This window comes from Paraburkholderia sp. GAS82 (genome assembly GCF_050436285.1).
GTDB lineage: Bacteria > Pseudomonadota > Gammaproteobacteria > Burkholderiales > Burkholderiaceae > Paraburkholderia > Paraburkholderia phenazinium_B.
In genome coordinates, this window is sequence record NZ_JBNDLX010000005.1 from 229,481 (window position 1) to 286,293 (window position 56,813).

The 56,813-nt window shown below is 62.2% G+C and carries 57 protein-coding genes (2 of these 57 running past the window's edge); 30 read left to right on the plus strand and 27 right to left on the minus strand.

Annotation, left to right across the window (positions count from 1 at the left end; translation table 11 throughout):
• The 6 genes from otnI to P3T17_RS17475 all read right to left on the minus strand — a co-directional run.
• Nucleotides 1-587, minus strand: partial view of a 2-oxo-tetronate isomerase gene (gene otnI, locus P3T17_RS17450; RefSeq protein WP_429408155.1) — the 5' portion only. Its footprint begins 205 nt before the window's first position; 587 of the gene's 792 nt are visible here — the first part of the coding sequence; it begins with the start codon at nt 585-587; its stop codon lies off the left edge, out of view.
• A gap of 108 nt (nt 588-695) precedes the next feature.
• A complete protein-coding gene (locus P3T17_RS17455) occupies nt 696-1,352 on the minus strand; it encodes an aldolase (RefSeq protein ID WP_429408157.1) in 657 nt (218 codons plus the stop codon).
• Nucleotides 1,349-2,674, minus strand: coding sequence for a 3-oxo-tetronate kinase (otnK, locus tag P3T17_RS17460; protein ID WP_429408160.1), 1,326 nt, complete (start codon nt 2,672-2,674; stop codon nt 1,349-1,351). Before otnK ends, P3T17_RS17455 begins: the two co-directional genes overlap by 4 nt.
• A 13-nt stretch (nt 2,675-2,687) precedes the next feature.
• A complete protein-coding gene (gene ltnD / locus P3T17_RS17465) occupies nt 2,688-3,581 on the minus strand; it encodes an L-threonate dehydrogenase (RefSeq protein WP_429285954.1) in 894 nt (297 codons plus the stop codon).
• 94 nt (nt 3,582-3,675) lie between these two features.
• On the minus strand, nt 3,676-4,380 hold the full coding sequence (locus P3T17_RS17470) for a FadR/GntR family transcriptional regulator (protein ID WP_429408162.1): 705 nt from the start codon (nt 4,378-4,380) through the stop codon (nt 3,676-3,678).
• A 41-nt stretch (nt 4,381-4,421) separates the two neighbouring features.
• Entirely contained in the window at nt 4,422-4,691 is a 270-nt protein-coding gene (locus tag P3T17_RS17475; protein WP_429408163.1) for a hypothetical protein, read from the minus strand.
• On the opposite strand from P3T17_RS17475, the gene P3T17_RS17480 reads away from it, so the two are divergent.
• Nucleotides 4,690-5,523, plus strand: coding sequence for an IclR family transcriptional regulator (locus P3T17_RS17480; RefSeq protein ID WP_429408165.1), 834 nt, complete (start codon nt 4,690-4,692; stop codon nt 5,521-5,523). The genes P3T17_RS17475 and P3T17_RS17480 overlap by 2 nt on opposite strands.
• A gap of 110 nt (nt 5,524-5,633) precedes the next feature.
• Here the strand turns inward: P3T17_RS17480 and P3T17_RS17485 are convergent, their stop codons facing one another.
• The 4 genes from P3T17_RS17485 to phnF all read right to left on the minus strand — a co-directional run bounded on the left by P3T17_RS17485 (nt 5,634) and on the right by phnF (nt 8,975).
• Nucleotides 5,634-6,836: a M20 aminoacylase family protein gene (locus P3T17_RS17485; protein ID WP_429408167.1), complete on the minus strand. Its 1,203-nt coding sequence runs from the start codon at nt 6,834-6,836 to the stop codon at nt 5,634-5,636.
• A gap of 77 nt (nt 6,837-6,913) precedes the next feature.
• Nucleotides 6,914-7,471: a phosphonate metabolism protein/1,5-bisphosphokinase (PRPP-forming) PhnN gene (gene phnN / locus P3T17_RS17490; RefSeq protein ID WP_429285956.1), complete on the minus strand. Its 558-nt coding sequence runs from the start codon at nt 7,469-7,471 to the stop codon at nt 6,914-6,916.
• A complete protein-coding gene (locus P3T17_RS17495; protein ID WP_429408169.1) occupies nt 7,468-8,220 on the minus strand; it encodes a DUF1045 domain-containing protein in 753 nt (250 codons plus the stop codon). The genes phnN and P3T17_RS17495 overlap by 4 nt, the downstream gene beginning before the upstream one ends.
• A complete protein-coding gene (gene phnF, locus P3T17_RS17500) occupies nt 8,217-8,975 on the minus strand; it encodes a phosphonate metabolism transcriptional regulator PhnF (protein ID WP_074269076.1) in 759 nt (252 codons plus the stop codon). Before phnF ends, P3T17_RS17495 begins: the two co-directional genes overlap by 4 nt.
• 178 nt (nt 8,976-9,153) lie before the next feature.
• On the opposite strand from phnF, the gene phnG reads away from it, so the two are divergent.
• The 7 genes from phnG to P3T17_RS17535 are packed head-to-tail and all read left to right on the plus strand — an operon-like array spanning nt 9,154 to nt 15,196.
• Nucleotides 9,154-9,636: a phosphonate C-P lyase system protein PhnG gene (gene phnG / locus P3T17_RS17505; RefSeq protein ID WP_429408171.1), complete on the plus strand. Its 483-nt coding sequence runs from the start codon at nt 9,154-9,156 to the stop codon at nt 9,634-9,636.
• Between the two features lie 23 nt (nt 9,637-9,659).
• Nucleotides 9,660-10,286, plus strand: a complete 627-nt coding sequence (gene phnH, locus P3T17_RS17510) for a phosphonate C-P lyase system protein PhnH (protein WP_074269515.1) — start codon at nt 9,660-9,662, stop codon at nt 10,284-10,286.
• Nucleotides 10,286-11,527: a carbon-phosphorus lyase complex subunit PhnI gene (locus tag P3T17_RS17515; protein ID WP_429408173.1), complete on the plus strand. Its 1,242-nt coding sequence runs from the start codon at nt 10,286-10,288 to the stop codon at nt 11,525-11,527. The genes phnH and P3T17_RS17515 overlap by 1 nt, the downstream gene beginning before the upstream one ends.
• Nucleotides 11,524-12,471 carry an alpha-D-ribose 1-methylphosphonate 5-phosphate C-P-lyase PhnJ gene (locus tag P3T17_RS17520; protein WP_429408174.1) on the plus strand — a complete coding sequence of 316 codons (948 nt, stop codon included), beginning with the start codon at nt 11,524-11,526 and terminating at the stop codon, nt 12,469-12,471. The genes P3T17_RS17515 and P3T17_RS17520 overlap by 4 nt, the downstream gene beginning before the upstream one ends.
• Nucleotides 12,468-13,250: a phosphonate C-P lyase system protein PhnK gene (gene phnK / locus P3T17_RS17525; protein WP_074269079.1), complete on the plus strand. Its 783-nt coding sequence runs from the start codon at nt 12,468-12,470 to the stop codon at nt 13,248-13,250. Before P3T17_RS17520 ends, phnK begins: the two co-directional genes overlap by 4 nt.
• A gap of 8 nt (nt 13,251-13,258) precedes the next feature.
• Nucleotides 13,259-14,026: a phosphonate C-P lyase system protein PhnL gene (gene phnL, locus P3T17_RS17530; RefSeq protein WP_429408175.1), complete on the plus strand. Its 768-nt coding sequence runs from the start codon at nt 13,259-13,261 to the stop codon at nt 14,024-14,026.
• Nucleotides 14,027-14,062: 36 nt separating this feature from the next.
• Nucleotides 14,063-15,196, plus strand: a complete 1,134-nt coding sequence (locus P3T17_RS17535) for an alpha-D-ribose 1-methylphosphonate 5-triphosphate diphosphatase (protein ID WP_074269081.1) — start codon at nt 14,063-14,065, stop codon at nt 15,194-15,196.
• A gap of 62 nt (nt 15,197-15,258) precedes the next feature.
• Here the strand turns inward: P3T17_RS17535 and P3T17_RS17540 are convergent, their stop codons facing one another.
• The 4 genes from P3T17_RS17540 to manD form a co-directional block, all read right to left on the minus strand.
• Nucleotides 15,259-16,092 carry a GntR family transcriptional regulator gene (locus P3T17_RS17540; RefSeq protein ID WP_429408177.1) on the minus strand — a complete coding sequence of 278 codons (834 nt, stop codon included), beginning with the start codon at nt 16,090-16,092 and terminating at the stop codon, nt 15,259-15,261.
• Nucleotides 16,093-16,200: 108 nt separating this feature from the next.
• Nucleotides 16,201-17,490, minus strand: coding sequence for an MFS transporter (locus P3T17_RS17545; protein ID WP_429408179.1), 1,290 nt, complete (start codon nt 17,488-17,490; stop codon nt 16,201-16,203).
• Between the two features lie 90 nt (nt 17,491-17,580).
• Nucleotides 17,581-18,618, minus strand: a complete 1,038-nt coding sequence (locus P3T17_RS17550) for an L-idonate 5-dehydrogenase (RefSeq protein WP_429408181.1) — start codon at nt 18,616-18,618, stop codon at nt 17,581-17,583.
• A gap of 102 nt (nt 18,619-18,720) precedes the next feature.
• On the minus strand, nt 18,721-19,929 hold the full coding sequence (gene manD, locus P3T17_RS17555; protein WP_429408183.1) for a D-mannonate dehydratase ManD: 1,209 nt from the start codon (nt 19,927-19,929) through the stop codon (nt 18,721-18,723).
• Between the two features lie 163 nt (nt 19,930-20,092).
• Between manD and P3T17_RS17560 the strand changes: the two genes are divergently transcribed.
• From P3T17_RS17560 to P3T17_RS17600, 9 genes are all read left to right on the plus strand, one after another.
• Nucleotides 20,093-21,589 (plus strand): mannitol dehydrogenase family protein, encoded by a 1,497-nt coding sequence (locus tag P3T17_RS17560; RefSeq protein ID WP_429408186.1) that lies wholly within the window; start codon nt 20,093-20,095, stop codon nt 21,587-21,589.
• A 535-nt stretch (nt 21,590-22,124) separates the two neighbouring features.
• The gene (locus P3T17_RS17565) at nt 22,125-22,907 is read left to right on the plus strand and encodes an ABC transporter substrate-binding protein (RefSeq protein WP_074269082.1); all 783 of its coding nucleotides are present in this window, start codon (nt 22,125-22,127) and stop codon (nt 22,905-22,907) included.
• 271 nt (nt 22,908-23,178) lie between these two features.
• The gene (locus P3T17_RS17570) at nt 23,179-24,294 is read left to right on the plus strand and encodes a succinylglutamate desuccinylase/aspartoacylase family protein (protein ID WP_429408189.1); all 1,116 of its coding nucleotides are present in this window, start codon (nt 23,179-23,181) and stop codon (nt 24,292-24,294) included.
• 386 nt (nt 24,295-24,680) lie between these two features.
• Nucleotides 24,681-25,832: a porin gene (locus P3T17_RS17575; RefSeq protein ID WP_074269084.1), complete on the plus strand. Its 1,152-nt coding sequence runs from the start codon at nt 24,681-24,683 to the stop codon at nt 25,830-25,832.
• A 199-nt stretch (nt 25,833-26,031) separates the two neighbouring features.
• Nucleotides 26,032-26,427, plus strand: a complete 396-nt coding sequence (locus tag P3T17_RS17580) for a DUF6232 family protein (protein ID WP_429408191.1) — start codon at nt 26,032-26,034, stop codon at nt 26,425-26,427.
• A 197-nt stretch (nt 26,428-26,624) separates the two neighbouring features.
• Entirely contained in the window at nt 26,625-26,981 is a 357-nt protein-coding gene (locus tag P3T17_RS17585; protein WP_429408193.1) for a hypothetical protein, read from the plus strand.
• Between the two features lie 220 nt (nt 26,982-27,201).
• On the plus strand, nt 27,202-28,287 hold the full coding sequence (locus P3T17_RS17590; protein WP_429408196.1) for a hypothetical protein: 1,086 nt from the start codon (nt 27,202-27,204) through the stop codon (nt 28,285-28,287).
• 115 nt (nt 28,288-28,402) lie between these two features.
• Complete coding sequence (locus P3T17_RS17595; protein WP_429408198.1) at nt 28,403-28,894, plus strand: helix-turn-helix domain-containing protein; 492 nt, start codon at nt 28,403-28,405, stop codon at nt 28,892-28,894.
• Nucleotides 28,894-29,337: a hypothetical protein gene (locus P3T17_RS17600; RefSeq protein WP_429408200.1), complete on the plus strand. Its 444-nt coding sequence runs from the start codon at nt 28,894-28,896 to the stop codon at nt 29,335-29,337. Before P3T17_RS17595 ends, P3T17_RS17600 begins: the two co-directional genes overlap by 1 nt.
• 88 nt (nt 29,338-29,425) lie before the next feature.
• Here P3T17_RS17600 and P3T17_RS17605 read toward each other — a convergent pair whose 3' ends face one another.
• Entirely contained in the window at nt 29,426-31,879 is a 2,454-nt protein-coding gene (locus tag P3T17_RS17605; RefSeq protein WP_429285968.1) for a glycogen/starch/alpha-glucan phosphorylase, read from the minus strand.
• A 335-nt stretch (nt 31,880-32,214) separates the two neighbouring features.
• Here P3T17_RS17605 and P3T17_RS17610 point away from each other — a divergent pair, with 335 nt between their 5' ends.
• Together P3T17_RS17610 and P3T17_RS17615 are read left to right on the plus strand one after the other, a co-directional pair.
• Nucleotides 32,215-32,442, plus strand: coding sequence for a hypothetical protein (locus tag P3T17_RS17610; protein WP_074269091.1), 228 nt, complete (start codon nt 32,215-32,217; stop codon nt 32,440-32,442).
• 337 nt (nt 32,443-32,779) lie between these two features.
• Entirely contained in the window at nt 32,780-34,147 is a 1,368-nt protein-coding gene (locus P3T17_RS17615) for an MFS transporter (RefSeq protein WP_429285969.1), read from the plus strand.
• Nucleotides 34,148-34,219: 72 nt separating this feature from the next.
• Here the strand turns inward: P3T17_RS17615 and ltaE are convergent, their stop codons facing one another.
• The 3 genes from ltaE to P3T17_RS17630 form a co-directional block, all read right to left on the minus strand.
• Nucleotides 34,220-35,227, minus strand: a complete 1,008-nt coding sequence (gene ltaE, locus P3T17_RS17620; RefSeq protein WP_429408201.1) for a low-specificity L-threonine aldolase — start codon at nt 35,225-35,227, stop codon at nt 34,220-34,222.
• A gap of 233 nt (nt 35,228-35,460) precedes the next feature.
• Nucleotides 35,461-36,186: a peptidoglycan DD-metalloendopeptidase family protein gene (locus P3T17_RS17625; protein ID WP_074269094.1), complete on the minus strand. Its 726-nt coding sequence runs from the start codon at nt 36,184-36,186 to the stop codon at nt 35,461-35,463.
• Between the two features lie 70 nt (nt 36,187-36,256).
• The gene (locus P3T17_RS17630; RefSeq protein WP_429408203.1) at nt 36,257-36,568 is read right to left on the minus strand and encodes a cupin domain-containing protein; all 312 of its coding nucleotides are present in this window, start codon (nt 36,566-36,568) and stop codon (nt 36,257-36,259) included.
• Between the two features lie 266 nt (nt 36,569-36,834).
• Here P3T17_RS17630 and P3T17_RS17635 point away from each other — a divergent pair, with 266 nt between their 5' ends.
• Together P3T17_RS17635 and P3T17_RS17640 are read left to right on the plus strand one after the other, a co-directional pair.
• Complete coding sequence (locus P3T17_RS17635) at nt 36,835-37,155, plus strand: hypothetical protein (RefSeq protein WP_074269095.1); 321 nt, start codon at nt 36,835-36,837, stop codon at nt 37,153-37,155.
• A gap of 139 nt (nt 37,156-37,294) precedes the next feature.
• Entirely contained in the window at nt 37,295-38,032 is a 738-nt protein-coding gene (locus tag P3T17_RS17640; RefSeq protein WP_429285972.1) for a DUF2968 domain-containing protein, read from the plus strand.
• A 98-nt stretch (nt 38,033-38,130) separates the two neighbouring features.
• Here P3T17_RS17640 and gndA read toward each other — a convergent pair whose 3' ends face one another.
• From gndA to P3T17_RS17675, 7 genes are all read right to left on the minus strand, one after another.
• Complete coding sequence (gene gndA, locus P3T17_RS17645) at nt 38,131-39,540, minus strand: NADP-dependent phosphogluconate dehydrogenase (RefSeq protein WP_074269097.1); 1,410 nt, start codon at nt 39,538-39,540, stop codon at nt 38,131-38,133.
• 118 nt (nt 39,541-39,658) lie between these two features.
• The gene (locus tag P3T17_RS17650; RefSeq protein WP_429408205.1) at nt 39,659-40,294 is read right to left on the minus strand and encodes a DUF938 domain-containing protein; all 636 of its coding nucleotides are present in this window, start codon (nt 40,292-40,294) and stop codon (nt 39,659-39,661) included.
• A 13-nt stretch (nt 40,295-40,307) separates the two neighbouring features.
• Nucleotides 40,308-40,913, minus strand: coding sequence for a pyridoxamine 5'-phosphate oxidase family protein (locus tag P3T17_RS17655; protein WP_429408206.1), 606 nt, complete (start codon nt 40,911-40,913; stop codon nt 40,308-40,310).
• Between the two features lie 282 nt (nt 40,914-41,195).
• Nucleotides 41,196-42,053: an NAD-dependent protein deacetylase gene (locus P3T17_RS17660; RefSeq protein ID WP_074269100.1), complete on the minus strand. Its 858-nt coding sequence runs from the start codon at nt 42,051-42,053 to the stop codon at nt 41,196-41,198.
• Entirely contained in the window at nt 42,050-42,283 is a 234-nt protein-coding gene (locus P3T17_RS17665) for an oxidoreductase-like domain-containing protein (protein WP_254369061.1), read from the minus strand. The genes P3T17_RS17660 and P3T17_RS17665 overlap by 4 nt, the downstream gene beginning before the upstream one ends.
• A gap of 92 nt (nt 42,284-42,375) precedes the next feature.
• Entirely contained in the window at nt 42,376-43,134 is a 759-nt protein-coding gene (locus tag P3T17_RS17670) for an SDR family oxidoreductase (RefSeq protein WP_429408207.1), read from the minus strand.
• Nucleotides 43,135-43,241: 107 nt separating this feature from the next.
• Nucleotides 43,242-45,215 (minus strand): APC family permease, encoded by a 1,974-nt coding sequence (locus P3T17_RS17675; RefSeq protein WP_074269102.1) that lies wholly within the window; start codon nt 45,213-45,215, stop codon nt 43,242-43,244.
• Between the two features lie 374 nt (nt 45,216-45,589).
• On the opposite strand from P3T17_RS17675, the gene P3T17_RS17680 reads away from it, so the two are divergent.
• Genes P3T17_RS17680 through P3T17_RS17695 form a run of 4 tightly spaced genes read left to right on the plus strand, consistent with a single transcriptional unit; the run spans nt 45,590 to nt 49,769 of the window.
• The gene (locus tag P3T17_RS17680) at nt 45,590-47,941 is read left to right on the plus strand and encodes a TonB-dependent receptor (RefSeq protein ID WP_429408209.1); all 2,352 of its coding nucleotides are present in this window, start codon (nt 45,590-45,592) and stop codon (nt 47,939-47,941) included.
• A gap of 52 nt (nt 47,942-47,993) precedes the next feature.
• Complete coding sequence (locus tag P3T17_RS17685) at nt 47,994-48,599, plus strand: MotA/TolQ/ExbB proton channel family protein (RefSeq protein WP_429408211.1); 606 nt, start codon at nt 47,994-47,996, stop codon at nt 48,597-48,599.
• Nucleotides 48,596-48,994: an ExbD/TolR family protein gene (locus P3T17_RS17690; RefSeq protein ID WP_074269105.1), complete on the plus strand. Its 399-nt coding sequence runs from the start codon at nt 48,596-48,598 to the stop codon at nt 48,992-48,994. The genes P3T17_RS17685 and P3T17_RS17690 overlap by 4 nt, the downstream gene beginning before the upstream one ends.
• A 4-nt stretch (nt 48,995-48,998) precedes the next feature.
• Nucleotides 48,999-49,769: an energy transducer TonB gene (locus P3T17_RS17695; protein ID WP_429408212.1), complete on the plus strand. Its 771-nt coding sequence runs from the start codon at nt 48,999-49,001 to the stop codon at nt 49,767-49,769.
• Between the two features lie 34 nt (nt 49,770-49,803).
• Here P3T17_RS17695 and P3T17_RS17700 read toward each other — a convergent pair whose 3' ends face one another.
• Together P3T17_RS17700 and P3T17_RS17705 are read right to left on the minus strand one after the other, a co-directional pair.
• Nucleotides 49,804-51,213, minus strand: coding sequence for a DUF2252 domain-containing protein (locus tag P3T17_RS17700; protein ID WP_429408214.1), 1,410 nt, complete (start codon nt 51,211-51,213; stop codon nt 49,804-49,806).
• Between the two features lie 416 nt (nt 51,214-51,629).
• Entirely contained in the window at nt 51,630-53,072 is a 1,443-nt protein-coding gene (locus P3T17_RS17705; RefSeq protein ID WP_429408216.1) for a M23 family metallopeptidase, read from the minus strand.
• A 39-nt stretch (nt 53,073-53,111) separates the two neighbouring features.
• Between P3T17_RS17705 and P3T17_RS17710 the strand changes: the two genes are divergently transcribed.
• From P3T17_RS17710 to P3T17_RS17730, 5 genes are all read left to right on the plus strand, one after another.
• Nucleotides 53,112-53,408, plus strand: a complete 297-nt coding sequence (locus P3T17_RS17710) for a hypothetical protein (protein WP_429408218.1) — start codon at nt 53,112-53,114, stop codon at nt 53,406-53,408.
• A 175-nt stretch (nt 53,409-53,583) separates the two neighbouring features.
• The gene (locus P3T17_RS17715) at nt 53,584-54,126 is read left to right on the plus strand and encodes an outer membrane protein (RefSeq protein WP_429408220.1); all 543 of its coding nucleotides are present in this window, start codon (nt 53,584-53,586) and stop codon (nt 54,124-54,126) included.
• Between the two features lie 341 nt (nt 54,127-54,467).
• A complete protein-coding gene (locus P3T17_RS17720; protein ID WP_429285976.1) occupies nt 54,468-55,046 on the plus strand; it encodes a phosphatase PAP2 family protein in 579 nt (192 codons plus the stop codon).
• Between the two features lie 44 nt (nt 55,047-55,090).
• Entirely contained in the window at nt 55,091-56,308 is a 1,218-nt protein-coding gene (locus P3T17_RS17725) for a hypothetical protein (RefSeq protein WP_429408221.1), read from the plus strand.
• Nucleotides 56,305-56,813 carry the 5' portion of a sialidase family protein gene (locus P3T17_RS17730; protein WP_429408529.1) on the plus strand. The gene runs 658 nt beyond the window's last position, so 509 of the gene's 1,167 nt are visible here — the first part of the coding sequence; the start codon lies at nt 56,305-56,307; its stop codon lies off the right edge, out of view. The genes P3T17_RS17725 and P3T17_RS17730 overlap by 4 nt, the downstream gene beginning before the upstream one ends.

A 56,813-nucleotide genomic window follows, 5' to 3' on the forward strand; every position in this document is an offset into this window, starting at 1 on the left:
TCGCGTTTCAGCTTGAATGCAAGGTCGCCCTCGACGATCTGGCAGTGATAGCAGTCGAATTGCACCTTCAGGTTGGGCGCGCCCACTTCCGCGCAGACCGATTGTGCGTCGTCCTGACGATTGAGAAAGAAGCCAGGGATATCGCGCGTATTGATCGGCTCGATCACGATCGTGATCCCATCGGCCTGCGCAGTCCTGGCGGCATACGCCAGGTTCTGCAGATACACCTCGCGATGCCGTTCGCGCGATTGATCCGCCCCAATCAGGCCGGCCATCACATGCAGCGAGCGATTGCCGAGCTGGCGGGTGTAGTCGAGCGCGGTATCGAAGCTGCGGCGGAACTCTTCTTCGCGGCCCGGCAGCGATGCAATTCCACGCTCGCCGCCCGCCCAGTCGCCCGGCGGCGCGTTGAAGAGCGCTTGGGTCAGGCCGTGATTGGCGAGGCGTTGCTTGAGCTCCTCGGCCGGAAAATCGTAGGGAAACAGAAACTCCACGGCCTTGAAGCCGTCTTGCGCCGCGGCGGCAAAACGGTCGAGAAAACCGTGCTCGGTGTACATCATGGTCAGGTTGGCAGCGAAGCGAGGCATTGCAGCAACTCCTTTTCTGGGGAACAGCGAAGCGCTCCGCGCGCTTCGCTGATAGGTAAATATTTTGCGCGGCGCACCGAACCCGGCGTGCACGACGCGCGCTGAGCGCTACCAGCGCGCGCCGAATACGCTACGCAACTCTTCAAGCGCTGCGTCGTCGAGCGGTGCCGGGCGCGGGTTAGTCATCAGCCACAGGCGCGCCGTCTCCTCGAACTCTTCCAGCGCATAGGATGCCTGCGCCACCGAGCGCTCCCACACCACCGGCCCGAGCCGCTCCAGCAGCACACCGCGCACCGTGCCGGCGAGCGCTGCAATCTGCTCGACCACCTGCGGGTCGCCCGGACGGCGGTAGCGGATCAACGGAATGTGGCCGACTTTCATGACGTAGTAAGGCGTGATCGGCGGCAGGACGTCGGCTTCGCTCCACACCCCCGCCAGCGTCAAAGCCACCAGGTGCGTCGAATGTGTATGGATGACGCCGCGAGTTTCCGCGTTGCGGGCATAGATGCCGCGGTGCAAGGCCAGCGTCTTCGAAGGTCTGCCGCCGGAAACCGCATTGCCAGCCAGGTCGACCTTGGCAATCTCCGCAGGATCGAGCCGGCCGAGGCAGGCATCGGTCGGCGTGATCAGCCAGCCATCGTCGAGACGCGCGCTGATATTGCCTGCGGTGCCCACGGTATAGCCGCGCTGATACAGGCTTGCGCCTGTGGCGCAGATTTCCTCGCGGACCTTCGATTCTTCACCGCTATGGATTCCTAACGTCATGACGCCGCCCCGTCGAGATGGTGCAAGGCCTTGGCAAAGAAATCGGTAGCGCCGAAGTTACCGGACTTGAGTGCGAGTGCCAGCGGTACATCGCCCGTGGTCGCGGTGGCCGGTACGCCCGGATCGATCTGCGCGCCGATGCGCAGCGTGTGCACGTCGAGTGCCTGAACCACGGCCCCCGAAGTTTCGCCCCCCGCCACCACAAACTTGCGCACGCCTAGTTCGTGCAAACCGCGCGCGATAGACGCCAAGGTACTTTCAACCAGGTGTCCGGCCTGCTCGACACCGAGTTCGCGCTGCACAGCCTTCACTTCATCGGGCGTCGCAGTCGCGTAGATCAGTACCGGTTGCTTTTCCGCGAAATGCTGGCGCGCAAACGAAAGCGCCTGTTCGACCACCGGCTCGCCGCGCGCAGCCGCCAGCGGATCGATCCGAAAGGCCGGACGGCTTTCGCGCCAGGCCGCTACTTGCGCGTTGGTCGCCTTCGAAGCGCTACCCGCCAGCACCACCGAGAGACCCTCGATTGAAGGCAACTGTCCTGCGTCTGCGGTCTTTGAAAGCAAACCAGCGCGGCGGAAATTTGCCGGCAACCCGATTGCAATGCCAGAACCGCCCGTGATCAGCTTGAGATCGGCGCACGCTTCGCCGAGTGTATGCAGATCTGCATCGGAGAGCGCATCGGTAATCGCCATGCGCACACCGTCCCGCTTTAATACGTTAAACGATTCGCGTACCGCCGCAACACCCTGCGCCACACTGTCGTAGCGAACGAGGCCAACTTTCGACTCCGTCTGCCGCTGCAGGACGCGCACCAGATTCGCATCGGTCATGGGCGTGAGCGGGTGGTTCTCCATGCCGGATTCGTTGAGCAACAGGTCGCCGACGAAGAGATGACCGCGGAAAATCGTGCGGCCGTTCTCCGGAAACGCCGGACAGGCGATCGTGAAAGCGTCAGCGGCGCCGTGCGATTGCCCGGCAGGGCCGGATAAGGCATCAAGTAACGCATCGGCCACCGGACCGATATTGCCCGCATCGGTCGAATCGAATGTCGAGCAGTACTTGAAGAAAAATTGCCGGCAACCTTGCGCGCGCAACCACTCGAGCGCGGCGAGCGATTGCGCGACCGCGTCGGCGGCTGGGATCGTGCGGGACTTTAGCGCCACCACCAATGCATCGGCTTCCACCGGTTCATCGGAGTTCGGCACGCCGATACTCTGAACCGTGCGCATGCCGCCGCGCACCAGCATGTTGGCGAGATCTGTGGCGCCGGTGAAATCGTCGGCGATGCAGCCGAGTAGCGGCTGCGAAGATAAAGTCGTCATGACAGCGCTCCTGCTACGACTTCGCCGCCGGCACGTCGATGCCGGGGAAAATCTTGATCACCGCCGAGTCGTCCTCGCCGCCGTGCCCCGCCGACGAAGCCATCATGAACATCTGATGTGCCGCAGCCGAGAGCGGCAGCGGAAATTTCGAACGGCGCGCGGTATCCAGCACGAGACCGAGATCCTTGACGAAAATATCGACCGCGGAGAGCGGCGTGTAATCGCCCTTGAGGATGTGCGGCACGCGGTTTTCGAACATCCACGAATTGCCGGCGCTATGCGTAATCACGTCGTACAGCGAGTCGGCGTCGACGCCTTCGCGCAAGCCGAGCGCCATCGCTTCCGCGGCGGCAGCAATATGCACCCCCGCGAGCAACTGGTTGATGATCTTCACTTTCGAGCCAAGCCCATGCACGGAACCCAGCCGGTAAACCTTGCCGGCCATCCCCGTTAGCACGTCTTCGCAGGCGGCGTAGGCCGCAGCAGGTCCCGAAGTCATCATCGTCATCTCACCGGACGCGGCTCGCGCTGCGCCGCCCGAGACGGGCGCGTCGAGCATCTGCAGACCGGCGGCCTCGACGCGCTTGCCGAGGTCAAGGGCGAAGTCAGGGGAAACCGTTGCGCTCGCAATTACTACGCTGCCAGGCTTCATGCTGGCCACCGCGCCGCGCTCACCGAACAACACTGCGTCGGTTTGCGCCGCGTTGACCACCAGCGTGATCACCACCTCGCACTGCGCCCCCAGTTCAGCAGGGTTTGCACAGGCCACGCCGCCGTCCGCAGCGAAACTCTCAAGCACGGCACTGCGCAGATCGCACGCGTGCACCCGAAAACCTGCCCGCAGCAACGAGCGGGCGACGCCCAATCCCATTGCACCGAGGCCGATGACTCCAACGTTTCTGGACATGCTCTACTCCGAGTGAAATTCGTATGGTTCGACGTGGCCGCGCCAACGGCATTTACCGCTGCGCGCTCGCGTCTCGAGCATCAATGCTCAAGGCTCAGCAAATGCCAGCCTCCGCGAGACGGCGGGCTGCGTTGTACATATGCGTGCGGGCAGCGTTGCGCGCTTCCATCGGATCGCCTGCGCGAATCGCGGCGACAATCGCCGCGTGTTCATCGCGCACCTGGCGCGAAAAGTCTTCGCGCAACGACTCGTTGCGGCGCGTGACGACGGTCCCAGCTTCCAGGTATTGATTCAGAAACGCGAGCGTCTTGAGGAAATAGGGATTTCCGGTGGCCACGGCGATTGCGCGATGAAAGGCCACGTCCTCGGCAACGCCGTCCTGGCCCTCGGCCGCCGCCTCATCGATCTTCGCCAGCGCGGCGTCAATCGACATCATGTCGGCGTCGCTGCGTCGCATCGCGGCTTCGGAGGCGACCTCGGCTTCGATCGCCCGGCGCAACGCGAGAATCTGCAACACCGAGCCAGCCTCGACCGCTTCCGCGTAGTCGATGCGCAACGGCCGGATCGCGCCGTGTGCCGCGATGAAGACCCCGCTGCCCTGACGCGGCTCCACCACACCCTCGTTCTTCAGGCGCGAGATCGCTTCGCGAATCACCGTGCGGCTCACACCGAACTGCCCGGCCAGCACGGCTTCCGTTGGAAGCTTGCCGCCGCGCGCGAAGGTGCCTTTATCGATCTGCTTGAGCAGTTGCTGCGCGACCGTGTCGCTGAGGGCACGGGCGGGAATCTTCTCGAACATGCGAGTCCCGATTGATCATGTTATCGGGTCATCATACAAATTTACGCCATCGGCTGCATCCGCGAAAACCCTGGGCGGATCACCCGCCCCGCCCGATAATCCGCCTTGTGCAAATCGCCCGTCGATACGCCGCATTCGGCCCAGCGCCGCCAGCAAACAAAATCGGCGAGGTTGGCGAAACGCAGGGCATAAGCTATCTTCACGGCTTTCTGCGCCTGCGCGCGGCCGGGCAACGCACCGTTGGCCCAACTTCGCTGCGCGGGCCAGCGGCGTGCCCATCCGTTACCCCATGCATTCCTGAAGAGGCCCATGAGCAAAGCCCCCCAAGCGTCTCCTGCCGATCCGTCCAGCGCCCCCGACGCGGCGGACGCTCCGGACAGACCGGGTGATTCCTACGTGCAGTCGTTCGCACGCGGTCTCGCGGTGATTCGCGCGTTCAACGCGGAACGGCCGGAGCAGACGCTGACCGACGTTGCTGCCGCTGCCGGTCTCACCCGAGCCGGGGCACGACGCATTCTGCTGACACTGCAGACGCTCGGCTATGTCGAAACCGAGGGGCGCCTGTTCCGCCTGACGCCGAAGATTCTCGACCTCGGCTTCGCCTATCTGACGTCGATGCCGTTCTGGAATCTGGCCGAACCGGTGATGGAAGAGCTTTCGGCGCAGGTCCACGAAAGCTGTTCGGCAGCGGTGCTCGATCGCACCGAGATCGTCTATGTGCTGCGCGTGCCGACCCACAAGATCATGACGATCAACCTGTCGATCGGCAGCCGCCTGCCGGCGTATTGCACGTCCATGGGCCGCGTGCTGCTGGCTGCGCTCGACGACGAAGCGCTCGACGCCACGCTCGGCTCCACGCCTTTGTACGCTCACACGGCGCGCACGGTCACCGACAAGGAAGAGTTGAAAAAGATCATCGCCCAGGTGCGCCGTCAGGGGTGGGCGATCGTCGATCAGGAACTGGAAGGCGGCTTGATTTCGTTGTCCGCACCGATCCGCAACCGGCAAGGGCGCGTGATCGCGGCGATGAACATCAGCGGCAATGCACAGCGTAATTCCGCCAAGCAGATGGTGAAGGCTTTTCTGGAGCCGCTGCAGCAGGCGGCGCAAAACGTGTCGGACCTGGTGGCGCGGCGCGGGTAGGTGGTCGCACCCGCTGTGTTCTCACCCGCGCTCGCCTCAGTCCACTACCCTATCCACCGCTTTATCTGCCGTGTCCCGCAGCGTTAAAGTCAGGGTATCCAACGACTCGCTCACTGGTCCAGATAGCGCTCGACGAGCCGCGTCCAGTACGCCGCACCCACTGTCAGGTTGCGGTCGTTGAAATCGTAGTGCGGGTTGTGCACCATACAGCCGTCCTCGCCCACGCCGTTGCCAATGCGCAGAAACGTGCCCGGCCGCTTTTGCAGCATGAACGCAAAGTCTTCGCTGCCCATCAGCATGTCCGTCTGTGCGACCACCTTGTCGTCGCCCACCAGTTCGCGCGCCACTTCAATGGCGAAATCCGTTTCGGTATCCGAATTTACTACCACCGGATAGCCTTCGATGTACTCCACCACCGCCTTCGCGCCATAACTTTCCGCCTGGCTCTCGGCCAGCTCAGTGATGCGCTTTTTCAACAGCGCGCGCACTTCCGGATTAAACGAACGCACGCTCAATTCCAGCCTGGCTGTACTTGAGATCACGTTGTTTGCGGTGCCCGCATGCATCGAGCCAACCGTTACAACGGCGGCCTGTGACGGGTCGACGTTGCGCGCCACGATGGTCTGCAAGGCCATCACGATGCTGGCTGCTACGACCACTGGATCCACCGTCATGTGTGGACGCGCAGCATGGCCGCCAACGCCTTCAATCGTGATGATGGGCTTGTCGCCCGCCGACATGAACGGCCCCTTGCGAAACAGCAATACCCCCGGTTCCGCGCCCGGATGGTTGTGCATGCCAAACACCGCATCGCAGGGAAAGCGTTCGAACAGACCGTCTTCGATCATCTTCTTCGCACCGCTGTCGATCCCGCTTTCTTCAGCCGGCTGGAAATATACGTGTACCGTGCCCGAGAACCGCCGCGTCTTCGCGAGCTGCTCCGCAGCGCCGAGCAGCATGGTGGTGTGACCGTCATGGCCGCACGCATGCATCTTGCCGTGGTTACCGCTCGCGTACGGCAGGCCGGTCTCTTCGACGATCGGCAGCGCGTCCATATCAGCGCGAATGCCGATGCTGCGCTTGCCGTCGCCCACCTTGAGCGTGCCGACCACACCCGTGCGTCCCACCCCGCGCGTCACCTGCCAGCCCCATTGTTCGAGCTTGCCGGCCACCAGCTCAGCCGTCGCGACCTCTTCGTAGGCCAGCTCCGGATGATGATGAATGTGGTGGCGGATTTCCCGCAGGCTCTCGGCAACAGGCGCGAGATGTTCGACTTCAGTGAACTGGCCGGCGGGATGGGATGCTTCGCTCATCGTGGACTCCAAATGGTTTTAGCGCCGCAATCAATACGGCGAACTGACGACGACGATAGTATGCCCTTGCTGCGAAATCAAAGTCCGAAGGCGACAGCGCCGCGTACTACTTCGACGAAGGCGTGGCCGGCGTCTTCGAGCGCGCCGGAGTTGTCGATCGTGGTCATGTGCACGCCATCCGGCAAGGAAAACGGCGCCCGCCGCGCGAGACGTGCCGCGACCTGTTGCGCGCTTTCGCGTGCCCGTGCGCCGAGACGTGCTTCAAGCACGTGAGGCGCAGCGTCGATATGAACCACGTCGACCGATGGATAACGCTCGAGCGTTTGCTGCAGATGCTGGCGCGAACCGTTGATGACCACGGTGCAACCCTGCTCGAGCCACGCGTCGAGCTCGATGCCGATGCCGTAACGCAGCCCATGGCTCGACCATTCGAGCGCAAAAAGGCCAAGGGCGGAGCGTACTTCGAACTCCTCCAGGGTCAGCTCGACGTGATCCTCGCCGTTGCCGCTGGCCCGCGTAATGTATCGATGCGCAAACAGGATGGGCTCCCCTACGACACGCTTGCGGGCGAAGCCCAGCAGCGAATCCTTGCCCGCGCCGGACGGGCCCATCACATAGATCAGACGGCCATTCACTGTTGCTCCACTCCCTCAGTCTGAAACGGCAGACGCTGCCACAGCACGAAGGTTTCACCCGGCGCCGGTTCGACGAACAGCGCCGCACTGTCGACCATCAGCGGACCTAGCGCAGCAATCCTGTCATGCCACCACGCGACGAGCGCCGCGCGTTCGTGCGCGGCTTCGAGCGAACTGGACAACGTCATGTGAAAACGGAACTCGTCGAACACGTATGGATAGCCCCATTCGACGAGCAGATCGCGCTGGCGATCGGTCAGCGGCGTAGCGAGACGGCGCGCCAGGTCCGCAGCGGAAGGCTTGGCGCGCAAACCGTCGAGCGTACGCAGAGCGCTCGAGGCCAACTCGCGCATGCTGGCTTCGCCGATGGGCTCAGCCGGCCGTAGCGCGACAAAATCGCCAAGCGTGGCGGCTTCCACCGGCAAGACAAAGGGCTTTTGCTGTTGCGCCCAACGACGCGCATCGTCAAGTACTCCACGCGGCGTGACACCGTCAGCAAGCCGAAAGGGAGCGACCAGCGTGCCGTGCCAGCCGTAGCGGCGTGGCGCTTTCGTCAGCTCGCTGACGCTGCGCGTGAGCGCCGCCGGTTGCGGCGGCGTGTAAGGAACACCACTCTCCACATCGCCGCCGAGCCATTCGGAACCAGCCAACCACCACGCGGAATCGCGCGACGGCGCGTAATACACCGCGAAACGCGCCTGCCCAGACCATTCGAACGCTTCGTTCTCCTTCCACGCCGCGTCGCTCATACGTCGTTTTCCACCAGCAGTTGCACGCGGTCCGCCGCAAAATGCGTCACGCCATATTTGATCGGCGTACCTTCCACGTCGACGTCGACGTTCTCAACCCACAACACCGGCTGCTGCCGGTTGATATTCAGCCGCCGCGCGACTTCCGGCTCGGGCAGCACGCTGCCGATGCGGCTCCACTTACGCAAATAGTCGGTTACGCCGAACTCGGCCAGCGCCTTCGTGATGCCACCGGTGCGTTCAAGCACGTCAGGCAGATCCGCGAAACGCGCAGCTGGATACCAGCTGCGTGCGAAGGTCAGCGGCACGCCGTCCGACTCGTGCATCGACTCGATCCGGTAGACCGCCGCGCCGGCGCGCAAGCCGAGCGCCTTGGCGACGTTCGGTTCGGCCTTCGCCCGGGCCGCCGACAACATGGCGCCGGCCGCCGCGTGATGCTGCTGGCGCAGGTTCTCGGTGAAGCGTGTACGGCGGCCGATCGTATAGTCGATCGCGCCGGGCTGCACAAAGGTGCCGCGCCCCTGCTCCACACTCACGAGGCCGAGCGCCGCCAGCCCAAGCATGGCGCGGCGCACCGTGTGACGGTTGACGTCAAAGCGTTTGGCAAGCTCGCCTTCGCTCGGCAGGCGCCCTTCCGCGCCGAAACCACTGGCCGCGATCTCGGCCGCGAGGATCTGCTCGATCTGCCGCCACACGGCAACGCCCGCGCCCCGTTCGAGCTGTTTGCCCGGCGTAGCGGTGTCGTTCGATGTCATGGTGCTGTCATTCCCTTCAGTTCAAATATTCATTGTGACGTGCATTGTAGTGCGCAAGCCGTGATGGAAATATGAAAACACGAGCGTCCTGCAAGCACAACTATCTTATCTCTAAACGTCTAGACGTTTAGACGAATAGATGGTCAAATGTCTACTCGCCGGACCAACAGGAACCTCGATGAGCGCCTCTTCCGCCACGCCCTCCTCCGCCATGCGGCGCGCATGGATGGCCGTGCTTGCCCATACGCCGCGCGCCGAACTTGAAGCCGCACTGAGCCACGCGCTGGACGGCGCGAGTCCGCCGGAATTCGACTGGCTACGGCCGCCCGAAACCGGTCTCGCCATGGTGCGCGGCCGCGTCGGCGGCAGCGGCGACGCCTTCAATCTCGGCGAAGCCACCGTCACCCGCGCCACGCTGCGCTTGCGCAGCCCGGCCGAGCAGGCGCCGGTGGGCGTGGCCTGTCATCTGGGCCGCGACCGGCGTCGCGCCGAACTCGCTGCGCTGGCCGATGCGCTACTGCAATTGCCTGAGCAGCACGCGCGGCTGCATGGCCAACTGATCGAACCGCTCGCCGCGCAGCTCGCCGAAAAGCGCGCGGCACGGCGAGACGAAGCCGCGTCGACGCGCGTCGAATTCTTCACCATGGTGCGGGGCGACTGATGGACAACCTGACAAAAAACGCGATGAACTCCTCACAGATTGCCCTCTCCACGCTTGCCCCTGGTTTTGTGGATCCGGTGCACGACACCCAGGCGGTGTTCCGCACGCTGCTCGATGCGCTATCGCGGCCGGGCACGGTGGGTGTCGTAGAGAACGTGCTGCCCGCATCGCAGGCATCCGGCACACACCGCTCGCGCGCCGAACTGGCTGCTTTAGCAGCGCTTCTGACACTGTGCGATTACTCGACACCCGTATGGCTCGCGCAACCGGACGCCGCGCTGGCCTCGGCATTGCGCTTTCATACCGGCGCACCGCTCGTCGACGATGTGCACGACGCTGCGTTTGCGTATATCCATGACGCCGCGCTGTTGCCGGAACTCGAACACTTCTCGCTCGGTGCGGCGGAAACGCCAGAGCAATCGGTGACCTTGCTGATCCGCGTCGATGCGCTGACCGGTGGACCCAGCGTCGTGCTGAGCGGCCCTGGCATCGAACGCACGGCCACCATCGCGCCGCTCGGGCTGCCCGAACATTTCTGGCGCGAGCGCGCCAGCCTCGCGCCGCTGTTTCCGTGCGGCATCGATTGCTACCTCGTCTGCGGCAACACGCTGATCGGTCTGCCGCGCACAACTCATGCAAAGGTGAACTGATGTACGTTGCCGTCAAAGGTGGAGAACGCGCGATCGAAGCATCGTGGCGTCTGCTCGACAAGTCGCGCCGCGGCGATACGCGGCTCGCCGAATTGGGCGTCGGGCAGATCCGCGAACAGTTGCGGCTCTCGGTGGCCCGTGTGATGACCGAAGGTTCGGTGTACGACGAAGATCTCGCAGCACTTGCCATCAAGCAGGCCGCCGGCGATCTCGTCGAAGCGATCTTTCTGCTGCGAGCGTATCGCACGACGTTGCCGCGCTTCGGATATACGCAGCCGCTCGACAGCGAAGCGATGGTGGTCGAGCGTCGCATTTCGGCGACCTTCAAGGATCTGCCGGGTGGGCAGTTGCTCGGCGCTACTTACGATTACACGCAGCGTCTGCTCGATTTTTCGTTGATGGCTGACGAACAGGCAAACGGTGGGAGTACTGATGGCGCTTTACACAGCGCTGCTGCCACGGCCGCCGCTCAGCGTGCAGCGCTCGGCGACACCAGGCCCGAATCGATGCCCAGGGTCGTCTCCCTGCTCAACAAGGAAGGCCTGATCGAACAGGAAAAACCCGCACCGGGCTCAGCGGAGCCCGGCGATCTGACACGTGAGCCGCTCTCGTTTCCGGCAGACCGTGCAACACGTTTGCAGAATCTCGCGCGCGGCGACGAAGGCTTCCTGCTGGCTATGGGCTATGCGACGCAGCGCGGTTACGCAAACTCGCATCCGTTCGCGGGCGAAATCCGTTTCGGCTCGGTCAGCGTCGAGATGGAACTCGATGAACTGGGCGAAGCCGTTGAGATTGGCGAGATCGACATTACCGAATGTCAGATGATCAACCAGTTCGCCGGCAGCCGCGAGGTTCCGCCCACCTTCACGCAGGGCTACGGTCTCGCCTTCGGTCACTCGGACCGCAAGGCGATGGCCATGGCGCTGGTGGACCGCGCGCTGCGTGCCGAAGAGCTGGGCGAAACGCTCGCATCGCCGACCCAGGATATCGAATTCATGCTGTCGCATAGCGATAACGTCGAAGCCTCCGGCTTCGTCCAGCATCTGAAGCTGCCTCACTACGTCGACTTCCAGGCCGAACTCGAACTCGTGCGCCGTTTGCGTGCGCAACATGCGGCACAAGTTGCGGAAGCGGAACCGGCTACAGAAGCGACGCAGGCGAAATCAGCAGCAGAACCTGCAGAAACGCCGCAGACGCTGCAACCCGCCAACGGCCACGATCATCAGGAGCAAGCCGCATGAACGCGCCCGATCCACAACTTACCGGCGGCGCGCCATACGACCGCGCGGCCGAAGGCTACAACTTCGCCTATCTCGACGAGCAGACCAAGCGGATGATCCGCCGTTCGCTCCTGAAGGCCGTCGCAGTACCTGGCTATCAGGTACCGTTCGCTTCGCGCGAAATGCCGTTGCCTTTTGGTTGGGGCACGGGCGGGATTCAGGTGACCGCTGCGATCATTGGCCGCGACGACACGCTCAAGGTGATCGACCAGGGTTCGGACGAGACCACCAACGCGGTCAATATTCGCCGCTTTTTTGCGCGCACCACCGGTGTAAAGACCACGCGCCGCACATCGGAAGCGACGATTGTGCAGACCCGTCACCGCATTCCCGAAACGCCGCTGACCGACAAGCAGATTCTCGTCTATCAGGTGCCGATGCCCGAGCCGTTGTACCGGCTCGAGCCGCGCACCGCCGAAACCAAGAAGCTGCATGCGCTGGCCGACTACGGTCTGATCAGCGTGAAGCTGTACGAAGACATCGTGCATCACGGTGGAATCGCTACGACCTACGACTATCCGGTGATCGTCAACGAGCGCTATCTGACGTCGCCCTCGCCGATCCCGAAGTTCGACAATCCGAAGATGCATATGAACGCCGCGCTGCAACTGTTCGGCGCGGGCCGCGAGCGGCGCATCCATGCCATTCCGCCGTACACGCGAGTGCGCAGTCTCGACTTCGATGACCATCCGTTCGAAATCCAGCACTGGGAACATGCGTGCGCGCTGTGCGGATCGAGAGAAAGCTTTCTCGACGAGATGATCGTGGACGATCAGGGCACCCGCATGTTCGTGTGCTCGGATAGCGACTACTGCCACGACCGGCGCGAACAGCAGACTGGCGACGCGGGCGAAAGCGACGCGCCAGACGCGCTCGTCAAGCACGCTGAAGGAGAATCCGCATGACCGCACGCCTCACACCGCTGATGAGCGCCCGCGCCATCACCAGGCAATACGGCGGCCGTAACGGCTGCAGGAACGTGAGCTTCGATCTGTATCCGGGCGAGGTGCTGTGTATTGTCGGCGAATCGGGTTCGGGCAAAACGACCTTGCTGAACACGCTGGCGCTGCGAACCGAGGCCGATAGCGGCACGCTGCACTATCACGCCACGCACGGCGAAAAGCTCGACTTGCTGGCCATGTCCGAGCCGCGCCGGCGTTTGCTGATGCGCACCGAATGGGGCTTCGTCCAGCAAAATCCGCGCGATGGCCTGCGCAGCGGCGTATCCGCGGGCGCCAATATAGGCGAGCCGCTGATGGCGGTCGGCGCGCGCCACTACGGGCAGATTCGCGCTACCGCGACGCAATGGATGGAGCGCGTGGAACTCGACGCAACGCGCATCGACGAATTTCCCGCCGCGTTTTCCGGCGGCATGCAGCAGCGTCTGCAGATCGCGCGCAATCTCGTCACCGGGCCGCGCCTCGTGTTCATGGACGAACCCACCGCCGGTCTCGACGTCTCCGTGCAGGCGCGTCTGCTCGACCTGTTGCGCACACTCACCAGCACGCTGCATCTGTCGGTGCTGATCGTCACGCACGATATCGGCGTGGCGCGTCTGCTCGCGCATCGTTTGATGGTCATGCAAGGTGGTGAAGTGGTCGAATCGGGTTTGACCGATCAGGTGCTCGACGATCCGCAACACCCATACACGCAAACGCTGGTTTCTTCCGTCCTGCCGGTTTGAGGTTCACGATGTCATCCATCGAATCACGCGCGTCTGAACGCGCTTTCATCGACAACCCAGCGCTGATGTTGCGCGCCGTCGATATCCGCAAGACCTTCACGCTGCATGCCCAGGGCGGTGTGCAGATCGATGCGCTCGCGGGCGTCTCGCTGGACGTCGAGCAGGGCGAATGCGTCGTGCTGGTCGGGCCGTCTGGCATCGGCAAGAGCACGCTGCTGCGCTGCCTGTATGGCAACTATCTGGCGAGTTCAGGCTCCATTGCGATCCGCTCGGATGCAGACGAGGCGCAGCACGTCGCCCTTACCGGCGCCGAACCGCATGACGTGTTGCGTTTGCGGCGCAACGTGGTCGGCTATGTGAGCCAGTTTCTGCGGGTCATCCCGCGCGTCACCACGCTCACGCTCGTTGCCGAACCGCTGGTGTCGCGAGGCGTGGCGGAAGAAGAAGCGCTCGAGCGAGCCGCCGCGCTGCTGACGCGTCTGAACGTGCCCGAACGGCTGTGGTCGCTGGCGCCCGCCACGTTTTCCGGCGGCGAGCAGCAACGCGTGAACATTGCGCGCGGCCTGATCGCCGGTCATCCGTTGCTGCTGCTCGACGAGCCCACAGCTTCGCTCGATGCCGGGAATCGCGACGTGGTCGCCGATCTGGTCATCGAAGCGCGCGAGCGCGGCGCTGCCATTGTCGGTATCTTTCACGATGAAGACACGCGCGCGAAGGTGGCGACACGCCGCCTCGAACTTCAGCCACCGCTGCGTCATCAAGCGGCGCTACACTGAGCAGTGAAACCAGCAGACTGACTACGGAGCATGTCGATGTTGATCAGGAACGCTCGCATCGTGACGCGAGACGAAGTATTCACCGGTGTGGTGCGCATCGAAGACGGCAAGATCCACGACGTCGAACGCGGCACCACTTCGGCACGCGAAGCAGAAGACTGGGACGGCGATTTCCTGCTGCCGGGTCTGATCGAACTGCATACGGACAATCTCGAGAAACATCTCGTGCCGCGTCCGGGCGTGGAATGGAATACAGATGCGGCCTTCGTGATCCACGATGCACAAGTAGCCGCTGCGGGCATCACCACCGTATTCGACGCGCTCGCCATCGGCACACGCGCGAATGCCGGCATCCGTGGCCGCGATCTGCAAACGAAATGCGCGCAGGCTCTCACGCGCTTCCATGAAAAGAATCTGCTGCGCGCCGAGCACTTTTTGCATCTGCGTTGCGAGATTGCCACCGCCGACGTGGTCGAAGTGTTCGACTCGTTGTGCAAGCATCCATTGCTGCGCCTTGCTTCCGTGATGGATCACACGCCGGGTCAGCGGCAGTGGCACGACCGCGAGCAATGGCGCCGCTTCCAGGAACGCAATGGCAAGCTCACCGACGAGCATGTGACAACCGCGTTGGCCGAACTGGCTGACGAGCAGGAGCGTTATGCGGATGCGCACCGCCGCGAGATCGTCGCGCGCTGCAAAACCCTCGGTGTGCCGGTAGCGAGCCATGACGACACGCTCGTCGAGCACGTCGCACAGGCCGCAGCCGAGGGCATCGTGCTGGCGGAATTCCCGACCACCCGCATCGCTGCCGAAACCGCGCGCGAGTACCGTATCTCCACCATCATGGGCGCGCCGAACATCGTGCGTGGCGGTTCGCACTCGGGCAACGTGTCCGCGCTGGAACTCGCCAAGGCGGATCTGCTCGACATCCTGTCGTCCGATTACGTGCCGTCGAGCCTGCTCACTGCCGTCTTCGACCTGGTGGACAAGGCCGGCTGGACGCTGCCGCGCGCCATGGCGACCGTGTCGGCCGAGCCTGCGCGCACGGCGGGACTGCACGACCGCGGAGCGATCGCGCCGGGTCTGCGGGCGGACTTCGTACGGGTGACGATGCTCGATACATTGCCGGTGCCCCGCGCCACCTATCGCGAGGGGGCGCGGATCGTGTAAGCGGGGTGTGGGCTCTGCAATCGCCTGTTGTGACGCTTCACAACAGGATTCCCGGGCCGGCATCATACCGATAGCGGCACACGCTCGGGCTCGTCTGCATCGAACCAGTCCGGATTGCGCGCGGCGATCGGACCGAGCGACACCAGAATCTCGCGCAGATGCCGGCGCATTGCATCCTCCGCCGCGCCGGCGTCGTGCGCCTTGAGCGCCGCGAGAATCTTCGCGTGCTGGCGGATCAGCAGATCGAGCGGCGAAACATCAGGAAGGCTCAGGTAACGCACGCGGTCCATCTGCGCCTTGATATCCTGGATCGTTTCCCATGCGGCCGTGCAGTCGATGGCCTGCGCGATGCCGTAGTGAAACGCTTCGTCGAGCGCCAGAAACGCGGCCGTATCGTTCGATTTCGCCGCGAGTTTCTGGTCTCGCAGATTGTCGGCCAGCGCCTGCAACTGCTCGTCGGTAATCGCTACTGCGGCCTTGCGTACCACGGCGGTTTCGATCGCCTCGCGAATGAAGCGCCCTTCGCGCACCTTGCGCGGCGAAATCCGCTTCACCAGCGTACCGCGCTGTGGCAACACCTGCAGCACGCCCGTCTCCACCAGCTTGATAAAGGCCTCGCGCACCGGCTGGCGCGACACCTGGAACATTTCCGATACTTCCTTCTCCGATAGCGGCGTGCCAGGCACCATCTGACCCGCGAAGATCGCCTCGCGCAAAGCGCGGAAAATCTGCCTGCTGATCGGTTCGTGGGAATCGAACGAGACGTTTTCGGTGAGATCGGGCAACGCAGCACGCGGCTCAACCGCTGCACCGACGCGGCGGCGGCCACGGACAGATGTCAGCAAGCCGTCGACGGGCAGCGAAGGTGCGACAGCGCGGGAGTTCTTGATCGGCATCGGACAGGACGGCTGCAGGGAATGAGAGAACACTAAACAGCGCACCGGCAGAGCTGGCAGTGCGCAACAGCAGCGCCCCCGGATACTGACCGCAGGCGCCGCACCATACTACCATGCACGTTTAACCAATACCGAAGGCCGCGGCTCGCGGATCCACACCACTGAGCAGAGTGCGCCGAGAACGGCAATCGTGCCGGCAAGGACGAACGCGCTACCGTATGCGCCATGCGTCGCCTGCACGATGAAGCCCGTCACTGCCGGACCAATCACGCCGGCCAGATTTGCCAGCAGATGCACAAAGCCACCCACGCCGCCGACATGCTCGCGCGGCACCGTGTCCTGGATCACGGCCCAGTAGACCGAACCGGTCGCGTACAGGAAGAAGATCGATACCGACATCAGGGCAACCGCGCTCTGTGTGCTGGCGACACGTCCAGCGAGCGCCACGCACACCGCGGCCGCGCCAAGACACACGCCGAGCACGAGCTTGCGCGACAGCAGGGGCTTGCCGGTCAGCCGCAGAATGCCGTCCGAAATAAAACCGCCCGCCGCGAGGCCTACGCTGCCGAGCAGCCACGGAATGACGGTGGCGAAACTCATGTCGCGCAGGCTCAGATGGTGCGCTTCGATGAGATACGTCGGAAACCACGAAAGGAAAAAGAACAGCACGTAGTTGTAGGCGAAAAATGCGCAGGCAGTGGCCAGAATCACCGGCAGGCGCAGAAAATGTCCAAGGCCGAGCCGCTCGCCGCCGGCATCGTGCGAAATAGCGTGTTCGTCGGCCTGCCCCGCCGCGATCAGTTCGACCTCCTCACGAGCGATACGGGGATGGTCCCGCGGATGCTCCGTCGTCGTGGTCACCCACAGCACCAGCCACGCAAGGCCCAGCATCATGATCGCCACGAACGCCCAGCGCCAGCCGAAGCGCACCGCCATATAGCCCACCACCGGGCCGGCCAGCGCGCCGCCAAGCGGCGTACCCGAGCTGATCACGCCGATCGCGCTCGCCACTTCCTTGCGCGGAAACCAGTTGTTCACCATCTTGCTGTTCGTCGAACTGAAGGGCCCTTCGCCCATGCCGAACAGCACACGCAATACGATCAGCGAAACGATTCCGCTCGCCAGAGCGGTCGCACCGCAGAAGATCGACCACACGCCCATCGCCGTGCCGAACACGAGTTTTGCACCCATGCGATCGGACAACAGGCCACCCACGAAATTGAACAGCGCATAGCCAATAAAGAAGCTGCTGAATACGATGCCCATCTGCGCATGCGAAAAATTCAGGTCTTTCTGGATCAGCGGCGCGGCAATCGAGAGAGCCGCACGGTCGAGGTAGTTGATGACGCCCGCGAGGAAAAACAGTGCGACGACGAACCAGCGCTGGCTCTTGATCATGAAATGTCTCCTACGTGACGCCTCTTCGACGAGCGTTCTAGAACGGCATGCCGGAGCGCGACAGATTTCCTATCGCCTGCGGGGCGAAAATCAGTCGAACTGCAAATGGACTTTCATCGACTGCGAACGGTCTTGCGCAACTTCGAACGCACGATTGGCTTCCTCCAGCGCGAATGCGTGGGTCATCAGCGGACGCAGATCCACCTTGCCCGAAGCGATTTCCGCGGCGGCCACCGCATATTCGTCGGTAAAGCGAAATGATCCCTGGTAGCGGATTTCCTTCGACATCACCAGATTAGCGGCCACCGGCGACTGTCCGGCCGGCAGATTGCCCACCTGGATTACCGCGCCGCCGGCACGTACCGAACGCAGTGCGGTATCGAGACCGGCGGGACTGCCCGAAGCTTCGATCACCACGTCGAAACGGCCGCGCTGTTCGGCCCACTTGTTGATTGTGGCGCCGTCAATCGCATTGACCGTTTCGTCCGCGCCAAGCGAAGCGGCGATCTGCAACGCCTTGTCCGAGAGATCCACGGCCGCGACACGATGCGCGCCGGCGCGCCGTGCCACCGTGAGCAGGATACAGCCGATAGGTCCGCAGCCGATCAGCAGCACCTGCGCGCCAACCAGCGAGCCCGCTTGCCGGCCCGCGTGCAATGCGACCGCGAGCGGTTCGGCCATCGAGGCCTGCGCGAAATCGACGCCATCCGGCACCGGCACGCATTGGCGTGTGGCGACGACGATGTACTGGCGGAACATGCCTTGCGTATGCGGAAACGTCGAGGCGCTGCCCATGAAGCGCATGTTGAGACAGTGGTTCGCCATACCCTTCGCGCAGAATCGACAGGTGCCGCACGCCAGGCCCGGGTTCACTGCAACGCGCTGACCGGCGGCAAGGCCCGTCACGCCTTCGCCGAGCGCATCCACTTCGCCGGCAACTTCATGCCCCAGCACGAACGGCTCGCGAACTGCGAAATCGCCGCTCTTGCCCTTGAAGTAGTACGACAGGTCTGAGCCGCAGATGCCGCCCGCGCGCACCCGCACGCGAACTTGCCCCGCAGCGGGCTCGGGCGCGTCGAGCTTGTCGATGCGAATCAGTTTCGGTTCGTGGAGGACGGCTGCCAGCATGAGGGACTCCGGTCGGTAAAGCCGCGCGTTCAGTGCTGCGCAGCGGGAAAGCTCGATACTCAGGGTGCAGCAAGACAAGACAAATCGCTGGGCAAACTCAGCTCACCAGTTCCACAACGTCCCGTCTTCAAGACGCGCAACCGGCAGATAGGCCGGATCGTACGGATAGCGCGCAGCAAGCGTCTCGTCGATATCGACGCCGTGCCCCGGCGCTTCTCCCGGATGCATCGTGCCGCGATCGAAACGCCATGCATGCGGGAACACTTCGAGCGCCTGCTCGGGAAAACCCATGTACTCCTGCACGCCGAAATTCGGCACCCACAGGTCGAAATGCAGCGCAGCGCCCATGCAAACCGGCGACAGATCCGATGGACCATGACACCCCGTGCGGACCTGATACAACGAGGCGAAGTCCGCAATGCGCCGCAGGTGCGTGATGCCACCGGCATGCGTGAGGGTGGCGCGGATATAGTCGATCAGTTGCTCTTCGATCAGTTGCTTGCAGTCCCAGATGCTGTTGAATATTTCACCGACGGCAATGGGCGTCACCGTATGTTCGCGGATCACGCGGAAGCCGGCCTGATTCTCAGCCGGCGTCGGATCTTCGAGCCAGAACAGGCGGTACGGTTCGACGGATTTGCCGAGGCGCGCCGCTTCGATCGGCGTGAGGCGGTGGTGCACGTCATGCAGCAGATGCGTATCGAAACCGAATTTCTCGCGTACCGCTTCGAACAGTTTCGGCACGAAGTCGAGATACTTTTCGGACGACCAGCTCTGCTCTTCGACCACGCCTTTGGTGGCCGGCTCATACATGCCGCCGCCTTTGGATACGCCATACACCGAGCGCATATTCGGCACGCCGCATTGAATCCGGATCGCCTGGTAACCGGCTTCGACGTGCTCCGCGTAGCGATCGAGCGCTTCGGGAATATCGCGGCCCGTTGCGTGTCCGTAGACCATCACGCCCTCCCGCGACGCGCCACCGAGCAAGCGGTAAAGCGGCATCCCGGTCACCTTGCCGAGGATGTCCCACAGAGCTACATCCACAGCTGCGATGGCGGTCATCGTTACCGGACCGCGGCGCCAGTACGCGCCTTTGTACAGGTACTGCCAGATGTCTTCGATGCGGCCCGGGTCGCGTCCGATCAGCATTGGACACACGTGGTCTTTCAGATACGACGCGACTGCGAGCTCGCGTCCATTGAGCGTTGCATCACCGATGCCGTAGACGCCCTCATCCGTGACGATCTTCAGGGTAACGAAATTGCGCCCTGGGCAGGTGACGATGACGTCGGCACGAACGATCTTCATGAAGGCATCCTTGCGAACGAAGAACAGGTTGAAACGATGCTACCATACAAGTATAGCAATGCGCCAAACTGCGGGTTTTCCCTGTGTCTTTGCGTAGCGTGCCCACGGTACCGTTCGCTTTCGCCTGTTTTTGCTCCTTGTTTCGCATCAGGATTTAACGCTTATGAATTCGTCCGCCTTGCTCAATCCTGCCCACCTTAACGTTCTCACTCGGGAAGCACTGCCTGCGCTCGGCGCACACGTGCTTTCCACGACGTGGTGCGAGCCGCGTGTGGGTATCGTGCATCTCGGGATCGGCAACTTTCATCGCGCGCATCAGGCGCTCTACACAGAAGAAGCGATGCTTGCCGCTGGCGGCGACTGGGGAATTTGCGGCGTGACGCTGCAGGGGGACGTGAGCAAACGCGATGCCCTGATGGCTCAGCAAGGTCTTTATAGCGTCGTCGAACGCGGACCGGATGGCGAAAAAGTGACCGTGGCACGTGCCCTGCTCGAAGTGCTGGCGATGCCGCACGATCATGCCGCGCTGTTCGCCAGATTGGCCGATCCGCTGGTGCGCATTGTGTCGCTAACGGTGACCGAAAAGGGTTACTGCCGCGATCCGAAGAGCGGCGAGGTCGCACTCGACGACCCGCTTGTGGCGCACGACCTTGCGAATCCGTCCACGCCACGCAGCGTGCCCGGCATTCTTGTCGCCGCACTGCGCAAGCGCCGCCACAACCCGTTCACTGTGCTGTCGTGCGACAACCTGGCTCACAACGGCGCGGCATTGCGACAGGTCGTGTGTTCGTTCGCGCGGCAGCTCGATCCGTCACTGGCTGACTGGATCGAGAGCGCGGTAGCGTTTCCGTCGACGATGGTCGACCGCATCGTCCCCGCCACCACGGATAGCGAGCGCGAATCCACGGCACGCGTACTCGCTTATCACGATGCCGCCCCGGTGCCGTGCGAGCCGTTCCGGCAGTGGGTGATCGAAGATCGCTTTCCCGCCGGACGTCCTGCGTGGGAAGCCGTGGGTGCGCAACTGGTGGACGATGTCACGCCGTTCGAACTCGCGAAGCTGCGCATGCTGAACGGTACCCATTCGACGCTCGCATACCTCTCGATGCTGGCCGGGTTCGAGACCATCGATGCTGCCGTCGGCCAACCCGAGTTGCGCCATCTGATCCACGCGATGATGACCGATGAAATCGCGCCTACGTTGAGCGTGCCCGCGTCGTTCGATCTGCGGGCCTATCGCGACGCGCTGCTCGCACGATATGCAAACCCCGCGCTCAAACACCGCTGCGCGCAGATCGCGATGGATGGCAGCCAGAAAATTCCGCCGCGTCTGCTCGGCACGATCGCGGCGCGCATCGACGCTGGAGAACCGTTTGCCCGGCTCGCGCTGGCCGTTGCCGCATGGATGACATTCCTGCGCGGCCACGCGGACAGCGGCACGCACTTTGAAATCAAGGATCCGCTCGCAGCAAGACTGCAGGAGTTGGCGGCGTCCGCCCGCGGCAATCCCGAGGCCCTGCTCGATGCGCTGCTGCCGGTAAGGGAGATATTTCCCGCTAGCCTCGCCGACCAGCCGCTATTTCGAAGCGCTCTGCGCGAAGCCTTGCAGGCGCTGGGCAACGGCGCGCGCAGCGCGATCGTCGCGTACGCGGCCTGCTGAGTGCGCGCATGCAAACTTGCTCATTTGCGTCATGTATTTGCGTCTTTCCGCTGCACAGGTCAGACGCGCACACCCGGTCCACTCGCAGTAGTGCTGCCAGGCAGGCCGCGGCGGGAAAGCGTGCACGAGCGATATCGTCGCGTGCCAGACACTCGCTCGAGCAACCTGCTCTCAGCCCGAATGTCCTTGATTTAATTGCAAAATCACCGAAATTCGGCATTTGCAAGCCGCATGCCCCATGCACCGCGCATGAGGCACGCTTCATTCGGGTATGCCTGGCGGCCAGTTGACGGCACCGCCATTGGACCGCTTGATTTAACCGCACACCACACGCAAACTCTTCTCGCTCTGTCAAGACGCCATCCGGTGTTTTACTGAGTACGTAAACTTTTTGACCTGATAAGCTTTGCCCGCGCTGCTGGCCGCCTGGGCCGCAGCCGGTCAACCTGCCCGGTCGTGAGTCGCGCCGGGCACTATCTCGCGGCGGCACAACCGTCCGCGGGAGTAACACGAACTACCACCGAGGAGTAAAACAGTGAAAAAACTGCTAGCGGCTTTGACGGTTGCTCTGCTTGCCACCGTCTCGATTGGCGCACATGCGAAAGACTGGACCACCATCCGTTTCGGTGTCGACGCCAGCTATCCCCCGTTTGAATCGAAGGGTTCGGACGGCAAGCTCGTCGGTTTCGACATCGACCTCGGCAATGAAATCTGCAAGCGTCTGAATGCAAAATGCGTATGGGTTGAAAACGACTTCGACGGCATGATCCCGGCACTGAAGGCGAAGAAGTTCGACGGCGTGCTGTCGTCCATGTCGATGACGCCGCAACGTGCGGAACAGATCGCCTTCTCGTCGAAGCTGTTCAACACGCCGACGCGCCTCGTGACCAAGAAGGGTTCGGGTCTGCAGCCGACGCCGGCATCGCTGGCGGGCAAGTCGGTTGGCGTCGAACAAGGCACGATCCAGGAAACGTACGCGAAGACCTACTGGGAGCCGAAGGGCGCCAAGGTGATCTCGTACCAGAACCAGGATCAGGTCTACACCGACCTGCTGTCGGGCCGTCTGGACGCATCGCTGCAAGACGCGGTTGAAGCGGACATCGGCTTCCTGAAGACCCCGCGTGGCGCAGGCTATGAGTTTGCCGGTAAAGACATCATCGACGAGAAGGTCCTCGGCAATGGTGCAGGCATCGGCATGCGCAAGGAAGACACCGACCTGAAGGCCAAGGTCGACAAGGCGATTGCCGACATCATCAAGGACGGCACGTACAAGAAGCTCGAGAACAAGTACTTCACGTTCGACGTGTACGGCAGCTGATCGCAGCTGGCGCGGCTGGCCGCGCCACCGCGAAGTGGCTCAAACGGGCTCCGCTCCAGGCGGGGCCCGTTTCGTTTGGGGTAGCGTGCAATCACCGCTCGCGCTGGTGGGCTACTCCACATTGCGTTCGCTTATCGGCTAAGATCGAGCGATTACGCTTCGCGGCGCCGGCCATGCCCGACGCACTGCAAGCCGCTGCAAAATTCGATTTTCCAAACTGAAATCAACGACATAGCGCGACTCCCCGCGAGGTCGCCGCGCTTCAGAGACCATGCAAACGCTAACCCATCCGCTGATTTCCCCGACACTCGGCACCGCACGCAACCTGACGAGTTTTCACTACGGTCCCGGCGGCGGGCAAAAAATCTATATCCAGTCTTCGCTGCACGCCGACGAACTGCCCGGCATGCTGGTGTCCTGGGCCCTGCGCCGCAAGCTCGAAGCGCTCGAGGCCGCCGGCAAGATCAAAGGCGAGGTGGTGATCGTGCCGGTGGCAAACCCGATCGGCCTGAACCAGCACTTTCTCGGCCATCACATGGGCCGCTTCGAAGCCACCACCGCGCAGAACTTCAACCGCAACTTCCATGATCTGGCAGCCCTCGTCCTGCCGGTGATCGAAGCGCGCCTGACCGACGACATCGAGCACAACCGCCAGGCGATCCGCGCCGCGACGGGCGAGGCGCTCGACGCAATCAAGCCGGAAACAGAACTGCAATCGCATCGCCTCGCGCTGCAGAAGCTGTCGTACGACGCCGACGTCGTGCTCGACCTGCACTGCGACTGGGAAGCGGCCATGCACATCTACACCAATCCGGACCTATGGACGGAGGTCGAGCCGCTCGCGCGCTATCTGGAAGCCAAGGCGTCGTTGCTGGCGCTGAATTCCGTCGGCAATCCGTTCGACGAGATCCACAGCTTCTGCTGGTCCGATCTGCGCGGCCGTTACGGCGACCGTTTCCCGATTCCGAACGGCTCGGTGTCGGTGACAATCGAACTGCGCGGCCAGCGCAACGTTTCGTATGAGTTCGCCGAGCACGACGCGCAGGCGATCATCGAGTATCTGACGCACCGCGGCGTGATCGACGGTACGGCGGCGCCGATGCCCGCGCTCGAGTTCGCCGCCACGCCGCTCGCCGGCGCTGAACCGATCGTCGCGCCGATCAGCGGCGTACTGGTGTACCGCACTGAAGTCGGCACCTGGGTCGACGCCGGCCATGAGATCGCCGATATTGTCGACCCGCTGACGGATCGCGTCGTGACGCTCAGGAGCAGCGTGGCCGGTGTGATGTACGCGCGGCACCTGTCGCGCTTTGCGACCGCCGGGCTGGAATTCGCCCGTATTGCAGGGGCCAAGGCGTTTCGTTCGGGATCGTTGTTGTCAAACTGACCGTGTGAACTGACCGGCGAGAGAGCGGTGGCGTTACCGATGCCACCGCTGCTTCACTGGTTACTTACGCCGCCCCGCATAATTTAGTTTACCTAACCATTATCGGTCGCGCAGACAGAAAAAGGAAGAGTCGCGTGGCTCACAAGCCATCCCCATCGCCCTCCGCGAAGGCACTCAGGGTATACGCACAAACGACGCCCAAGCGCCGGACTATTTCAAGTTTTGAAATTGAATTGTTGCATTTGTACGACGATTTCAATTATTACATGTCTGTCACAGAGCCTTCACCCCCTTCCCTTACATTTCACGCCATCGCGTGACCGGCCAAAAGAGTCAGGCGCGCGTTCGCTTCTCGCGCGATTGCATCATTTAAACCGGAGAATCTCTTGAACAAGAAAGTCTTAGCCACCGCGATCCTCGCAGCGTTCGCTGGCGCCGCTCACGCACAAAGCAGCGTGACCCTGTACGGCTTGATCGACGCAGGTGTCACCTACGTGAACCATGCAGGCACTGGCGGCAAAAGTCTGTATCAATATGGTGACGGCGTCTCGCAAGGCAGCCGTTGGGGCCTGCGCGGCTCCGAAGATCTGGGCGGTGGTCTGAAGGCCATCTTCCTGTTGGAAAACGGCTTTAATTCGGGCACGGGCGCGCTGGGTCAAGGCGGCGCACTGTTCGGCCGCCAGGCCTACGTCGGTCTGACGAAGGACACCATCGGCTCGCTCACGTTCGGCCGTCAGTACTCGTTCTCCACCGACTATCTGGGCGGCGCGTATGCCAACGGCGGCGAGACCGTCGCAGGCAACTACGGCTACCACATCAACGATATCGATCAGCTCACGTCGAGCCGTATCAACAACTCGGTCAAGTTCACCAGCGCGAACTTCTACGGCCTGACGTTCGGTGCGATGTACGGCTTCTCGAACCAGGCTGGCGCGTTTGAAGGCTCGCCGGGTTCGAGCGGTTCGTCGTCGGCCTACAGCTTCGGCCTGAACTACAACAACGGCCCGTTCGGTATCGGCGCCGCGTACACCGATATCCGCTTCCCGGGTTCGGCAGCACCGTCGTTCTCGACGACGCTCGCCAATGCATCGTCGGTTACGGGTGCGGCAGGCGTTGCGAAGGACCTGGCTACGGCTGGCGTCGGCGCCAAGTACTCGATCGGACCGGCTACGCTGTGGGCATTGTGGACGCACACGAACATCGAGCAGATCGTCGGCCACATGACGACGTTCAATGCGTATGAAGCGGGCGCCAAGTACGCGATCACGCCGGCACTGACGGGCGCGTTGGGCTACACGTACATGCAGGCGAAAGATCTGACCAACGGTCACTGGAACCAGGTCGACGCCAGCGTCGACTATGCACTGAGCAAGCGCACCGACGTGTACCTGCTCGGCGTGTATCAGGATGCCAAGGGCAAGGCCGCAAACGGCGCCGCCCTGCAATCGCAGATCGGCGTGAGCACGAGCAGCTACCTGCCGGTTTCCGGTACGGACTCGCAGCTGGCAGTTCGCGCGGGCATCCGCGTCAAGTTCTAAGCGGAATCTGCGTCCCGGGCGGCAGCACGCCCCCGGGACGTGCCGTGAGAACAGCAAACGCCTGAACGAAGGCGCCTGTCATGGGCACTTCGTTCGGGCGTTTGTACGTTTAAGTAACCGTCTGCGTCACCCCGCCCCTTCCTGCTCGCGCCCCGCTTCTGGTACCCTGCGCCCTTTGCTACCGCTTGCATTCAACCTGATGGAAATCCCCTTCAACGACCGTGGCGTCTCGGTCACGCGCAATGCACTCTCCTCCGCCGGGCAGGTTTTCCCGCTGCGCGAGATCCAGAGCGTGCGCGTCGTTACCGTGCAAAAGAACAAGATCCTGCCCGTGGCGATCTCGGTGATCGGCCTGATCGGCGCGATTGCCGGCGGCGTGTTCCGCTCATCTGTCGGCATTGTCTGCGGGATCATGCTGGTGGTGGTGGGCTGGCTCACGTGGATCACCCAGGACGTCACGCATCGTCTGATGGTCCAGACCAGCAGCGGTGAGCGCGAGGCGCTTTCGAGCGTCGATCTCGAGTTCGTCGAACGGGTGGCGCAGGCCGTTCGGGAAACGATGGCGGCAGCGCCGGCTCAGGCTCCGAAAGATTGACCTGGCGGCATCAGGTGATAAACGCGGCGGTAGAAGCAGCGGCAAAAAGCGCCGACACTCGCCGTTTGCACCGCCCCTCCCCCGTTAACACAAAATTAACCTGAACACGGCGAGCTTTTGCACTCGCTTGAGACTCGCGCGGCTAAAGTGGACTCGTCTCCACAACACGCCGCCGACCTCCGTGGCGGCGCCCCACGATGTTACAGTCCACCGCCACGCCTGCTACGGTCGTCCCGCGAGGTTTGCGCTCACCTGCTTCTTCCGCACCCTCCGCACCAGTCCGTGTACCTCTCGTCACCCTCGATGTGACGGTACCCGGCACCTCTTCGACAACCGGCAGGCGGGCGTTGCAAGCCGCGCTCGGCAAGAATCTGCGGCTCTATGTCGTGACCATCGACAAGCGCAACGAGCGCATCACCTTTCGCGTAGAAGTCATCTCACGCACCCTCGATGAAGTGATCGGCGCATTAGCCCGCGCGCTGGACCGGGCCATCCTCGGCCGTGCGGTGGAAAGCGTGATCCGCCAACCACGTGATTTTTCGCTGGGTCGTTGATCCGGATCAAGCTGTTACATTTTTCTTCATTTCGGTATAGGGAGGCGGGTAGAGTCTGCGGTTCTGTTGATCCCGCGTTCCCTCCCGCAGGCTCCGCAAGCGCCCCATTCCACCGCCCACAAGGCGACGGGCCTTCGCGACAGTTCGTCACTGCGGCTCGCCTCACCGTTTACGATGCACCGCCTCCGTCTGGGACACGCTCTTTTGCAAAGTGTGCCCCATGTCCCTGCTGTCCCGAAATTCCCTGAGCTTCATTCGCAGCCATCTCCTGAGTGCTTTCACAGTCGCGGCGCTTGCTGGCGGCGTCGTTTCGCTAAGTGGTTGCAGCGTCACCTTTCCGGTTCCGACGCCTCCCGCCCCCGCAGCCACGCTAATTAACGGCGGCAATGACGGCGTGCTGATCCCGCTGCATGTCGAACGTGCCGATGAAGGTCACGCGCGGCTCGGCATGCCAGTTCAGCTCGACGGCAAAGCCGTCTACATGGCCTTCGACAGCGGCACCGAGGGCGTACGCGTGCTCTCCAAGGTGTTGCCGGGAACGAACTATCCGGTCACGGGCGCCACGACGTCCATGACGTTCGCGAATGGCGCCCAGGTCTCCGGACCGTCTGTCAGGCTGCCTATTAGCGTGATTGGCACCAAACCGGTTGAAGTGAGCGCGCAAACTGTCAACGACGTGCGCTGTCAGCGCAACAACAAACACTGCCTCGCCATGGATGGCTACACGGGCGAGTTCGGCTTTGCGTTCTCAGGTGTCTTCGGCGCCGGCGCCGCACAACCGTTCGACGGTTGCTGCACGAATCCGCTGCGGGCATTGCCGGGCAATCTCGGTCAGCGCTATCTGGTGCATGCGAATTTCGACAAACCTTTTGTGATCCTGAGCCCGTCGCCGGGCCTCACGCACAATTTCACGATGGTTCCGATGACGGTGTCGCAAGCCGGTGCGCTGCAGTGGCCGGTGGGTTGCGTGCAGATTGCCGACAAGATGCGCTTCTGCGCGCCGGTGGTGTTCTCGACCGGCAGTACCGAGATGATTCGCGTAGAGACCGACAAGGCGCCCAACTGGACCGGCGACGGCGAGGAGAATGACGTGCTCGCGCAAGGTAACTACGACGTGGGGCTTGGCGTCGGTTCGTGGGGACATCGCTATGAGAGCGCGCAGATCACGATCGCCAAGACGAAGCCGGGTGCGAACCGGATCGTGGTGGGGCTGACGGCAATGCAAAACATTGACGTGCTGCTTGATTTCCAGCACGGGCAGTTGGGGCTGCATGCGGTGAAGACTTCGGAGACGTTGGCGCCGTGAGGGAACGTGAATCGCCAGTGTCGCAAGCGTTTTCTGTCTGGATTCTGTAGCGAATGAGTCGGCGACGACCAATTCCACAAATCTCACGAAGAGTTGCGCAGAAACGCCTACAACTATGAGCCAGATCACCACATCACCCGCCGAATTTGCGACGAGTACGAGTTCATGGGACTCGTTATTCGTCACTAGCGATGCTCAAACGTGTCAGTCGTCCGCCTCGGCATTGGCACTTTGGATCGACGCCCGTGAGGCAGCCGCACGTCCGCGGCGACCCGGCGCAGTCTCTGCCGCGAACATCCTGTCAGCCCGCGAAAAAGCCAATCCCGAGTACGCCTCTCGCTTGTCCGCGGCACGGAAGCGACTGGCCAACGAGTTTTATGGAACACCAACATCGCTTTCGCAGATGCGCCTCAGCAAGGGACTTTCTCAGGTGGCACTCGCCGAGAAACTCGGCACGAGCCAACCCCACATCGCAAAAATTGAAGCAGGCAAGGTAAAAATACAGTTCGCCACCGCCGTGCAGTTGGCCGACGCGTTGGGCATCACACTGGATGAGCTTCGGCCTTTGATCGAGCAGGCAGTCGATGAATCACTCGCGGAGAAGTAATGACCCGCTATGCCTTTTGTCATTTCTGCGACGACGTACGAGTTGAAATAGGCTTCAAGACTTCAATCATGGGGCTCTACGGTGGGGATCTTTTAGTGCCCGCCAATCCGACGGTCCTACCCAAGCTTTGCATCGTAGCCTTTGCGATCACGGATACCGATCATCCCTTCCACTCTCTGACCGTCCGGATCAGCGAGGGCGACCGTGTCTTGATCGACAACCCGATTCCGTCCAAAACGCTTGCAGGAATTCAGCGCGACATCCAGGCACGAACTGACGCGGAAGACACGACGTCGCGAATTTCGATCGGGACGAATTTGTTCATCAGCCCGTTTGTGGTCGACAGAAACATGACCATCAAAACGATGGTCATCGCGGACGGCGAAGAGATGGTTGCTGGACGTTTGCACGTTAAGTTCGCATCAGCTACGCGCACACGTTGATCTGCCCTTAGAGACGCGCGGCGCGTCTTTTAACAACAGTTCAGTTCACGCTGTGCCGCACACATCCTCGCGGCACAGCGCTGACTCCTTACGACATATCCAGCGGCTTCACATGCCAGATCTCCCGTGCATACTCGCCGATCGTACGGTCAGACGAGAATTGCCCCATGCCGGCCACGTTCTCGATCGCGCTTTCGGTCCATGCGCGTGGGTTGCGGAAGCGTTCATCCACTTCCTTCTGGGCCTCGGCAAACGCCGCGAAGTCCGCCAGGACCATGTAGTGATCGCCCCAATCCACTAGCGTATGGAAGATGTCCGAGAAGCGCAGCGGATCGTCGGGCGAGAAAAAGCCCGTGCGAATCTGGTCGAGCGCCATGCGCAGTTCGGGGTTTTCCTCATATAGCTGACGCGGTCTGTAACCCGCTGCGCGCAGGTTGTCCACCTCGTCGGCCGTATGACCGAAGATGAAGATATTCTCCCGCCCAACCGCATCGCAAATCTCGATGTTGGCGCCATCCATCGTGCCGATCGTCAGCGCGCCGTTGAGCGCCAGCTTCATGTTGCCGGTACCCGATGCCTCCGTACCCGCCATCGAAATCTGCTCAGACAGATCCGCAGCCGGAATGATCAGTTCCGCGACGCTCACGCCATAGTTCGGCACGAACACCACCTTCAGGCGATCGCCGATCAAAGGATCATGGTTGACCTTCTCGCTGACATCGCCGATCAGCTTGATGATGGTCTTCGCCATCCGGTAGGCCGAAGCCGCCTTGCCCGCAAACATCACGACGCGCGGCACCCAGTCAAGCTCAGGATTCGCGCGAATCTGGTTGTAACGCACGATCACATGCAGCACGTTCAGAAGCTGCCGCTTGTATTCATGGATACGCTTCACCTGCAGATCGAACAACGCGTTTGGATCGAACGAGATTTTCGTATGGTGAGCCAGGTGATGCGCAAGGCGCAGCTTGTTCTGCCGCTTTGCTTCGCGAAACGCGTCGACAAACGCGCTGTCGTTGCGCAAATCGCGCAGCCTCTCGAGCTCGAACAGATCGCGGCGCCAGTGGGTACCAATCTGCTCGTCGATCAGCGACGACAACGACGGGCTCGCCTGCGCCAGCCAGCGCCGCGGCGTGATGCCGTTGGTCACGTTGGTAAAGCGTTCCGGGTAGATGCGCGCGAAGTCGGCGAAGATATCGCGCGTCATCAGTTGCGAGTGCAGCTTCGAGACGCCGTTGACCTTCTGGCTTGCCACAATTGCGAGATAAGCCATCCGCACGCGCCGCTGGCCATATTCGTCCACCAGTGAAATGCGCCGGATCATTTCGGCGTCGTGGCCGGACTGTTCGCTCACATGCTTGAGGAACTGCGCATTGATCTCGAAGATAATTTCGAGATGGCGCGGCAACAGACGCGCCAGCGTCTCGACATCCCACGTCTCCAGCGCTTCGGGCATCAGCGTGTGGTTGGTGTACGAGAACATCTGCTGGATTTGCCCCCACGCCTTGTCCCAGGGCACGTGATGCACGTCGATCAGCAGGCGCATCAGCTCGGGAATCGCCAGCACCGGGTGGGTGTCGTTCAGATGCACCGCGACCTTTTCGGCGAAGCGGCCAAAGGTGCTATGCGTGCGCTGATAGCGGCGAATCAGATCCTGCATCGTCGCCGAGACGAAGAAATACTCCTGCCGCAAGCGCAGTTCGCGTCCCGCCGGTGTGGAGTCGTCCGGGTACAGCAGGCGCGAAACGTTCTCCGACATCGTCTTCGCGTCGACGGCGCTGCGGTAATCGCCACGGTTGAACGCTGACAGATCGAGCTCTTCCGATGCCCGCGCGGACCACAAGCGTAGCGTGTTCGTCGCACTCGTTGCGTAGCCAGGGATGACCGTGTCATACGCCATTGCGTTGACATGCTGGGTATCGATCCATTCGACGTAGTCGCCGCGCTGTACCGTGCGGCCGCCGAAGTGAACCAGATACTGGATCTCGGAGCGCGGAAATTCCCACGGGTTACCCGCGCGCAGCCAGTAGTCCGGCGCTTCCACCTGCTCGCCGTTGACGATCTGCTGACGGAACATGCCGTACTCATAGCGAATGCCGTAGCCGAAGCCGGGGATGCCGAGCGTCGCCATCGAATCAAGGAAGCAGGCCGCCAGACGGCCAAGGCCGCCGTTGCCGAGCGCCGCGTCCGGCTCCATCTCGATCAACGCTTCCATGTCGACGCCGAGGCCCGCGAGCGCTTCGCGCATCGGCTCGTAGATGCCGAGCGCAAGCAGCGCATTGGTGAACGTGCGGCCGATCAGGAATTCCATCGACAGGTAATACACGCGCTTCACATCCTGCTCGTACTGCAGGCGTGTGGTCTTCATCCAGCGGGCGACCAGCCGGTCGCGCACCGCAAGCGCAGCGGCGTGCAGCCAATCATGAGGACGCGCAGTGACGGCGTCCTTACCGACGCCGTACATCATGCGGTTTGAAATTGAGCGCCGTAGCGCATCGACAGTGCTGTTGAGCTGGTCGAACTCCAGATCCACGGCTGTCATTGAGGCCTCCGGTAAGTGCTGCGACACAGCACACGCAAACCGCACAGATGACGGACGGGAGGCGCGTGCCGGTCAGGCGGGTAAATATGCAGAGTAGGACATTTCCGTCATCCCGTCACCGGGACACCGGGCCACCGGTGTTGCATGCAACATGCCTGCTGCGACTGCTGAAGCCGCGCAAGAGCAAGTTAAGCACACATACGGTGCAAGCGCGCCTCAATCGACTGGCCTGCCTGCACTAGTATGGAGGAAGAAGAAGGCAGGTCCACGACGGCATGGCCAGCGCAGGCATGCACCGCGCCCGCTCTCTTCATCCTGCTACAACGGAGGTCGAGATGAACGCACAATCCATGCTCGGAATGTTCCACGCCCAGGAACTGCTGCTGGTCTCGCTGATTCGGGCACTTCCTCCGGAGACGCGGCGCCAGATCGCCGACGAATTCCAGCAGCAGGTTGAACTGGCCGAAGCGCCACATTTGAGCTCGGGACATGAGCGCGATACGACTGAGGCATTCAAGGCGCATATTCGTAAGCTGTCGATTTTGTTGGCTTCTTTCGCTTAAGGCTTACGGAAGTCATAAGCGCCGGTGCTTGTGGTCGCTGTGCTGGCTTGACCGTTAGTTGCGTTTCACTGCCAAGGTTCCCATTCCGTAAAAAGCGCCACCCTGCGTATCTGCCAGCAGGATTTTGCCCGCTCTGTAACAATCTGCTCATCCGTAGCGTGTCGGCGCATCGCATCAGTCAAGCGCCCGCGCGCCCCTTTGATCTGCGCGGTTGCATCGGTCCCGGAAGGCGAGCGCTTCATCGCCTCGCGCCTGCCCGCTCGCCACCCGAACAGCCTGTCCCTCGTCCGTGAACACACCGCTTTCCCCCGACTACGCCCCGCCTGGCGACGCGCCGATGTCCGCCAGCAACCGCCGCGCGATGGCGGCGCTCATGTTGGCCGTCGCGCTTGCCACGCTCGATACGGCGATCGCCAATACCGCGCTGCCGGCTATCGCCGCCGACCTGCACGCAGCGCCCGCGGCATCGGTCTGGATCATCAATGCCTATCAGCTCGCGGTAGTCGCGACCCTGCTGCCACTTGCGGCGCTCGGCGACATCATTGGCCATCGGCGGATCTATCTCAGTGGGATCGCCGTGTTCACCGTTGCGTCGCTCGCCTGCTCGCTGTCGGGCACGCTGCCGCTGCTCGCTGCGGCGCGGGTGCTGCAGGGCCTGGGCGCCAGCGCGATCATGAGCGTCAACGCCGCGCTGATTCGCGATCTATACCCGCCCCACCGGCTCGGGCGCGGGCTCGGATTGAACGCGCTAGTGGTCGGCGTGTCGTTCGCGGTGGGGCCGACGGTGGCCTCGCTGATCCTCTCGCTCGGCACTTGGCCGTGGCTGTTCGCCGTCAACATTCCGCTTGGGATCGGCGCGCTGGTGTTCGCGATGCCGGCCCTGCCCCATACCACGCGCGGCACTCACAATTTCGACCGGGTCGCCGCCGTCCTGAACGTGATCACGTTTGCCGCGTTGATCTTCGCTCTTGGCGAAGCCGCGCAGCGTGAGCCGCTGCAATATGTGCTGATTGCTGCGGCGGTTGCCGTCGTGTTCGGTTTGCTGTTGATGAAGCGTGAAGCCGGCCACCCGGCGCCGATGCTGCCCGTCGATCTGTTCAAGCTGCCGGTGTTCGCGCTATCGGCGGTGACCGCGATCTGTTCATTCGCCGCTCAAGGGCTGGCGTTCGTCTCTCTACCGTTCTATTTCGAAGACGTGCTGCATCGCACCCAGGTCGAGACCGGCTTCCTGATGACGCCCTGGCCTGTGGTCGTTGCGCTGGCTGCGCCGTTCGCTGGACGCCTGTCGGATCGTTATCCCCCCGGTCTGCTGGGCGCGATCGGGCTGGCGGTGCTGTCTGCGGGCATGGTCTCGCTTGCGCTTTTGCCGGCGCATCCGCAGGTGCTCGATATCGGCATCCGGATGGCGGTGTGCGGAGCGGGCTTCGGCTTTTTCCAGTCGCCGAACCTGAAGGCATTGATGGCGAGCGCCCCGCCCGAGCGCAGCGGCGGCGCGAGCGGCATCATCGCCACCGCGCGCCTGCTGGGTCAGACGACAGGTGCCGCGCTGGTGGCGCTGAGCTTTGGGATCGCCGGGCGCCATGGGCCGACGCTAGCATTGTCGGCGGGTGCGGTGTTTGCCGGCGCGGCGAGTATCGCCAGTGGCTTGCGGCTGTTCGCTCCATCGCATCGTGCGGCGGGGGGTGCGCAGACGTCGGCGAAGTGACGGTGGCGATAGCCGTGCGGAGTATTGGATAAGCGGTCGCCGTGGAGCGAGCGGCGGCCGCCGTTCGGCCTTTCAATGCGCCGTGAAATATCCCTTCACCGCGGCCAGGAAGGTATCGATATCCGCACGCGACACGTCCATATGCGTGACGAAACGCGACGCGTACAGCATCTGGGTCAGGATGCCGCGCTCCTTCAGCCACGCTTCGAGCGGCGCGCAATGTTGCTTTGGAAACTGCGCGAACACCATGTTGGTGGCCTGCGACTGCACCTTGACCTGATCGATCTGCGCGAGACCCGCGGCCAGATGCGCGGCGTTCGCGTGATCCTCGGCGAGGCGCTCGACGTTGTGATCGAGCGCATACAGGCAGGCCGCCGCCAGAATGCCCGCCTGACGCATGCCGCCGCCGAGCACCTTGCGCCAACGGTGAGCGCTCTCCAGCAACGCCTTGCTGCCGACCAGCACCGACCCCACCGGCGTCCCTAATCCTTTTGAGAAGCAGATCGAAACCGAATCGAACGGTGCGCATAGCGCTATCAGCGGCTGGCCCGATGCGACCGCGGCATTGAAGACGCGCGCGCCGTCGAGATGGGTCGCGAGCTTGTGCTCACGCGCGAGTTGCACCGCTTCGGCCACATAACCCGCCAGCAGCACCTTGCCGCCGATCGTGTTCTCCAGCGCCAGCAACCGCGTGCGCGCGAAGTGATCGTCGATGGGTTTGATGGCGGCCACGATCTTGTCGAGCGGCAGCGAGCCGTCTGCGGCATTTTCGATCGGCTGCGGCTGGATGCTGCCGAGCACCGCTGCGCCGCCGCCTTCGTATTTGTAGGTGTGGGCCGCCTGACCGACGATGTATTCATCGCCACGTCCGCAATGCGCCATCAACGCGGCCAGGTTGCTCTGTGTGCCGCTCGGAAAGAACAGGCCCACTTCCTTGCCGGCGCGCTCGGCCACAGCGGCTTGCAGACGCAACACGGTCGGGTCGTCGCCCCATACGTCGTCTCCAACTTCGGCGGACATCATGGCCGCCAGCATCGCCTGACTCGGACGGGTGACGGTATCGCTGCGCAAATCGATCATGTGGAATTCCTGTGTGAGGGCGCCATGGCCCGCGCCAATTTCGGCTCGCGCCCGGCCTGGGCGACGACGTGATAATCGACCAGTGTATTCAATTATGGAGGCGCTGAAAACCGGTCGAAAACAGCGCATGGCCCACAGACAAATTGCAAGCGGCGTTTAAGGCGCGATGGCAAGCGGACGAGCCACCCACGCTATGGTTGACGCCCGCTTCCTATGCCACTAACGACCGCGCACTAACCGCCCGTCTTCGGCAACCAGTTCAGCGGATCGACAGGGTGTCCGTCCTGACGCACCTCGAACTGGATCGAGCCGATGCCCCGGCTATCCGCCCCCACCTCGCCGATGGTCTGCCCTTGCGTGACAGCATCACCTTCCTTGACCAGCAACGTGCTGTTCTGGCCATACGCCGTAATCAGCGAGTCGCTGTGCTTGATGATGATCAACGGCCCATACGCTTCGATGCCGGTGCCCGCGTACACGACCCGTCCCGCGGCGGCCGCCTTGACCGGATCGCCGATCCTGCCGCCAATCACGATACCCTTGGTGCTACCCGGCATGAACGGTCTGAGCACGGGTCCACGCAGCGGCCACACCAGTTGCCCCTGCTGCGCCACTGCACCCGAGCCTGGCGCCGGGTTCCCCGGCACCGGCGGCGGCGGCGACACGCGCAGCACCTGACCCACCGTCACGCTGGCGTTGGGCTGAAGGCCGTTCCAGCGCGCCAGATCCTGTGGACGTTGTCCATAAGCGGCAGCAATGCCCGGCAGCGTGTCGCCAGGATTCACGCGATAGTAGCCGGCGGCCACCGCCCCGGTTGGCGCGCCGTTGGTCTGGTACCCCCCCGAAGTATTGTCGTAGGATGTTCCGCCCCACGGCATCGTCGTGCAACCACTGAGCGCGGCCGCGATGGAAACAGCAATCAGAACCTGTGTAGCTGCACGTTGCGACTTTTCTGTCATCTGATAATCCTCGGCACGTGAGTCAATCAATCTTCAAGCGTCGGCGTGACAAACATGAGGCCCGCCAACGTCAAACGCTACCCTCGGACTCGACCACGAGAATGCGCGCCTCGCCCACCGGATGCGCAACGTGTTCGGTCCCGACCGATGCGTAGAAGACATCGCCTGTCTCCAGCATCGCCGAGCGCTCCTCGCCCGCTTCGCGGTAACGCATCTCAACCCGGCCGTCCAGAACGGCGAAGACCTCCTCGCCGTCGTTGACGTGCCATTTGCACGGCTGATCCGTCCAGTGCAACCGCGTGGTGATGCCACGCATGTTGGCGATATCGAGTGCGCCCCATGGGCGCTCAGCCGTAAATGTCTTGCTGCGGATAATCTTCATGATGGATATGCCAACCGGATAGTCCACGCAGACCGTGTGCCACACGGCATGCTGCACTGCACATAAAACGGTCCTCAGGGGAGAATCCGCACGCACCATTATAGGGTGCGCAGCCTGCCGGCCACGCTGCAGAACGTTGTCCAGAGCGGGCGAGAATTCGTGTGAGCATTGAATCCCTCCCCGCCTCGCCTATACTGGGTCTTGCTGACGCAACGCACAGCAGGCGAACCGCTCGCCGCCATGTACAGTCCGTGAGGAGCTCGGGGATGAACAAAGCCACGTTTCTGGCCGTGCAGTTAAACGTCGAAGATGTTGCGACATCCCCGGGTCTGGTCGAGCTGCTCAATACTCACCTTGTGTTCGCAGCGGACGTCGCCGAAGCGGCGGATGCCTTGGTGCAACTGGCCAGCATCGCGCGTCTGTCGAGCGGCGTCGAGGCCAGCGTCGAGCTTCCTGCGGTCGCGCTGGAGCGGCTGCGCGAAGCGCTCGACAACCTGAGCGGCTACGACGAGTCGTGGCTTCTCGCGCTCGAACCCAGCAGCGAGCTGTTCGGCGATCTCGCGCGCCGGCAGCGCACGCTGCACTGAGTCGCACTGCTGCGGGCTGGCGGCTTCTGGCCGCTGCGCCCCTCCGTTTTCGTTCACCGCACGCACCGCCTGGTAGCCCGGCATGCTGCACTGTCGGCGCCGCCTCGCGGTTTCGGGCGAGTCACTTTGAGGAACTGCCGTGAAAAGTCTCCTGAACCGACGCAGTGCACTGCTCGCCACTGGCCCATCCCACCTTGTCCAGGTGGCCCACGACAACACCACCTCGTCAGACGACGAGCCAGCGGCAAACGTCAGCAGTTCGCCCAGTCCGTCCGCTTCGACACCTGCCGAGCCACCGCGGCCTGTCACGACCTTAAGGCCCGTTCCGGTCGTACCTTCCCAGACAAGCGGCCGGCCGGTACAAATGGCCGACAGCGCGGAAATCGAATGGCTAGCCGAGGAAGAAGCCTTAACGCCGTTCCGGGTGTTCCGAAGTTTCGACTACTCGGTGAGCCTGTTGTTCCATGCGCGCGAGCTGGCCTATTACGTGGCGCTGTATCAGAACGGCACACTCTGGCGTGCGCTGAAAGCCGCGGACCTGGATGCCGCCGAGGCCGCTTTCCATCACTTCGAAGAACAGGCCACGCGTCTCTCGGAGGGCGAGACACGTCGTGCGCAACTGGCTGCGCAGAACGAACAGCTCGCACGGATGATCGCGGAATCTGAAGCCCAGGCTGAACGCCTGCGCTGCGATTTGCAGCGCAATAGCGTGCAGGAGCAGGCAGTGTCGGGGCGGATGCATCAGGTGCGCAAGGAGGTCGCGCAACTGGAGGCGCAGCGCGTCGCCGCGCAGGCGCAATTGAACAAGGCACACCGGCAGATTCATCAACTCAATCTGACCAGCAATGAAGGCGTGCCGCATCTGCCGGGCCGTTGATTGGCAAACAGCCCGGGCCGCCCCTTAACAGGGCGCCCGGGCTGTTGGGCGCAGCAGATGTCCAGGTCCGGCGGCGCCGCTGTCCTACATCGTAACGATCAGGACCAATTGGCGTGGAAGCTGCCCGGCTTGTCGACGCGCTCGAAGGTATGCGCGCCGAAGAAGTCGCGTTGAGCCTGCACGAGGTTGGCCGGCAGACGCTCGGAGCGATAGGCATCGAAGTACGCCACCGCCGATGCAAACGTCGGCACCGGCACGCCCGCCTTCACCGCAGCGATCACCACGTCACGCAACGCTCCCTGATAGTTCGAAGCGATGTCGTTGAAGTACGGGTCGAGCAGCAGGTTGGCGATCGCCTTGTCTTTCGAATACGCGTCCGTGATCTTCTGCAGGAAGCGGGCGCGGATGATACAGCCCGCGCGGAAGATCTTCGCGATCGTGCCGAAGTCCAGATCCCATTTGTACTCTTCCGAAGCCGCCCGCAATTGCGCGAAGCCCTGCGCGTACGAGATCACCTTGCTGAAGTAGAGCGCGCGGCGCACCGATTCGATGAAAGCGGCACGATCGCCGTCGAACGCCTTGGGTTCCGGTCCCTTGATGACCTTGCTCGCGGCGACACGCTCGGTCTTCAGCGACGACAGCACGCGCGCAAACACCGACTCGGTGATCAGCGGCAACGGCACGCCGAGATCGAGCGCGTTCTGGCTCGTCCACTTGCCGGTGCCCTTTTGCGCGGCGCGGTCGAGGATCACGTCCACCAGATCCTTGCCCGTCTCGTCGTCCTTCTTGTTGAAGATCTTCGAGGTGATTTCCATCAGGTAGCTGTCGAGCTCGCCCTTGTTCCACTCGGTGTAGACCTCGCCCAGTTCCTTGTTCGACAGGCCGACCACCTGCTTCAGCACCGAATAGCTTTCGGCGATCAGTTGCATGTCGCCGTATTCGATGCCGTTGTGCACCATTTTCACGAAGTGGCCTGCGCCGTCCGGGCCCATATACGCCACGCACGGCTCGCCATCCGGCGCCTTGGCGGCGATTTCTGTCAGGATCGGTGCAACCAGGTCGTACGCGTCGCGCTGGCCGCCCGGCATGATCGACGGACCTTTCAGCGCGCCTTCTTCACCGCCCGAGACGCCCGTGCCGATGAAATGCAGGCCGGCCTTGGCCAGTTCTTGATTGCGGCGGATCGTGTCGGTGAAATGCGTGTTGCCGCCATCGATCAGAATGTCGCCCTTGTCCAGCAGCGGTTTGAGCGAGGCGATCGTGTCGTCGGTGCCTGCGCCCGCCTTGACCATCATCAGAATGCGGCGCGGCTTTTCCAGCGACTCGACGAACTCTTCGAGCGTGTAAGTCGGCACCAGCTTGCGATCGGGATATTCTGCGATCAGTTCATCGGTTTTCTCACGGCTGCGGTTAAAGACGGACACCGCATGACCGCGGCTTTCGATGTTGAGTGCCAGATTGCGGCCCATGACCGCTAGCCCCACTACGCCGATTGCCTGTTTGCCCATTTGAATTCTCCAGATTCCGAATTGTCGAGACGCCGCGCCCAAAATGCCGCCGACGGGGCGTCGAGGATGAAAGCATAAAAGAAATGGCCGATTGCCGCTCGTTAGTGCGCTTCCCGGTTCAGATTCGAGTCGCGCCCTGGCGTTTCGTGAACACCAGACTGAAATTGTTGGCAGGCATCGCGATAGGCTCGCTACAGACGAACCCCTGCGCCTCGCCGAGCGCCACCACCGCCTCCATGTTGCGCACGCCGAACGCGGGATTGCGGTTGCGCAACTGCTGATCGAAAGCTTCGTTGCTGGGCGCGGTGTGCGCCCCGTGACGGCGGTACGGCCCGTATAGATACATTACACCGCCGCCGCCCAGCAAGCGGGCCGCCCCGTCGAATAACGCCTGGGTGGCAGTCCACGGCGAAATATGAATCATGTTGATGCAGATCAACGCCTGTGCTGAATCGATGCCCCACGGGCCATGCTCGACGTCCAATGCGAGCGGCGCCCGGATATTCGTCAGACCGGTATGAGCGGTCCACGCAGCAATCGACGCGCGCGAGCCGGCGTCGGGATCGCTCGGTTGCCAGACGAGGTCGGGCAGCGCCGCCGCGAAGTGCGTCACGTGCTGGCCGCTGCCGCTGGCGATCTCAAGCACGAGGCCGCTCGCCGGCAACACCTGCCGCAGGACGGCGAGGATCGGATCGCGATTGCGTTCGGCGGCGGGGGCGTGCTGACGTGCGTCGGAAGTGGATGGGTTGCTCATGGGGTGCAGGATCTTAGTACAGGGTCGTACGCACTCTTTCGGCCAGTTCGAGATCGTAGGCGAGTGCGTCGAAAGTTTGGCCGTTGATACGCCGGTGAATCGCGCCGGCGCTCGGCAGGCGCGAGCGCTCCACATGGCGCTCCGGATCCCACAGTCTGGAGCGAACGAGCGCCTTCGAACAATGGAAATACACGGCGTCGACGTCGACCAGCAGCACGGTGCGCGGGAGCTTCCCTTCGACTGCGAAGCTTTCGAGCAGCGCCGCGTCATCGGAAATACGCCCGCGGCCGTTGACCCGCAAGGTCTCGCCGACGCCCGGCACGACGAACAGCAGCGCGAGACGCGGCTCGACGATGATGTTACGCAGACTGTCGATACGGTTGTTGCCGGGACGATCGGGAATCGCCAGTGTCCGTTCGTCGATGATGCGTACGAAACCGGCCGCGTCGCCGCGCGGCGAGCAGTCGAGCCCCTCCGGCCCGGCGGTGGCCAGCAAGACAAACGGCGCGAATTCGATAAATGCGCGGTAGTCCTCGTTGACGTAGGGAATCTCTTTGCGCACCGCGCGCTCGTGCGGCTGGCCGTAGATCGTCTCGAGTTGTTCGATGGTCGTCAGCATGGGCGTTCCTGTGTCGAACAGAGTGAGTGCTTTGGCTGTCGGGCAGAATTCTCGCTTTAGCGCGCTACTCTGGCCCATGCGAAGCTCTTCCTCTGGTTTCGTGCAAAGCGGGTTCGTCGCGGACGTTCGCACAGCGAGACACCTGCGGCGCGGCAAACGACTTTCCATTATCGACGATCCGGGGGCGATTCGGGCATGCTTTGGGCCTGATCGCGGTGCAATCGAGGCGCAATCTGGGCCATATCCGGGCTCCATCCGGATAAAGGACCGCCGGTAGGCGCCTCAGTCGAGCGCGAGACGCGCAGCCAGCGCGGTCAGGGTCTCCGCGCACGGCGCTGCGACTTTCAGCGCCAGCAACGGATCGGCGCGCGTGCGGCCCAGATTGATCGCGGCAATCGGCTTGCCCATCTTTTGCGCCCAGACACAGAAGCGGTAACCCGAATAGACCATCAGCGAAGAACCCACCACCAGCATCGCGTCCGCCGCTTCGAGTGCGCGTGTGGCGTCGTCGACAGTCGCGCGCGGCACGTTCTCGCCGAAGAACACCACCGAAGGCTTCAGTTGGCCCCCGCAATTCGGACATGCCGGAATGCGGAAGCCACCGAGGTCGTGCCATTCGAGGTGAGCGTCGCCGTCGGCGGCGGGTTCGGCGACCACATCGAGCAGCGCCGGGTTGTCTGCTTCGAGCGTCTGCTGGATCGCCGAGCGCGCATGCCGCGTGCCGCAATCGAGACACGTCACCGCGCCGATGCTGCCGTGCAGTTCGATCACGTCACTGCTGCCCGCACGCTGATGCAGCCCGTCGACGTTCTGCGTCACGAGCGTCGGCACGTGTCCGGCGGCTTCTAGCCTTGCAAGCGCACGATGCGCGTCGTTCGGCTTGGCCTGCGCCACCACCGGCCAGCCGATCATGCTGCGGGCCCAGTAACGCTGCCGCGACGCCAGCGAGCCGAGAAATTCCTGCAAGGTGATCGGCGGCGAGCGCTTCCATTCGCCGTTTTCGTCGCGATAGCCGGGAATCCCGGAATCGGTACTGATGCCCGCGCCCGACAGCACGAACAGACGCGGATGACGCTGCACGAAGTCATGCAGATCGTCGAGCGCGGGCGTTTCGATGAGGGCGGGCTGGAGATCGGTCATGAGCGGCTTTTCGGCTGGCAAGGTTTGAGCGGCTGCCGAGCCTGCCATTCGGCAAGCGCCGCCTGATACCGGTCAAAGGCGTCGTCGTACAGATCGAAGACACAGGGGCTGCAGCCGCTATGACAGCAATCGTCGAGGTCGGGACGCACAGGCGGGACCGGGGGCGGATCGTCGAGCGGGTCGTTCTGCGGCCTGTCGCGCAGTTTGTCCTTCGGCGAAGCTTGAGGCACGGCTGAATCCGGGTGACATGGGATCAAACAGTATAAGTTGATCCGGTGCGTGGCGTGCTGCGAGCCGCGCGTCAGTCATGCTCCACGCTCCCTCACCCGCGCCCGACGAACGGCATCTTGCTCGCCATGATCGTCATGAACTGCACGTTCGCCGACAACGGCAGGTTCGCCATATGCAATACGGCATCGGCAACCAGTTCGACATCCATCAGCGGCTCGATCACGATCTCGCCGTTGGCCTGCGGCACGCCTGTCGCCATCCGCGCGGCCATCTCCGTGGCGGCATTGCCGATGTCGATCTGCCCACAGCAGATGTCGTACTTGCGGCCGTCGAGCGAAACGGATTTCGTCAGACCGGTGATGGCGTGCTTGGTCGACGTATAGGCGATGCTGTTCGGACGCGGAGCATGCGCCGAGATCGAACCGTTGTTGATAATGCGTCCGCCACGCGGGCTCTGCGCTTTCATCATGCCGAAAGCCGCGCGCGTACAAAAAAACACGCCGTTCAGATTGATGTCGACCACCGCGCGCCAGTCTTCGACGCTGAGCTCGTCAATCTCAACCGGTGGTCCACCGCGTCCCGCGTTGTTGAACAGCACGTCGAGGCGTCCATAGCGCTCGCGGATGGCGTCGAACAGCGCGGCGACACTCGCGGGGTCGCTCACGTCGCACGGGACAGCGAGCGCATCCTCGCCGCGTTGCCGCGCCTCGTCGGCAAGCGCATCGAGCGGCGCCTGCCGGCGTCCTGCCAGCACCACGCTGTAACCGTTCTGAAGAAGCCTGCGTGCCGTCGCGTGGCCAATGCCGCTGCCCGCGCCCGTGACCAGCGCGATCTTGTTTGTAGCCGTCACCACCCGTCTCCCTGGAAATAAGCTGTCCGCCAACGTACCACGTCTGCGCTTTCGGCGGCAGCGAGACGCACCTGTCCGCTTACGCTCATCCAACGCTCACCTGACGCTCACCCGACATTCATCGGCAATAGCACCATCTGTCTGCCTTGCTGATGCAGGCGCGTCTGGATTTCGACGGGGGTCTGGTTATGCAGCCATGCGGTCAGGAAGTTGACCCGCTTGAAGATCAGCTTGCTGGCGAAGCACACGCTGTTCGGAAACTCGTCCATGGTGCTATCGGCCAGCTTCATGAATTCGATCACCGGATGCGTGCCGAAGGCGACGCGGTAATCGGCAGCGATGCCATGCTGACGACAAAACCCAACGTAGTACGCCAGCGATGCGGTGATGGTTTGCTGCAAGCGCTGCAGGTTTTCTTCGCCTTCGTAGCTCTTCGCGTCCACCTCGCCCACCGCGAGAAACACGATGTTTTTGAAGTGGCCAGGAAACAGGCGGTTGACCCACAGCAGCGCATGCATACTCGCGCCGCGATGCTTGCCGACCAGCAGGATAGCGGTAGGCAGCGAGGGATCGGGCTCGAGTGGCGCGGCGGCGTCGGAGAGCGCCGGCGGCGCGCCGGAGAACAACGCATCCTCCTTGGCGAGTTGCGCGCGCGTATCGCTGTAGTGGCGTCTGATGAGGAAGCACAGCGCCACCACGGCGCTTGTCACCAGCACGGTCAGCCAACCTCCTGCGGTGAATTTCTCGATCAGCGTGATCACCAGCACCGTGCTCGTCACAGCCAGTCCAAGCGCCGAGAGAGCGAAGTGCCGCACCCAACTCCGGCTTTCGCGACGATGCTTCCACCAGTAAGTGCACAGGCCCAGCAGCGACAAGCTGAAAGTCAGGAACACATTGATGCTGTACAGCACCACGAGGATGTCCACGTTGCCGTGCGTCCACATCAGGATCGCCAGACTCGCAACGCCCATTACGACAATGCCGTTCTGCCGCACGAGGCGCGTCGACAGATCGCGAAAGTGGCGCGGCACCCATGAATCCGCAGCCATGTTCGACAGCACCGCGGGACCATCGAGAAAGCCGGTTTGCGCGCCCACGAGCAACAGACCCGCTTCGAAAGCGAGCACGGCGGCCAGCAAGGCATGACGAGCGAACGCCGAGCCCAGGCCGAGGTGATCGATCACGCTGCCGAACACCACGGCGTTGAGCGTTTGCCCTTCCACTGGCGTTGCGTGCCACAGCATGTATAGCAGGATGATGCCGCCCGCCGTAAATGCCAACGAGGTGGCCATGTAGAACATCGTGACCTTGCCCGCCGGCACGCGCGGTTCGGCCAGCATGTTGACGTTGTTGGATACAGCTTCAAGACCGGTGTAGGTGCCGCCGCCCAACGAGAACGCACGCATCAGCAACGCCACGACTACCAGCGGTCCGAGCCCATGCGACATGCTATGCGCTTCGGCCACCGCGTCCGGCACGACCGCGGCCAGATGATTGCCGTGTACGGCGACGCCGTAGACGATCAACCCCAGGTGCAACACTACAAAGCCCATGAAGATCGGCAGCAGGACCATGATGGATTCCCGCATACCGCGAAAGTTGAGACCTGTCATTAGCACGATCAGGATCAGTTCGGTAGCGAGCTTGAACTCCTGTGCACTGACCGGCAGCAGACTGAAAAAAGCATCCACACCGCTTGCCAGCGAGGTCGCTACCGTCAGCACGTAATCGACCAGCAGCGCGGCGCCTGACACGAGTCCTGGGCGCGGTCCCAGCAGCGCCGTGGCGACCCTGTAGCCGCCTCCGCCGGTCGGGAACAGTTCGATGACCTGGTTATAGCCGAGCGCGATGATGAACACCGTCGCCGCAGTGGCGAAGGCCAGCAACAACGCAAGCTGGGTATGCTGGCCAAGTGCGAGAAACGCCTCTTCCGGCCCGTAACACGACGAAGACAAACCGTCGGCACCTAGCCCAACCCAGGCCAGGATCGGCGTAACGGCGATCGCATGACGGGTGCGGGGATCCAGGGGATCGAGCGGTTTGCCGAAGAGCAGTTGCCAGATCCTGTTGACTGCTGTCATGGCGTCTCCCGGCGAGAGTGTCGTCGACCTGCGTTGCATGGAAATGTAGAGCAGTTACGGGTTATCTGCCAGACGGCCTTACCCGTGATGCGACAACGCGTGAGCCGCTCTCGCTGATCGGGTCAAGTCTCGTCGTTGCACGAGATGGCCCTTCCTTTCAACCTGGCTTCGATTTGCTGTCGGATCGCGCAGCAGGTATTTCGATGTGTGCGTTCTTCCCCGCCACAGATTCGAATCCGCGATTGCACAAACAATTTGTTATGTTATAACATCACTAAATTCGCAGACCGGGCCCACGCCTGAAACACGGCGCTTACCGCTAAGTACGGCCAGTCCGGCGCGACAAGAGGATCATCCACTCGCACAACAAGAACATGAAACATCACATACTCATCTCGCGTGCCGTGTTGCTGCTGTTTGCGCAGACGGTTTCGCTGCACGCGCTTGCCGCCTCCGCAGGCGCCCCGTTGACCGGTACCGTCACCGATACGCAGGGACACGCGGTCGACAACGCCGCGGTGTCGATTCAGGATGCCGACGGCCACACGCTCGCGCAAACGCACACCGGCCACGACGGCCGTTTCGCGCTGTCCGACGTCCAGCCCGGCACCTACGCGGTCACCGTCAACGCGAAAGGCTTCGGGTCGAATACCAGCATCGCCACCGTCGACGGCAACACGCCTCCCGCGCTGAAAGTCGCGCTCGAAAAAGGCAGCGCAATCGACGTCAACGTTCAGGCACAGCGCCTCAACGAGGCCCGCAACGGCCTGCAGCCGGATGTCGGCGCGAGCGTCTACCGCTTCACGCAGGCGGACATCCAGGCGCTGCCGCAAGGGGACAACACGCCTATCAACCAGGTGTTGCTGCAGGCGCCAGGCGTCGCCAACGATTCGTATGGCCAGCTCCACGTACGCGGCGATCACGCGGACCTGCAATACCGGATCAACGGCATCATCATTCCCGAACCGATCAGCGGCTTTGGGCAGTCGCTCGATACGCACATCGTCGATCAGGTCAACCTCATCACCGGTGCGCTGCCGGCGCAGTACGGCTACAAGACGGCCGGCATCGTCGACATTACGACGAAGTCGGGAGATCTCGGCAACGGCGGCTCGGTCGATGTCTATGGCGGCAGCCATCAGACACTGCAGAGCAGCGCCGACGTCTACGGATCGGAAGGTGCGCTCAGCTATTTCTTCACCGGCTCGCTCGGCGAAAACAACCTCGGCATCGAGGCGCCGACTGCGGACGGCAGTCCGATACACGATCACACGCGCCAGGGCAACGGCTTCGGCTACCTGTCGTACATCATCAATCCGCTCACACGCGTGACGTTGATGGCGGGCACGGCTGCCAATCAGTTCCAGCTGCCGAACACGCCAGGCCTGCCGACCAATTTCGCGCTCGCCGGCCACGCAACCTTCAACTCCGCCGATCTGAACGAAACGCAGTCGGAGCTGAACAACTTCGGAGTACTAGCGTTGCAGGGCACCAATGGCGGCGCACTCGACTATCAGGTGTCGCTGTTCACACGCTATACGCGGACCCAGTTCAATCCGGACCCCATCGGCGATCTGATGTTCAACGGGGTGGCCTCGACCGACTTCCGCAGCAACCAGGCCGAGGGCGTGCAGGCCGATACGACGTTCCGGCTCAACGACGCACACACGTTGCGTGGCGGCGTGTGGGTCGAGCAGGAGCACGCCGTCTTCAGCGACAATGTTTCCGTGTTCCCCACCGACGCCAACGGCAATCAGAGCTCGGACGTCCCGTTCAACATCAACGACGCGGGTGCCAACACGGGCTATCTGTATAGCGCGTACCTGCAGGACGAATGGAAGCTCAATAGCAAGCTGACGTTGAACTACGGTCTTCGTTACGACGGCATGGACGAGTTCGTGCACGCCAGCCAGTTGAGTCCGCGTATCGGCCTCGTATTCGAGCCGACCAACGCCACCACGCTGCATGCCGGTTATTCGCGCTACTTCACACCACCTGATTTCGAACTGGTCTCTGCGACTACGGTCTCCCGTTTCGTCGGCACGACCAATCAGAGCGAGGTGTCCGCGGACAGCCCGGTGCAGCCCGAGCGCAGCGACTATTTCGACATCGGCGTGACGCAGCGCATCACGCCCGCGTTGACCATAGGCCTCGACGCTTACTACAAGATCGCAAGAAACCTGCTCGACGAAGGACAGTTCGGCACCGCGCTGATCAATACGCCGTTCAACTATCAGTACGGCCGCGTGTATGGGCTCGAATTCACCACCAACTACAAGCAGGGCAACGTCTCCGCGTATCTCAATCTCGCGTATAGCAAGGCCCAGGGCAAGGACGTCGATTCGGCGCAGTTCAACTTCTCCGCGGCCGAACTCGCGTATATCGCCAATAACTGGGTGTTCCTCGACCACGATCAGCGCGTGACCGTGTCGCTCGGTGGTGCCTATGAACTGGGGAGGACCACGTTCACTGCCGACGCGATCGTGGGCAGCGGCTTGCGCAGCGGCTTTGCGAACACCGACAAGCTGCCGTGGTACGGACAGCTCAATCTGGCCGTGATCCAGCATTTCAACGAACCGATCGTCGGCAAGTTCGATGTCCGCCTCGTGGTGATCAATGCGATCAACAGCGTGTATGAACTGCGCGACGGCTCGGGCATCGGTGTCGAAGCTCCGCAATACGGTCCGCAGCGCGCGATTTACGCCGGCATCACCAAGCTGTTCTGAGAGCGGTGCCGATAGCGCTGACGCCAGTAAAGAAACACGAAGGAGCCTGACCATGAACGACTGGACCAATCTCGCCGACGCGGCACGCCTCGGTGGCTGGGTAATCTATCCGCTGACGGTGCTGGCGACCGTCGCGCTCGCCATCACGCTCGACCGGGCGTATGCGTTCTGGCGGTTCGCACGCATGCCGGGGTTAGCCGACCTTAGGCAGCTTCCCGGTAGCCTGCCAAAACAGCACGCGTTTAGCCGGATTGGCCAGTTGCTGCGCGACCCGCGGACCCCGTTATGGCGCATCGAAACGCGGGTCGAGGCTGCCGCCGCGCAGATCGAGCGTGATATGAGCCGCGGCTTGTGGCTGCTCGAGACCATCGTGACGGCGGCGCCGCTGCTAGGCCTGCTCGGCACGATCGTCGGCATGATGCATTCGTTCAAACTGATCGGCGGCGATGGCCTGGTGAATCCGTCGGGCGTCACCGGCGGCGTCGCGCAGGCGCTGATCGCCACCGCGATTGGCCTTGTGATCGCTCTCGTCGCGCTGTTTGCGTTTAACTTCTTTTCGCGCCGTATCGATCGTCTGATGGACGAACTCGAATCGTTCGCCAACGAGTCGCTCAGCGACCTGCGCCTCGCTAGCGAAAGCGCGGGACTTCCGTCATGAAACTGCGGCGCTCACGCCGCTCGAAGCGCGGCCGCATCGAAATCATTCCGATGATCGATGTGATGTTCTTTCTGCTGGCGACCTTCATGCTGACCTCGCTGGCCATGCAGCGTCTGGACGCCGTGCGGATCAACCTGCCGCAAGGACGCGCGCAGCAGATGACCCAGGACAAGCCGCTGACGCTGTCGGTGAACGAGGCCAATCAGGTTTTTATCAATCAGCAGGCCGTGCGGCTCGATCAGGTCACGCCGACGATCGCGCGCCTGTTGCGTCCCGACGCCAACGTGGTGGTCGCCGCCGACGATCACGCGTCACACGGTGTCGTCGTGCAGGCCATGCTGGCCGCACGCCAGGCTGGAGCCGAGCACTTTCTCGTCGCCGTGCATCGTGAGTAGCGGCTTGCAACGGCTATTGGCGCTTGCTGATCGCGAGGGCGCGCGTTTTGCGGTGGCGTCTGTGCTGGCTGGGGTGCTGTGTCTGACGCTACTGGCGCGCTCCGTGGGTTGGCTGACCACCCAGGAATCTCCACCGCACACGCATGCGCCGACGACGATCGATATGCGTCTTGTCGAACTTGCGCCACCTCCGGTGCCTGCGCCGCTCACGTCTGTGCAACGAGCCGCGCCTGCACAGGCGGCGCCCTCTCCGCCCGTCGCGAAGCGCACCCAGACCACCCCGGCGCCGATAACGCACGCGGTCCAGCCGCCGCATAGTAGTCCAACACAACCAAGGCAACCACCGCAGCCGCACGAAGAGGCGCATTCCCCGATTGAGCCGGCAACACCCGAGCAATCCGCAACGTCAACCACATCCGCGCGGGCAGCACCCGCAGCGGCCACGGCAAGCAACGCTGCCGCGCCGTCGAACAGCACAGCAGCCGCCACGCCGGCGCCGCCATCTGGCAGCACGCAAGCACGCCTGCTATCCCAACCGATGCCGGTACTGCCGGACGACCTGCGGGAGCAGGGTTATCAGGTCACGGCGCTCGCTCACTTCAAGGTACATGCCGACGGCACGTTCGAAGTCGAACTGGTGAAGCCTACGCAAAATCCACGGCTCAATCAGATCCTGCTGGAAACCTTGCACCGCTGGCGCTTTTTCCCTGCAATGGAAAACGGCCACCCCGTCGAAAGCGATCAGGACGTGCGGGTGCACTTTTCGGTCAGTTGAGCGGTGTCGCGCCGCTCAACCGAACTGCCAGGGACTACATACGGAAATCCGCTGCCATGTCCTCGTCGCTACGCGCTTCAAGCTCGCCGTTGCGGCAGGCTTTCATGAAGACGTCGTAGTCTTTCTCGACCTGGTCTGCGTAGGCGAGTGCGTAGTCGGTCAGCGCTTCTCCAAACTGATCGCCGCGGCCAATATACGCGCTGATTTCAATGGCCTTGCCGCTCGCCTTCGCATGAGCGCGCGCCATCACCCAGCCGCACAACTTCGCGTACCCCAGCAGGAGGTCGTTATCGAACAGCTCGATATTCGCCGAGAGCTTCATATCGCGCAGTTGCCGGAAATAGAAATGCCGGCTCGACGGGCCGGTAGCCCACCCGAGGAAGATGTCGCTCGCTGCCTGCAGCACGCGCTGCCCGCGCACGACGCGCTCGCCATCGTGCTGCAAGGTTTGTCCCTTGAAGTATTGGGCGACCACCGACTGGCGCGCTTCCTTGATCTGGAGGAAGAGCGGCTTGCCCATATGATCGGTGCTCAGCAGAACCAGACAGCGCGTGCCCACGCTGCCGACGCCCACCACCTTGAACACCAGATCCTGCGCCGTAAAGTGGCTCAGCAGTTCGCGCCGGTCATGCGTCAGCGTCTTCAGGTACTCGCCGTACATGGGCCCGATGAGCTTGCGCCAGTCGCCCAGAGTGAACCAGTCGTCTTCAGCCTCGAACATCGTATTGGCGCCGTGCACATGAAATAGCCCGGGCGGCGCATCACGGATGATCAAATGGTCGCCCACGTGCTCGCACATCTTGTCGAGCATGCTCTCCTGAGTACGCCCAGCCGCCTTCTCCATGCCGCGCCTGACGGTGCGGCGGCGCTCCGGCGTCAACGCGGTTTCGGCCATGTGTTCGAACGTAATGCGCTCGTACCACAGTTCGAGCGCCCCGCATTGCGCATACTGCATCATGCGATCGCGGTATTCGCTGACCGCCGTCATCACCAGTTCGGCGGAGAAGCCCCGGCTCAGGCGCATATGCCGCGCGGCCACCACGAGACTGGCAGTCAGGCGTTTGAGATCCCATTCGAACGGACCGAGCGCCACCTCATCGAAGTCGTTCAGATCGAAGACGAGTTGCCGTTCCGGTGTCGCGAAACCGCCGAAGTTCATCAGATGGCCATCGCCGCAGATCGGCATCACGATGCCCGTGTCGGAAGTCCGGCTCAGGTCGTGAGCCTGGATGATCGCACTGCCGCGAAAGAACGTGAAAGGCGAAACGGCCATGCGACCGTAGCGCAATGGCACCAGCTTCTGCACCCGCCCTTCGCTGCTTTGCTTGAGAAGATCGACCGGGTTGCGGTGGACATCGCCAGTCGCGCGATGACTCGAGCGCTTCGAATGTTCGCGCGCTGCCCGGCCGCTGGCCTCCCGTTCCGCGATGGTGCTGGCTTTCATGCTCCGCTCCGGTTATGGTGACTCGCCGCAACCGGCGTGGCTCTCAGTCCACACCGGCTGCCGTGCCGACGCGCCTTAACTGCGAATGCGCCGGATTGCACTATTCATTGTGTTCTTCGAAGATCGCCCCACTGCCACGCCGGCAAGCGCCATTGCGTTGCCGTATTAAATCCTGTGGGCAACGCGGGCGCAAGTGCATTCGCGCCGGATAGCAGAAGGGGCTGGCGCCTTGACCAGGCGCCAGCCCCTTTCTTGCGCGGCCTGCTGCTTTGCCGCGAGAAAACAGCGGATCGGCAAAGCCGGTGCTGTCATGGTTGTGTCATCGGACCGTGTCGTTAAACGAAATAGTTGCGCCCGCCCCGGAAACCTCCAAGGCCGTCAACACAGCGATGCTCAGTTCAGGTGGCTGGGGAAACTCATCGCACAGGAAACGGCGTATTCGCGGCGGTGCGCACATCGCCCGGCATTGCGGGAAGCCCGGCAAGTGCGACACTCGCCAATTGATCGAACGCGGCACGCTGGCGACCCGCCAGCGGCACCGCGCTCGAACGGCTCGTCAGCTTGAGCGGATCGGTAGGCTGGTTGTTCAGGCGAACCTCAAAGTGCAGATGCGGACCAGTCGCGACTCCCGTCTCTCCGACTGCGCCCAACGACTGTCCCTGGGTGACCTGCATGCCTGCCCTCAGTCCCTTGGCAAACGCCGATAGATGCGCGTAGTACGAGGTATAGCCCTGCGTGTGACGCAGCACGACATGATTGCCATAACCGCTGTCGTAACCAACGAACTGCACCGTGCCTGCGGAGGCAGCAACGACCGGCGTACCGGGCGCCGCTGTGAGGTCCACGCCCGTATGCAGCAGACGCTGCCCGGTCACCGGATGAATGCGGTAACCGAATGGCGAACTCACGCGAACGAAGTTCAATGGCATGGCGAACGGTTCGGCGGTCAGACGCTGACCGTCGAACGAATAGTAATCGCCGCCTACCCTTCCTGGCGCAACAAACCAGACGGCGCGATGAGTCTGACCCGCGAGTCGCAACTCGACCGCCGTGATGCGTGCGCCGGCCGCGCTGGCCGGCTTGCCGTCGACCCGTTCATAGGCGATACGGTAGTAGTCGCCCGCTTGAGCCGGTTGAGTGGCGTCCAGACGTCCCGCAAAGATACGGCTGAGTTGCACGACCAGATCCGCCGGAAGGCCCACCGGCGTCCACGCAGCGTGCAAGCCACCTTTGATCTCCCCCGCGTAGGTGTTCGTTTGCGCAGACGGCATCTCCAACGGGGCGACGCCTGAGAGGGTGGTGGAATGAGCAACATCGGCGGCACGTGACCCGGAGGTGTCGGCGAGGCTGACCGTCTTGCCAGTACCGACGGCAACCCGCCCGGTCCATTCGTGGGCCCCCGCAGAGGGAGCCAGCGGGACGCACACGGAAGGGCTGAACCGGCACATCTTCATCAGCACCGGCTCGTCGAGCGACAGGACAAGCGTTGGGCGCGAATGCAGATCGTCGCGAAGGAACGACAGGTTATGCAAGCCATCGAATGCCATTTGCATCACGGATGTGACTGGCCCATCGGAGGCCGGCAGACGGTTTGTGCCGTCCGGAGTCGGGGATTGCGTGCCCGGCAGCGGTCGTTGCACTGCAGGCTGGTTTGAGCCCGGCACTGACGCCTGACCGGGTAGCTTTGAAACCGCACGCGACTCGACAGGCGCGCCCAGCGCAGCAGCCAACGCGCTGCTCAGCATGAACACTCTGGCTGCAGCACCCATTGGAGACGTGCGTTTGAGATCGGGCGACGGATTCGTATTGGTGGAATGAACCGGCTCGGGGACAAGGATGTTACGTAGATACAGCCACATGATGGAGAACTCTCGCAGTCGAAAAGAAGGCTGCGGGGCATGGGCGACGGTGTGACGACACTTGGTAGCCGCGCGGAAAAGATGGCAGATCCCGTGCAGGGCATTTCTGACATCGGACTACACAGCCCGGCAACAGGAATCGAAAGTCTACTGACGGAGGAAGGTCCGAAAAATAGGAATAGTCTCGACTTGTCCTATCTGTTCGGCGTCCGCGCCCCGATACGCCGCGCGATCGCATCGATCGTAGACACCCACCGTTCATCCACGCGCCTCGACAAATATCACGTTCAAGCGATTCGTCACGGCGCTTTAATGCAGATCAATATTTACACTTGATTAACACAAATTCCATTTCGGATTACTCTTATTTGACGCTCAGGACCATGCAATTAGCCTCTCACACGCCCGTGAATTCCACAGGCAAACCGTGAATCCTGATTTTGAAAAAATATTACATTTATAAAATAAAACGGGATTCACGTAAATTGACATTTACATTTCCGTTTCACTAATGAAGACAAAGAAGATTTTTTACACCGTTTGCACCACCACGCTCGCGATTATTCTGACCGGCCTCACGCAGGCTCATGCCGGTACCGCCCCCGAGGCAGTCCAACCCCAAGGCAGCGAATTCTCCGGAGGGTACGTCGGCTTCAAACTTGGCGAGAACCGCTCCAATGCCTCGGGCGTCGCACCCAGAGCCAGGCACGACACGACGTTTCCCGGGCTAGTCGCAGGCTACGCGTTCGATGCCGGCCCCCTGGTGCTCGGCGCCGAGGTGTTCACCGATTTCCACCATGGCTCTGCCACCGGGAAGGATGGTGGTCTCGACGCCAAAGTGGGTGTTCCCGTCGGCAAACTGATGCCGTATGCGCGGCTCGGCTTTACGGGCTCATGGCCGGACACGCGACTGCATGGTGGATTGGGAGTGGAATATAAGCTATCCAGTCAATTCGGACTTGCCGGCGAATGGACCGCCGACACTTCCCGTTCAAGCGGCACTAAACGCAGAAATGACAGCTTTACTTTTGGATTAAATTATCATTTTCAATAATCCGAATATAGGATCGCAAGGTCAATTTGCTAAAAATATGGATTCGATTTCAGGGAAAGAAGAAATCTCTCCGTAAAACGCTTGTCTCAAAACGCGCGAAAACAGCGCTCTTGTCGAGGTGGGGCGAGCAAGCATTAAAGCTCAGGTGAGAAGTAGACGACCATTCAAAGCAGCGGTTGCCGGGCAGGCAGCCTCTGCTTTCCGCAGGAGGATCACGGCATTTCAGACACGTCCCATTCCAACCAAATTGTTTCTGCCGCAAAATCTCGCTCTTTCCCGTACAGCATCGTTACCGGTCACACGCAGGCCAATACGCCTTCTCAAGTATTCGAGGATCTGAAATGTGGTCTGCCATTAGCGATCTCGGCGACGCAGCCATGACGCTACCCCTTGCTGTTGCCTGCTGCGCATGGCTAGCCATGTCCTTGTCTGGCTGGCGCGCCGCGCTCGCGTGGCTGGCACCGCTTTGCGCCGGCATGTTGATGGTCGGATTGACCAAGATTCTCTATGCCGGATGCGGCGTGCAAATCCCCGCGATAGGTTTTCGCGTCATAAGCGGCCACACCATGCTTGCCTCGGCAGTCTGGCCAATGGCGTTCCTGCTTGCCTCGCGCAGCGGAACGAGCACGGGCACGCGCGCCGCATTGATGTTGGGATTCCTGCTGGCTGCATTGATCGGCACGGCCCGCGTTTTCGATCAGGCACACACGACGTCGGAAGTTATCGCGGGTTGGGCTCTGGGCGCGGTGGTGACCGTGATCTTTGTACGCTGGAAGGACACCCCCGTACTCCCCTCGCGCCTGCGGCCATTCGCGATCGGCTCGATGCTGTTAGTGTCGGCGGCTGCGTATGGACACCATGCACCGATTCAAACGGCCATCGAGTCTTATTCGCCAGTTCTTTGTGAACGGCTGTTTTAGGTAACGCCCCGCCATCAAGACGGGCAACGAAGCAGGGTATCTCTATGCGGCGCGCTAGCGTGTCTACATTTCTATTTGCCGCGAGCATCGCTTTCTTTTCGCTTAGCGCGTTCAGTGTTCGCGCAGCAGCATGTGCATACTTCTTGATAGGCGCTTTGGCGTTTCTGAAGATGCCAACCTTGCTGGCGCGGCAGATCGGCCTGGCGCCGGTTCTCGCATACTGGGCGACCATTCTTTGCCTGTCGTTTATCCAGTCTGCGTTTGGCGACTTCTATCCGAACTATTTCATCAAGTTCATTTTTATCCAGACCTATATCGCATTGATCTTCTGGATGTTCCGCAGCAAGATCCTCACACTTGGGTCGCTGACGCGCGCATGCGAAATCCTGATCTACGTTCATGCTGCGTTTTTTATTTTCCAGCTTACGTACTATCTGCTCACCGGCCATTTCATTGACTTCGACAGTTACGTTCGTGAAGGCAGTGCCGAAGCGCTCTATGAAACCAAGACGCTAAGTGACAGCCTGATACCCATCCGCGCGCTGGGATTGTTCTCGGAGCCATCGTTTTATGCCATGACGGTTGTCCCGGCAGGTATCGTCCTGTTGCTGGCGAAACGCCAGTTGACCTTCGCCACATGCCTCGCCTTTTTTACTGCATTGCTGAGCTTCTCGGTTGCCGCGATCATCGTATGCGCGATGCTTTGTATCGTGCATTTATTCCTCGGGCGCGTCTCGGTTCGATTAAAAATTGCGACGATTCTAATCGCCGTTTTATGTACCCCTCCGCTCTACACGGTCTACGACAGGCGTGTCAATCAATCGGAAGATTACAACGCAGTCGCCAGCCGAACGCTCGTCTTTAACGAACTGGCCGTGCGCGATTCCCTTTCGGGCATGTTCGGCAACGGTCTGTTCTGGGACGAACGCAACAACGTCGGGAAAACCCATTTGCGCGGTTACGAAGTTCGCGATAGCTCCTTCTATGTGTACATGATCTTCAGTGCGGGAGCAGTGGGCGCCACTGTGTTCTTTGGCTCGCTTTTAGCCCTGTTCAATGGCCACGGACGAAGACGATACCTGCTCTATTTACTCCCGATCCTGCTATTCAAATACCACTTCCTCCACGGAATGCTGTGGCTCACACTTTTGCTGTTCCTCGTTGTGTCACGCGAAATTCCGATGGGAAGGCATTCGGGGCGACGCAAACGCTTCTACCTCGGTTCGCTCGGTTCGTTGGCACAGGTTCGGTGTCGACAATGACACGGTGGATCCTGGTTATCCTTCTGTCCGCATTGGCCGTCGGCGTCTCGGTCGCTCAGGTCGCGCCCGAATCGCCACCTGGCCGGATCATTGCCCACAGCGCCGCTTCGACACAGATCTTTCTTGGATCGCCCTCTCTCGCGGTACTCCCGGACGGCACCTACATCGTGTCTCACGACACGTTCGGTCCCGGTTCAAAAGATGATCAAGTTTCGCTCTTTGCTTCCCGTGACAAAGGTGTCACCTGGAAGAGCCTGGGACAAGTATCGGGGCAGTACTGGTCTTCGATATTCGTTGCACGTGGCGCGCTCTATCTGTTTGGCACCGACCGTTCCATGGGCACACCCGTGATTCGACGCTCGGACAATGGAGGGGCGACATGGACGACGCCACTCGACGCATCGACGGGTCGCTTCCCCATGCCGGGCCGTTACGTTACGGCGCCAGTACCGGTGCTGGTTGATCATGGGCGCATCTGGAGAAGTTTCGAAATCGCCGAGGGCGG

Coding starts and splice junctions, on each gene's coding strand:
- P3T17_RS17600 (WP_429408200.1), top strand. CDS start 28,894: ATGACCCGCTATGCCTTTTGTCATTTCTGCGACGACGTACGAGTTGAA.
- P3T17_RS17540 (WP_429408177.1), bottom strand. CDS start 16,092: ATGCCGATCAAGAACTCCCGCGCTGTCGCACCTTCGCTGCCCGTCGAC.
- P3T17_RS17535 (WP_074269081.1), top strand. CDS start 14,063: ATGTTGATCAGGAACGCTCGCATCGTGACGCGAGACGAAGTATTCACC.
- phnG (WP_429408171.1), top strand. CDS start 9,154: ATGAGCGCCTCTTCCGCCACGCCCTCCTCCGCCATGCGGCGCGCATGG.
- phnF (WP_074269076.1), bottom strand. CDS start 8,975: ATGACATCGAACGACACCGCTACGCCGGGCAAACAGCTCGAACGGGGC.
- phnH (WP_074269515.1), top strand. CDS start 9,660: ATGAACTCCTCACAGATTGCCCTCTCCACGCTTGCCCCTGGTTTTGTG.
- P3T17_RS17655 (WP_429408206.1), bottom strand. CDS start 40,913: ATGCTGACGACCATCGAACAACTCGAGACGATCTACGGCCAGCCGCAC.
- P3T17_RS17660 (WP_074269100.1), bottom strand. CDS start 42,053: ATGACCGATCTCCAGCCCGCCCTCATCGAAACGCCCGCGCTCGACGAT.
- otnK (WP_429408160.1), bottom strand. CDS start 2,674: ATGACGACTTTATCTTCGCAGCCGCTACTCGGCTGCATCGCCGACGAT.
- P3T17_RS17585 (WP_429408193.1), top strand. CDS start 26,625: ATGTTACAGTCCACCGCCACGCCTGCTACGGTCGTCCCGCGAGGTTTG.
- P3T17_RS17495 (WP_429408169.1), bottom strand. CDS start 8,220: ATGAGCGACGCGGCGTGGAAGGAGAACGAAGCGTTCGAATGGTCTGGG.
- ltnD (WP_429285954.1), bottom strand. CDS start 3,581: ATGTCCAGAAACGTTGGAGTCATCGGCCTCGGTGCAATGGGATTGGGC.
- P3T17_RS17560 (WP_429408186.1), top strand. CDS start 20,093: ATGAATTCGTCCGCCTTGCTCAATCCTGCCCACCTTAACGTTCTCACT.
- P3T17_RS17485 (WP_429408167.1), bottom strand. CDS start 6,836: ATGAGCGAAGCATCCCATCCCGCCGGCCAGTTCACTGAAGTCGAACAT.
- P3T17_RS17680 (WP_429408209.1), top strand. CDS start 45,590: ATGAAACATCACATACTCATCTCGCGTGCCGTGTTGCTGCTGTTTGCG.
- P3T17_RS17650 (WP_429408205.1), bottom strand. CDS start 40,294: ATGAGCAACCCATCCACTTCCGACGCACGTCAGCACGCCCCCGCCGCC.
- P3T17_RS17610 (WP_074269091.1), top strand. CDS start 32,215: ATGAACGCACAATCCATGCTCGGAATGTTCCACGCCCAGGAACTGCTG.
- P3T17_RS17515 (WP_429408173.1), top strand. CDS start 10,286: ATGTACGTTGCCGTCAAAGGTGGAGAACGCGCGATCGAAGCATCGTGG.
- P3T17_RS17710 (WP_429408218.1), top strand. CDS start 53,112: ATGGGCGACGGTGTGACGACACTTGGTAGCCGCGCGGAAAAGATGGCA.
- P3T17_RS17545 (WP_429408179.1), bottom strand. CDS start 17,490: ATGATCAAGAGCCAGCGCTGGTTCGTCGTCGCACTGTTTTTCCTCGCG.
- P3T17_RS17630 (WP_429408203.1), bottom strand. CDS start 36,568: ATGAAGATTATCCGCAGCAAGACATTTACGGCTGAGCGCCCATGGGGC.
- P3T17_RS17625 (WP_074269094.1), bottom strand. CDS start 36,186: ATGACAGAAAAGTCGCAACGTGCAGCTACACAGGTTCTGATTGCTGTT.
- ltaE (WP_429408201.1), bottom strand. CDS start 35,227: ATGATCGATTTGCGCAGCGATACCGTCACCCGTCCGAGTCAGGCGATG.
- P3T17_RS17475 (WP_429408163.1), bottom strand. CDS start 4,691: ATGGGCCTCTTCAGGAATGCATGGGGTAACGGATGGGCACGCCGCTGG.
- P3T17_RS17605 (WP_429285968.1), bottom strand. CDS start 31,879: ATGACAGCCGTGGATCTGGAGTTCGACCAGCTCAACAGCACTGTCGAT.
- phnK (WP_074269079.1), top strand. CDS start 12,468: ATGACCGCACGCCTCACACCGCTGATGAGCGCCCGCGCCATCACCAGG.
- P3T17_RS17570 (WP_429408189.1), top strand. CDS start 23,179: ATGCAAACGCTAACCCATCCGCTGATTTCCCCGACACTCGGCACCGCA.
- P3T17_RS17480 (WP_429408165.1), top strand. CDS start 4,690: ATGAGCAAAGCCCCCCAAGCGTCTCCTGCCGATCCGTCCAGCGCCCCC.
- P3T17_RS17690 (WP_074269105.1), top strand. CDS start 48,596: ATGAAACTGCGGCGCTCACGCCGCTCGAAGCGCGGCCGCATCGAAATC.
- P3T17_RS17705 (WP_429408216.1), bottom strand. CDS start 53,072: ATGTGGCTGTATCTACGTAACATCCTTGTCCCCGAGCCGGTTCATTCC.
- P3T17_RS17470 (WP_429408162.1), bottom strand. CDS start 4,380: ATGTTCGAGAAGATTCCCGCCCGTGCCCTCAGCGACACGGTCGCGCAG.
- P3T17_RS17720 (WP_429285976.1), top strand. CDS start 54,468: ATGTGGTCTGCCATTAGCGATCTCGGCGACGCAGCCATGACGCTACCC.
- manD (WP_429408183.1), bottom strand. CDS start 19,929: ATGAAGATCGTTCGTGCCGACGTCATCGTCACCTGCCCAGGGCGCAAT.
- P3T17_RS17590 (WP_429408196.1), top strand. CDS start 27,202: ATGTCCCTGCTGTCCCGAAATTCCCTGAGCTTCATTCGCAGCCATCTC.
- P3T17_RS17685 (WP_429408211.1), top strand. CDS start 47,994: ATGAACGACTGGACCAATCTCGCCGACGCGGCACGCCTCGGTGGCTGG.
- P3T17_RS17615 (WP_429285969.1), top strand. CDS start 32,780: ATGTCCGCCAGCAACCGCCGCGCGATGGCGGCGCTCATGTTGGCCGTC.
- P3T17_RS17580 (WP_429408191.1), top strand. CDS start 26,032: ATGGAAATCCCCTTCAACGACCGTGGCGTCTCGGTCACGCGCAATGCA.
- P3T17_RS17550 (WP_429408181.1), bottom strand. CDS start 18,618: ATGCTGGCAGCCGTCCTCCACGAACCGAAACTGATTCGCATCGACAAG.
- P3T17_RS17675 (WP_074269102.1), bottom strand. CDS start 45,215: ATGACAGCAGTCAACAGGATCTGGCAACTGCTCTTCGGCAAACCGCTC.
- P3T17_RS17635 (WP_074269095.1), top strand. CDS start 36,835: ATGAACAAAGCCACGTTTCTGGCCGTGCAGTTAAACGTCGAAGATGTT.
- gndA (WP_074269097.1), bottom strand. CDS start 39,540: ATGGGCAAACAGGCAATCGGCGTAGTGGGGCTAGCGGTCATGGGCCGC.
- phnL (WP_429408175.1), top strand. CDS start 13,259: ATGTCATCCATCGAATCACGCGCGTCTGAACGCGCTTTCATCGACAAC.
- P3T17_RS17700 (WP_429408214.1), bottom strand. CDS start 51,213: ATGAAAGCCAGCACCATCGCGGAACGGGAGGCCAGCGGCCGGGCAGCG.
- P3T17_RS17715 (WP_429408220.1), top strand. CDS start 53,584: ATGAAGACAAAGAAGATTTTTTACACCGTTTGCACCACCACGCTCGCG.
- P3T17_RS17725 (WP_429408221.1), top strand. CDS start 55,091: ATGCGGCGCGCTAGCGTGTCTACATTTCTATTTGCCGCGAGCATCGCT.
- P3T17_RS17595 (WP_429408198.1), top strand. CDS start 28,403: ATGAGCCAGATCACCACATCACCCGCCGAATTTGCGACGAGTACGAGT.
- P3T17_RS17520 (WP_429408174.1), top strand. CDS start 11,524: ATGAACGCGCCCGATCCACAACTTACCGGCGGCGCGCCATACGACCGC.
- P3T17_RS17455 (WP_429408157.1), bottom strand. CDS start 1,352: ATGACGTTAGGAATCCATAGCGGTGAAGAATCGAAGGTCCGCGAGGAA.